The 57,671-nt window shown below is 38.5% G+C and carries 51 protein-coding genes (2 of these 51 running past the window's edge); 4 read left to right on the top strand and 47 right to left on the bottom strand.

Features of this window, described 5'->3' with window-relative positions; all coding sequences use genetic code 11:
* From fliI to EFD62_RS03355, 14 genes are all read right to left on the bottom strand, one after another.
* Positions 1-979, bottom strand: the 5' portion of a protein-coding gene (fliI, locus tag EFD62_RS03290) for a flagellar protein export ATPase FliI (protein ID WP_069193998.1). Its footprint begins 335 nt before the window's first position; only the first 979 of its 1,314 coding nucleotides appear in the window; the start codon lies at positions 977-979; the stop codon falls past the left edge of the window.
* A 47-nt stretch (positions 980-1,026) separates the two neighbouring features.
* Entirely contained in the window at positions 1,027-1,818 is a 792-nt protein-coding gene (locus EFD62_RS03295; protein WP_235832550.1) for a FliH/SctL family protein, read from the bottom strand.
* Positions 1,802-2,842, bottom strand: a complete 1,041-nt coding sequence (gene fliG / locus EFD62_RS03300) for a flagellar motor switch protein FliG (protein WP_407921083.1) — start codon at positions 2,840-2,842, stop codon at positions 1,802-1,804. Before fliG ends, EFD62_RS03295 begins: the two co-directional genes overlap by 17 nt.
* Positions 2,843-2,894: 52 nt before the next feature.
* A complete protein-coding gene (gene fliF / locus EFD62_RS03305; RefSeq protein WP_069194001.1) occupies positions 2,895-4,451 on the bottom strand; it encodes a flagellar basal-body MS-ring/collar protein FliF in 1,557 nt (518 codons plus the stop codon).
* An 85-nt stretch (positions 4,452-4,536) separates the two neighbouring features.
* Positions 4,537-4,848 carry a flagellar hook-basal body complex protein FliE gene (gene fliE / locus EFD62_RS03310; protein WP_069194002.1) on the bottom strand — a complete coding sequence of 104 codons (312 nt, stop codon included), beginning with the start codon at positions 4,846-4,848 and terminating at the stop codon, positions 4,537-4,539.
* Between the two features lie 90 nt (positions 4,849-4,938).
* On the bottom strand, positions 4,939-5,382 hold the full coding sequence (flgC, locus tag EFD62_RS03315) for a flagellar basal body rod protein FlgC (RefSeq protein WP_069194003.1): 444 nt from the start codon (positions 5,380-5,382) through the stop codon (positions 4,939-4,941).
* Between the two features lie 6 nt (positions 5,383-5,388).
* Positions 5,389-5,793 (bottom strand): flagellar basal body rod protein FlgB, encoded by a 405-nt coding sequence (gene flgB, locus EFD62_RS03320; protein ID WP_069194004.1) that lies wholly within the window; start codon positions 5,791-5,793, stop codon positions 5,389-5,391.
* 367 nt (positions 5,794-6,160) lie between these two features.
* Positions 6,161-7,477: a methylenetetrahydrofolate--tRNA-(uracil(54)-C(5))-methyltransferase (FADH(2)-oxidizing) TrmFO gene (gene trmFO, locus EFD62_RS03325; RefSeq protein WP_128705729.1), complete on the bottom strand. Its 1,317-nt coding sequence runs from the start codon at positions 7,475-7,477 to the stop codon at positions 6,161-6,163.
* 1 nt (position 7,478) lies between these two features.
* The gene (topA, locus tag EFD62_RS03330) at positions 7,479-9,587 is read right to left on the bottom strand and encodes a type I DNA topoisomerase (RefSeq protein ID WP_128705730.1); all 2,109 of its coding nucleotides are present in this window, start codon (positions 9,585-9,587) and stop codon (positions 7,479-7,481) included.
* A gap of 79 nt (positions 9,588-9,666) precedes the next feature.
* Complete coding sequence (gene dprA / locus EFD62_RS03335) at positions 9,667-10,779, bottom strand: DNA-processing protein DprA (RefSeq protein ID WP_128705762.1); 1,113 nt, start codon at positions 10,777-10,779, stop codon at positions 9,667-9,669.
* A 224-nt stretch (positions 10,780-11,003) separates the two neighbouring features.
* Complete coding sequence (locus EFD62_RS03340) at positions 11,004-11,759, bottom strand: exodeoxyribonuclease III (protein ID WP_069194008.1); 756 nt, start codon at positions 11,757-11,759, stop codon at positions 11,004-11,006.
* A gap of 193 nt (positions 11,760-11,952) precedes the next feature.
* On the bottom strand, positions 11,953-12,315 hold the full coding sequence (locus EFD62_RS03345; protein ID WP_069194009.1) for a YccF domain-containing protein: 363 nt from the start codon (positions 12,313-12,315) through the stop codon (positions 11,953-11,955).
* A 30-nt stretch (positions 12,316-12,345) separates the two neighbouring features.
* Positions 12,346-12,762 carry a secondary thiamine-phosphate synthase enzyme YjbQ gene (locus tag EFD62_RS03350; protein WP_069194010.1) on the bottom strand — a complete coding sequence of 139 codons (417 nt, stop codon included), beginning with the start codon at positions 12,760-12,762 and terminating at the stop codon, positions 12,346-12,348.
* A 56-nt stretch (positions 12,763-12,818) separates the two neighbouring features.
* Positions 12,819-14,360 (bottom strand): YifB family Mg chelatase-like AAA ATPase, encoded by a 1,542-nt coding sequence (locus EFD62_RS03355; RefSeq protein ID WP_128705731.1) that lies wholly within the window; start codon positions 14,358-14,360, stop codon positions 12,819-12,821.
* Between the two features lie 303 nt (positions 14,361-14,663).
* Between EFD62_RS03355 and EFD62_RS03360 the strand changes: the two genes are divergently transcribed.
* The gene (locus EFD62_RS03360) at positions 14,664-15,086 is read left to right on the top strand and encodes a hypothetical protein (protein ID WP_069194012.1); all 423 of its coding nucleotides are present in this window, start codon (positions 14,664-14,666) and stop codon (positions 15,084-15,086) included.
* A gap of 25 nt (positions 15,087-15,111) precedes the next feature.
* Here EFD62_RS03360 and EFD62_RS03365 read toward each other — a convergent pair whose 3' ends face one another.
* The 14 genes from EFD62_RS03365 to murA all read right to left on the bottom strand — a co-directional run bounded on the left by EFD62_RS03365 (position 15,112) and on the right by murA (position 29,505).
* Positions 15,112-16,923 (bottom strand): methyl-accepting chemotaxis protein, encoded by a 1,812-nt coding sequence (locus EFD62_RS03365; protein WP_128705732.1) that lies wholly within the window; start codon positions 16,921-16,923, stop codon positions 15,112-15,114.
* A gap of 187 nt (positions 16,924-17,110) precedes the next feature.
* Complete coding sequence (locus tag EFD62_RS03370) at positions 17,111-17,551, bottom strand: hypothetical protein (RefSeq protein WP_069194014.1); 441 nt, start codon at positions 17,549-17,551, stop codon at positions 17,111-17,113.
* 193 nt (positions 17,552-17,744) lie between these two features.
* Positions 17,745-18,467: a cohesin domain-containing protein gene (locus EFD62_RS03375; protein WP_235832552.1), complete on the bottom strand. Its 723-nt coding sequence runs from the start codon at positions 18,465-18,467 to the stop codon at positions 17,745-17,747.
* Between the two features lie 78 nt (positions 18,468-18,545).
* Positions 18,546-20,405: a motility associated factor glycosyltransferase family protein gene (locus EFD62_RS03380; RefSeq protein WP_128705733.1), complete on the bottom strand. Its 1,860-nt coding sequence runs from the start codon at positions 20,403-20,405 to the stop codon at positions 18,546-18,548.
* Positions 20,406-20,460: 55 nt separating this feature from the next.
* Complete coding sequence (nrdR, locus tag EFD62_RS03385) at positions 20,461-20,916, bottom strand: transcriptional regulator NrdR (protein ID WP_128705734.1); 456 nt, start codon at positions 20,914-20,916, stop codon at positions 20,461-20,463.
* 131 nt (positions 20,917-21,047) lie between these two features.
* Positions 21,048-21,308: a YlmC/YmxH family sporulation protein gene (locus EFD62_RS03390; protein WP_069194016.1), complete on the bottom strand. Its 261-nt coding sequence runs from the start codon at positions 21,306-21,308 to the stop codon at positions 21,048-21,050.
* 234 nt (positions 21,309-21,542) lie between these two features.
* Complete coding sequence (gene sigG, locus EFD62_RS03395) at positions 21,543-22,316, bottom strand: RNA polymerase sporulation sigma factor SigG (RefSeq protein ID WP_069194017.1); 774 nt, start codon at positions 22,314-22,316, stop codon at positions 21,543-21,545.
* A gap of 160 nt (positions 22,317-22,476) precedes the next feature.
* Positions 22,477-23,211, bottom strand: coding sequence for an RNA polymerase sporulation sigma factor SigE (gene sigE, locus EFD62_RS03400; RefSeq protein ID WP_069194018.1), 735 nt, complete (start codon positions 23,209-23,211; stop codon positions 22,477-22,479).
* Positions 23,212-23,261: 50 nt separating this feature from the next.
* Positions 23,262-24,155 carry a sigma-E processing peptidase SpoIIGA gene (spoIIGA, locus tag EFD62_RS03405; RefSeq protein WP_069194019.1) on the bottom strand — a complete coding sequence of 298 codons (894 nt, stop codon included), beginning with the start codon at positions 24,153-24,155 and terminating at the stop codon, positions 23,262-23,264.
* Between the two features lie 297 nt (positions 24,156-24,452).
* On the bottom strand, positions 24,453-25,550 hold the full coding sequence (gene ftsZ, locus EFD62_RS03410) for a cell division protein FtsZ (protein WP_069194020.1): 1,098 nt from the start codon (positions 25,548-25,550) through the stop codon (positions 24,453-24,455).
* 313 nt (positions 25,551-25,863) lie between these two features.
* The gene (gene ftsA / locus EFD62_RS03415; RefSeq protein ID WP_069194021.1) at positions 25,864-27,105 is read right to left on the bottom strand and encodes a cell division protein FtsA; all 1,242 of its coding nucleotides are present in this window, start codon (positions 27,103-27,105) and stop codon (positions 25,864-25,866) included.
* 165 nt (positions 27,106-27,270) lie between these two features.
* On the bottom strand, positions 27,271-27,648 hold the full coding sequence (locus EFD62_RS03420; protein WP_069194022.1) for a small basic family protein: 378 nt from the start codon (positions 27,646-27,648) through the stop codon (positions 27,271-27,273).
* A gap of 15 nt (positions 27,649-27,663) precedes the next feature.
* On the bottom strand, positions 27,664-28,524 hold the full coding sequence (locus EFD62_RS03425; protein WP_069194023.1) for a cell division protein FtsQ/DivIB: 861 nt from the start codon (positions 28,522-28,524) through the stop codon (positions 27,664-27,666).
* A 15-nt stretch (positions 28,525-28,539) separates the two neighbouring features.
* Positions 28,540-29,505 carry a UDP-N-acetylglucosamine 1-carboxyvinyltransferase gene (gene murA, locus EFD62_RS03430; RefSeq protein WP_328590670.1) on the bottom strand — a complete coding sequence of 322 codons (966 nt, stop codon included), beginning with the start codon at positions 29,503-29,505 and terminating at the stop codon, positions 28,540-28,542.
* 215 nt (positions 29,506-29,720) lie between these two features.
* Between murA and EFD62_RS03435 the strand changes: the two genes are divergently transcribed.
* A complete protein-coding gene (locus EFD62_RS03435; RefSeq protein ID WP_069196276.1) occupies positions 29,721-31,124 on the top strand; it encodes a Mur ligase family protein in 1,404 nt (467 codons plus the stop codon).
* Position 31,125: 1 nt separating this feature from the next.
* Positions 31,126-31,872 (top strand): type 1 glutamine amidotransferase, encoded by a 747-nt coding sequence (locus tag EFD62_RS03440; protein ID WP_128705735.1) that lies wholly within the window; start codon positions 31,126-31,128, stop codon positions 31,870-31,872.
* A gap of 338 nt (positions 31,873-32,210) precedes the next feature.
* Here the strand turns inward: EFD62_RS03440 and EFD62_RS03445 are convergent, their stop codons facing one another.
* The 5 genes from EFD62_RS03445 to EFD62_RS03465 all read right to left on the bottom strand — a co-directional run bounded on the left by EFD62_RS03445 (position 32,211) and on the right by EFD62_RS03465 (position 41,350).
* Positions 32,211-32,669 carry a hypothetical protein gene (locus tag EFD62_RS03445; RefSeq protein WP_069194026.1) on the bottom strand — a complete coding sequence of 153 codons (459 nt, stop codon included), beginning with the start codon at positions 32,667-32,669 and terminating at the stop codon, positions 32,211-32,213.
* Between the two features lie 290 nt (positions 32,670-32,959).
* Entirely contained in the window at positions 32,960-36,130 is a 3,171-nt protein-coding gene (locus EFD62_RS03450) for a tetratricopeptide repeat protein (RefSeq protein WP_069194027.1), read from the bottom strand.
* Between the two features lie 285 nt (positions 36,131-36,415).
* Positions 36,416-37,504 (bottom strand): dockerin type I repeat-containing protein, encoded by a 1,089-nt coding sequence (locus EFD62_RS18220; protein ID WP_268919925.1) that lies wholly within the window; start codon positions 37,502-37,504, stop codon positions 36,416-36,418.
* 189 nt (positions 37,505-37,693) lie between these two features.
* On the bottom strand, positions 37,694-38,794 hold the full coding sequence (locus EFD62_RS03460; protein ID WP_069194028.1) for a PRK06851 family protein: 1,101 nt from the start codon (positions 38,792-38,794) through the stop codon (positions 37,694-37,696).
* Positions 38,795-38,968: 174 nt separating this feature from the next.
* Positions 38,969-41,350: a glycoside hydrolase family 9 protein gene (locus tag EFD62_RS03465; protein WP_069194029.1), complete on the bottom strand. Its 2,382-nt coding sequence runs from the start codon at positions 41,348-41,350 to the stop codon at positions 38,969-38,971.
* Between the two features lie 528 nt (positions 41,351-41,878).
* On the opposite strand from EFD62_RS03465, the gene EFD62_RS03470 reads away from it, so the two are divergent.
* Positions 41,879-42,676 (top strand): hypothetical protein, encoded by a 798-nt coding sequence (locus EFD62_RS03470; protein WP_235832553.1) that lies wholly within the window; start codon positions 41,879-41,881, stop codon positions 42,674-42,676.
* A gap of 78 nt (positions 42,677-42,754) precedes the next feature.
* Here the strand turns inward: EFD62_RS03470 and EFD62_RS03475 are convergent, their stop codons facing one another.
* The 14 genes from EFD62_RS03475 to EFD62_RS03540 all read right to left on the bottom strand — a co-directional run.
* On the bottom strand, positions 42,755-43,000 hold the full coding sequence (locus EFD62_RS03475; RefSeq protein ID WP_069194030.1) for a (2Fe-2S) ferredoxin domain-containing protein: 246 nt from the start codon (positions 42,998-43,000) through the stop codon (positions 42,755-42,757).
* Between the two features lies 1 nt (position 43,001).
* Entirely contained in the window at positions 43,002-44,702 is a 1,701-nt protein-coding gene (locus EFD62_RS03480) for a [FeFe] hydrogenase, group A (RefSeq protein WP_128705737.1), read from the bottom strand.
* A 4-nt stretch (positions 44,703-44,706) separates the two neighbouring features.
* A complete protein-coding gene (gene nuoF, locus EFD62_RS03485; RefSeq protein ID WP_069194032.1) occupies positions 44,707-46,581 on the bottom strand; it encodes an NADH-quinone oxidoreductase subunit NuoF in 1,875 nt (624 codons plus the stop codon).
* Positions 46,574-47,059 carry a complex I 24 kDa subunit family protein gene (locus tag EFD62_RS03490; protein WP_128705738.1) on the bottom strand — a complete coding sequence of 162 codons (486 nt, stop codon included), beginning with the start codon at positions 47,057-47,059 and terminating at the stop codon, positions 46,574-46,576. The genes nuoF and EFD62_RS03490 overlap by 8 nt, the downstream gene beginning before the upstream one ends.
* Positions 47,060-47,069: 10 nt before the next feature.
* Positions 47,070-48,239, bottom strand: a complete 1,170-nt coding sequence (locus EFD62_RS03495; protein ID WP_069194034.1) for a SpoIIE family protein phosphatase — start codon at positions 48,237-48,239, stop codon at positions 47,070-47,072.
* Positions 48,232-49,902 (bottom strand): [Fe-Fe] hydrogenase large subunit C-terminal domain-containing protein, encoded by a 1,671-nt coding sequence (locus EFD62_RS03500; RefSeq protein ID WP_128705739.1) that lies wholly within the window; start codon positions 49,900-49,902, stop codon positions 48,232-48,234. Before EFD62_RS03500 ends, EFD62_RS03495 begins: the two co-directional genes overlap by 8 nt.
* A 48-nt stretch (positions 49,903-49,950) precedes the next feature.
* Positions 49,951-50,196 carry a (2Fe-2S) ferredoxin domain-containing protein gene (locus EFD62_RS03505; RefSeq protein WP_069194036.1) on the bottom strand — a complete coding sequence of 82 codons (246 nt, stop codon included), beginning with the start codon at positions 50,194-50,196 and terminating at the stop codon, positions 49,951-49,953.
* Positions 50,197-50,208: 12 nt separating this feature from the next.
* Positions 50,209-50,958, bottom strand: coding sequence for a phosphotransferase (locus EFD62_RS03510; protein ID WP_069194037.1), 750 nt, complete (start codon positions 50,956-50,958; stop codon positions 50,209-50,211).
* Complete coding sequence (gene adhE / locus EFD62_RS03515) at positions 50,958-53,576, bottom strand: bifunctional acetaldehyde-CoA/alcohol dehydrogenase (RefSeq protein WP_069196278.1); 2,619 nt, start codon at positions 53,574-53,576, stop codon at positions 50,958-50,960. The genes EFD62_RS03510 and adhE overlap by 1 nt, the downstream gene beginning before the upstream one ends.
* A gap of 7 nt (positions 53,577-53,583) precedes the next feature.
* Positions 53,584-54,231 carry a redox-sensing transcriptional repressor Rex gene (locus EFD62_RS03520; protein ID WP_083225120.1) on the bottom strand — a complete coding sequence of 216 codons (648 nt, stop codon included), beginning with the start codon at positions 54,229-54,231 and terminating at the stop codon, positions 53,584-53,586.
* 363 nt (positions 54,232-54,594) lie between these two features.
* On the bottom strand, positions 54,595-55,179 hold the full coding sequence (locus tag EFD62_RS03525) for a dipicolinate synthase subunit B (RefSeq protein WP_069194039.1): 585 nt from the start codon (positions 55,177-55,179) through the stop codon (positions 54,595-54,597).
* A 4-nt stretch (positions 55,180-55,183) separates the two neighbouring features.
* On the bottom strand, positions 55,184-56,056 hold the full coding sequence (dpsA, locus tag EFD62_RS03530; RefSeq protein ID WP_069194040.1) for a dipicolinate synthase subunit DpsA: 873 nt from the start codon (positions 56,054-56,056) through the stop codon (positions 55,184-55,186).
* Between the two features lie 220 nt (positions 56,057-56,276).
* On the bottom strand, positions 56,277-57,536 hold the full coding sequence (locus tag EFD62_RS03535; protein ID WP_128705740.1) for a M16 family metallopeptidase: 1,260 nt from the start codon (positions 57,534-57,536) through the stop codon (positions 56,277-56,279).
* A 105-nt stretch (positions 57,537-57,641) separates the two neighbouring features.
* Positions 57,642-57,671: the end of a polyribonucleotide nucleotidyltransferase gene (locus tag EFD62_RS03540; protein WP_128705741.1), read on the bottom strand. The gene runs 2,082 nt beyond the window's last position; the window shows 30 of its 2,112 coding nt (coding positions 2,083-2,112); its start codon lies beyond the right edge, outside the window — the gene reads right to left on this strand; its stop codon occupies positions 57,642-57,644.

Here is a 57,671-nt window from a genome sequence, read left to right on the forward strand (position 1 = left end):
TGGCAGTATCCGTTACAGGTTCAGTCAAATCATCGCCATCAACTAATACTGTATAAAGTCCGGTAATCGACCCCGAGTGAGAATTGCCAGACCTTTCAAGAAGCTTTGGCATTACTGAAAACACTGAAGGCGTATAACCTCTTGAAACCGGCGGTTCACCAATAGATAATCCTATTTCCCTCTGAGCCATAGCAAACCTTGTAAGAGAATCCATCAACAGAAGTACATCCTTTCCCTGATCTCTGAAATACTCTGCTATAGCTGTTGCCATCAGTGCCCCTTTTAGTCTTATGAGTGCAGGCTGGTCAGAAGTTGCAACCACAACAACGGACCTATTTAACCCTTCCTCCTTCAGGTCTTTTTCAATAAATTCTCTTACTTCTCTTCCTCTTTCTCCAATGAGAGCAATTACATTTATATCTGCCTTTGTATTTCTCGCAATCATTCCGATTAAGGTACTCTTTCCCACACCACTTCCTGCAAAAATACCTATTCTCTGACCTTTGCCCACAGTCAAAAGGCCGTCTATAGTCTTAACTCCTAAGGGCAGAGGGTCTTTGATTCTATTCCTTTCAAGGGGATGCGGCGGTTTATTGTCAACAGGATATATATTCTCAGTGACAATCTCGCCCTTGTCGTCAATGGGCCTGCCTGTTCCGTCAATTACCCTACCTATAAGCCCATTACCAACTCCCACGGACAAATAATCTCTAGTGGCCACTACTTTGCTTCCCGGGCCTATTCCATTCATGTCCCCAAGGGGCATCAGTAGCACTTTATTGTCCTTGAACCCGACTACCTCTGCGGACATGACCTTATTTTCCCTCAACGCATTTATCTTACAGATTTCTCCTATATTAACCTCGGGCCCGTTGGACTCAATTGTCAATCCTACAACCTTAGAGACTTTTCCGGTATACTCAATAAATTCTTTATTATCCAAAACATTATGATATTTTGAGAAATCAATGGCTGCCATAAAGCATCTCCATCCCAGACTGTTTATTTTATGTTTGAAACGTGAAATTATTTTCGACTTGCCAATATCTTATAAAATGCTTCCTCGATTTTTTTCAGCTTTGTATCCATTCCTGCATCTACACTTCCAAAGGGTGTTTCCAGTATCAACGCACCGAACTTTAAAGCTTGATCCTTTACAATATCAAGCTGTCCTATACCTTCTACCATCGAAAGAATCCTATCCTTGTTTTCAACTATAAAGTCATAGTCCGCCGAAGACACCTTCAGCGTTATATCTTCCCTATTTGAGCACCGTTCGAAAGCCTGTGAAATCATATCCAAAAGCTTTTCCTTGTTCATACTGATCTCTGCACCGATTACTTTCCTGGAAATGTCCAGAATAACATTCATTGCATCCTTCTCAATGCTTTGAAGTGCTTCCTTATACTCCTTCAATGCATTTTCTCTGATGAACTCTGCTTCCTGAACCAAGTCCTCATACTGGCTTTTTGCTTCTTCATATCCCTTTTCAAATCCCCTTTGTCTGCTGTCTTCCTCTATTTCTGCTATTAACTGAAGTCCCTTTTCCCGGGCTTCCTCCAATATTTTCGATGCCTCAAGCTCGGCTTCTTTAATTATTTCATCTGCCTCATGCCGGGCTTTTTCCAACATAGCCTTTTCATTTTCAAGCTTCTTGCTTAATATCTCGGACTTTTCATTTACACAGGAATCAAAGTCAATTTCAGGCTCTTTAACCCTTTTAATGTTCTGATAATTAATAGGGACTTTGATCTGAACGGGAATCCCAATATTAATTTGACTACTCTTAAATACTTTATTGTTATACAAGCACATCATCTCCTGCACCCCTGGAGATTACTATCTCTCCAGCATCTTCGAGCTTTCTTATGATATTTACAATCTTCTGCTGAGCCTCTTCAACATCCTTAATTCTTACAGGACCCATGAATTCAATGTCCTCCTTCACCATTTCAACCATACGTTTGGACATATTAGCGTAAATCTTGCTCTGAACTTCCTCATTGGTACCTTTAAGAGCAATAGCCAGCTGATTGTTGTCAACTTCACGCAGGAATCTCTGAATAGAACGATTGTCCAGAGAAAGTATATCCTCGAATACAAACATCCTTTTCTTGATTTCTTCTGCAAGGTCGGTATCTTCAACCTCCAGAGTTTCCATAATGTATTTTTCGGTTCCTCTGTCAACATTATTTAAAATATCAACTATTGCCTGTACACCACCGGCAGCAGTAAAGTCTTCGGTAACAATGGATGAGAGCTTTTTCTCAAGTACACGCTCCACCTCTTTTATTACCTCAGGGGATGTCCTGTCCATCGTCGCTATTCTCCTTGCAACATCAGCCTGTTTGTCCTGGGGAAGTGCAGACAACACAATTGAAGACTGTTGAGGTTTCAAATAGGACAGAATCAATGCTATTGTCTGAGGATGCTCATTCTGAATAAAGTTTATAAGCTGCGACGGGTCTGCTTTCCTTACAAAGTCAAAAGGTCTAACCTGAAGAGACACCGTCAGTTTATTTAAAACATCAAGCGCTTTTTGAGTGCCAAGAGCTTTCTCGAGTATCTCCTTTGCATAGCTTATACCGCCCTCAGCAATATAATTCTGTGCAAGACATATCTGGTAGAATTCCTCCAGCACCTTTTCCTTTTCTTCGGGACTTACGGTTCTGATATTTGCAATTTCAAGGGTCAACTGCTCAATTTCATCATCTTTGAGATGTTTAAAAATCTCAGCCGATCTCTCAGGCCCAAGAGCAATTAATAACATTGCTGCTTTTTCTTTTCCGGACAATCTTTCTTTTCTGGATAGATCTGTTTTTGCCAATCCACCTCGAGCCACTATAATACCCCCTAAACCTTTTGTTCTTTTATACTAAAATTATTAATAATAATTAATCCCAGTCGTCGGACAACCAATTTCTAAGAAGCTGCGCCACTGACTCCGGCTTTTGCTTTACAAAGTTTTCAATCTGCTTCTTAATTTCGGAATGTTCTTCAAAGTTTATCTCAGGTAATTCTTCCTCTTCATTAGGCATAATGAACTTAGGACCTCCAGCTGTTGCAAGTTCGGGTTCCAGCTCCTCTTTCTTCTTTTTCGGCATTACTGAAATCATGAGTGCAATTATCAATATAGTCAATAATGCAAAGAAACCATAATTATCAAACAGCTCTTTTATTCTGTCGGCCACAGGTGTAACTTCTTCTTCCTTAGGCGCCAATTTTTGCTTGTCGACTGTAATTCTTTCAACCGGTATTCCTGTAGCATTGCTCAGACCCTTTTTAAACTGTTCTATAAATTCAGTAGTCAATTTGCTGTCATCAGCAACTCTATTTCCATACCACAGGGCAACCGTCATTGATGATTCTTCAAAATTCATTGTCCCTATGGCTTTTTCTTCCGCAGTCAAAGTCTCGGTAAATATTCTGTTTATTATTTCTGATTTACTTTCATAAGAAGAGTTCTCCCCTGAATCTATGGGGTAAGTTGCAACATTCCCGGTTCCCGGATTGGTATCCATTCCTGGGGCTCCGTTTTGGTTGCCGTTCACCAGTTCCTCTGTCTTTTTTTCCTGGCTCACTATTGCCTCGTCCAATCCGGTAGGCTTTTCAATCTCTTTTCTGTTTTTTGTAACCTTATCCAGGTCCAAAACCGGATTTACAGCCACACTTATAAAATCATAGCTATCCGAACGACCGGAATACAAATTTCTTATATTCTTTTCAAGCTCTTCTTTTATGCGAAGTTTAAGCTTGTATTGGCTCGAGGGTATATTCATGCCATCTGACAGATCCTGATTTAATATATTGAAATTATTATCAACAACCGTTACATTTTTAGGATCCAATCCTTCTATAGATGAGGCTACTACCATTACAATTCCTTCAACCTGTTCGGGAGTTATTTCTCCCTTTGGGTTTATCCTTACAGAGGCTTTTGCCTCATTCTTTTTTTCTACAAAAAACATAGAATCATCCGGTATTGTAAGCTCAACATCAGCATCCTTTACATTGTCAAACATTTTCAACTTCGCAATAAGGCTGTTTTTCTTGAAATTCTGCCAGAGCTGCTTTTTATCGCTCTCTGTAGAACTCACCTTAAGAAGACTCCACGCATCCTCAAAGGTCATCCCTGTCTCCGTCAATCCTGTAGAAGCAAGAGCAAATTCAGCTTCATTCTTTTCCTTTGAGTCGACAAGAATACGCTTTCCCTCGCCATGCTTATACTTTATATTTTTCTCCTTCAGGGCCTCTTCAATTGCCGTAATGCTTTCAGCATCTTCAACTGTAATCAAAGGGACATACGTGGTCCTTGTAAGCATCACTATGCCTATTGTAAGTACGACAACTAAAATACCGGAAGTAATAAAGATTCTAGTTTTTTGTGACTTGTCAAGGTTTTTCCAAAAGTCTGTCACCTGTTGCTGCATTCTTGATAGTACCTCAGGCATGAATCCACCACCTTAATCAACGGTTATCATCTTTTGTGACATTTAAGCAACTAACATAGAAGTGCATACATAAAATATGCACTGTTTAAATCTGCATTCTCATTATTTCATTATAAGCATCTAAAATTTTATTCCTGATTTGCATTGTAAATTGAAGAGCTATATCTGCTTTTTGGGCAGCAATCATAACCTCATGAATATTGTCGGTTTTGCCCGCCGCAAAATCCTCGGCGATAGTTTTTGACTGTTTTTCAAGTTCATTTACCTGATTTATGGCATTATTCAAATAATCACTAAAAGCTTCAACAACATTTCCACTCTTTTTTTCTCCTGTAAAATTAAGTGTTGATACTGCAGGAGATATTACATCAATTCCATTTAGACCATTAACAGCCATAATACCCTCCTTAAATAACTTCATCGAATTTCAACATCTTAAAGCTTGGTTTTTCTAACATTACGCTGTCTGGACTTTCATATTATGTGGTTATCTTCCGATTTCGAGTGCTTTCATTGCCATACTCTTTGAAGTGTTAATAGATGTTACATTTGCTTCGTATGCTCTTGTTGCAGAAATCATATTCACCATTTCTGTAATTACGTCAACATTTGGCATTGAAACATATCCCTCTTGGTCCGCATCCGGATGTCCAGGATCATAAACTCTTTTAAAAGGAGATCTATCTTCTACTATTCCTGTTACTCTTACTCCTCCACCTGCTGTGTCACCCTTGCTGCTTTTTGCTAGATATTCGGAAAATGGAGTTGACGAAGATTTTTCCTCAAAGAGCACCGTTTTTCTTCTATAAGGCTGTCCATTCTCCGTCCTTGTGGTATTTACATTTGCAATATTCTGAGAGATTGTATCCATTCTCAGCCTTTGGGCAGTGAGGGCTGATGCGCTTATATCAAGAGAACTGAAATATCCCATAATTTATTATCTCCCTTCTTTTATAACAGACTTGATTTTACTGAAATCACTGCCAATTTTTTGTGCCAGTACATTATATCTAATAGTATTTTTAGCCATTTGAGCCATTTCATTTTCAATATCGACATTATTTTCATCCAGTCTCATTGAAAAGGAGCTTTTATCCTCAGAAACTTTAATGTCTATATCCATTACCTCTCTGGCTCCTACCGGTATATGTTCCGGCCGCGCCCTTATACCTTTAATGCTCCCTTTTGCATTCTCCAAGTATTCTTCAAAAGCCACTGTTTTTCTTTTATACCCCGGGGTGTCAACATTTGCTATGTTCTGTGAAATAGCTTCATTGCGTAACAATGCTGCATCCAACGATTTTTCAAGCACATCTGTTCCTGTAAGAATCCTACTTAGCATTGGATACACCTCCTATGTATTTTAACTTTGCCTTCTTTTGAACAAAACACTACTCAATATATTTCGACATATCAATACATTTTCCTGCATTGATTCTTATAGTTATAGTGGTATTATTAACCGCGTAACCATACACGAACATTTCTGTTTGCTTTTATTAATTTTTTATGGAAACATAAATATAATTGTACAAAAGATACTCTTGAACCCTATAAAGATAATATAAAGAAAATCAAATAAAGAACTGCATAAAACCTGATTAATACATAAAATCCCATTGCTTATAATGATATTATCACAACTTATAAAAAAAAACAACTATTTTAATATAAAATTATCATAAAATTTTTTATATTTCCAAATATTTTTACATTTCGAAGCATTTAGCAATGTATTCTTTTAAATTTTCCAGAGATCTCATTGCCGTCTCATAATTTCTTTTTCTTTTATCACGTATTTTAAGAGGAAGACTCTCCATTAATCCAAAATTCACATTCATTGGCTGAAAGTTCTTCACGCTGCTATCGGAAATATAACTGCTCAAAGCCCCGATTGCAGTACTTCTAGGAAATATAACCCGTTCTTTCCCCAAAAAGTCCATTGCAGCATTAATTCCTGCCACAATGCCGGAAGAGGAAGATTCCACATACCCTTCCACACCGGTAATCTGTCCAGCGAAATAGATATTGGGAGATTTTTTCAGGCAATATACGGCATCCAAAAGCAACGGCGAATTCAGGAAGGTGTTTCTGTGCATTACACCGTACCTTACAAACTCCGAACTCTCAAGTCCCGGTATTAAGCTAAACACCCTTTTCTGCTCCGGCCACTTAAGCCTGGTTTGAAACCCTACAATATTATACATAGTTCCTTCACTATTGTCCTGCCTTAATTGAACAACTGCATAGGGTTCTTTTCCAGTATTGGGGTCAACAAGCCCCACAGGCTTTAAAGGACCAAATCTCAAAGTGTCTTTTCCTCTTTTTGCCATAGTCTCAACCGGCATGCACCCTTCAAAAACCACTTCCCGGTCAAAGTCCTTTACTTCTGCAAGCTCAGCATTTACCAGCTCATTCCAAAAAAATTCGTATTCTTCCTTATTCATGGGACAGTTTATATAATCATCTGTCCCCCTTCCGTAGCGTGCAGCCCTATATGCCTTACTCATATCTATCGACTCAAAAGTAACAATCGGGGCAGCCGCATCAAAGAAATGAAGATAGTCCTCACCAATAAAATCAGCCAGATATTTTGACAGACCTTCCGAAGTAAGGGGACCTGTAGCAACAATTGTTATTCCTTCCTTCGGAAGTTCTCGTATCTCTTCGTTAATTACTTCTATATTATTGTTTTGTCTTATAAGCTCCGTCACCATTTGAGAGAATTTGCTTCTATCCACAGCCAGCGCTCCTCCCGCAGGTACCTGGGCAACATTAGCACATTTCATAATTATTGAGTCTAAAAGCCTCATTTCCTCTTTCAGAAGCCCCACTGCATTTTCCAGTTGGTTTGAACGCAGAGAATTGCTGCAAACAAGCTCTGCAAAAGTATCCATATGATGTGCTGGAGAATAAGCTTTTGGCTTCATCTCAAATAGCTTAACTTTTATTCCACGTTTGGCAATCTGCCACGCTGCCTCACATCCTGCAAGTCCTGCGCCTATTACATTTATATAGTCAACCATATTACTCCTCTTCTTCCTGTCTTTCTGCTGTTTTCATAAAATCACAATTCTCATTGCTGCATCTTAACTGTACCTTTTTTCCCGAGTATTTTTTAAGCAGGAAATTTCCGCAATTTGGACAATTCTCCTTTGACGGCATATCCCAAGTCATAAAATCACATTTCGGCTCACTGTTGTTATTCTCGCATCCAAGATATTTCCTGCCCTTTCGGGTCTTCTTAATATATACCTTTCCACCGCATTTTGGACAGGTAACACCGGCATCCACTAAAATTGGCTTGGCATTTCTACACTCCGGGAATCCCGGACAAGCTAGGAATCTACCATTTCTGCCCATCTTGATTACCATATTTCTTCCGCACTTCTCGCAAATCTCGTCGGTTACTTCATCTGGAATTTCAATATTGCCGATCTTATCTTCCGCATCCTTTAGCACATCAACAAACTGCGAATAGAAATTTTTCATAACCTCTACCCATTTCTTTTCGCCCTCTTCAACTTTATCAAGCTTTTGCTCCATCTGGGCAGTAAACTCAACATCAACAATATCTTGAAAATAGTTTTTCATAATATCCGTTACTATTTTACCTAGCTCGGTAGGAATTAATGTCTTTCCTTCCTTTACTATATAACCACGGGATAAAATAGTTGTAATAGTAGGAGCATAAGTACTCGGTCTCCCTATCCCTTTCTCCTCAAGAGTCCGAACCAGACTTGCTTCCGTATATCTTGGAGGCGGTTGTGTAAAATGCTGTTTCGGATCAATCTTTTTCTGCTTCAGCTCTTCTCCTTCTATAAGTTCGGGAATAATTATTTCTCCTTCTTCAGCCTCTTCATCCTTGCCCTCTTGATAAAGAATCGTAAATCCCTGGAACTTTATAGTGGAGCCGCTTGCCTTGAAAAGATATTTGCCGGCTTCAATATCAGCATTTATGGTGTCATATACTGCCGGGGTCATCTGGCTGGCTACAAACCTATCCCAAATAAGCTTATATAAACGGTACTGTTCCTTGGACAGTGATTCCTTTATTGATTGAGGGTCCATTTCAACCGATGTCGGCCTAATACACTCATGGGCATCTTGGGATGCAGATTTGTTTTTAAAAATATTTTTAGTTTTAGGAAGAAAACTCTCGCCAAACTTTTCCTTAATATACTCCGAAGTCTGGTTTTGTGCCTCATCGGAAACCCTTGTTGAATCGGTACGAATATAGGTAACAAGACCCACAGCCCCAACACCTTTAACTTCAATTCCTTCATACAACTGCTGTGCCACAATCATGGTCTTTTTTGTCGAAAATCCCAGCTTTCTTGAAGCTTCCTGCTGCATTGTACTGGTGGTAAACGGAGCATTCGGATTTTTCTTCTTTTCACCCTTCTTTACTTTCTGCACCTTAAACACAGTGTTTTTAATTTCATCGAGAATTTTATTAACTTCCTCTTCACTCTTCAATTCGGCCTTTTTGTTGTCCAAACCATAGAATTTTGCATCAAAGGGTGACTTTACCCCTTCTTTTTGAAGCCTCGCAGTTATGGTCCAGTATTCCTCAGGCACAAACTTTTCAATTTCTTCCTCTCTATCGCATATAAGCCTTGTGGTAACCGACTGCACCCTTCCAGCGCTCAATCCTTTTTTAACCTTTTTCCAAAGTAGCGGACTTATCTTGTATCCCACAATTCTGTCCAACACCCTTCTCGCCTGTTGTGCATCAACCAAGTCCATATTGATTTGCCTGGGCGACTTTATGGCGTTTTTAACAGCATTTTTAGTTATCTCATTAAAAGTTACTCTACATTTTTCCTTGTTATCTATGTTAAGCAAATTGGCCAAATGCCATGAAATAGCTTCCCCCTCGCGGTCAGGGTCGGTTGCAAGATAAATAGTATTTGCGTTTTTTGCTTCTTTTTTAAGTTTGGAAATTATATCGCCTTTTCCCCTTATTGTAATGTACTTGGGAGTAAAATCATTTTCTATATCGACCCCCATCTGACTTTTGGGAAGGTCTCTCACGTGTCCGACAGAAGCAACTATCTTATAGCCCTTTCCCAAGAACTTTCCAATAGTGTTCGCCTTCGCAGGAGACTCAACAATTACCAATTTATCAGCCATCTTTTTCCTCCAGTTTTGTTTATCTGTTATTTTAATAATATATTATAATATTATATATTGTCATATTACAATTAATTATTTAGAACTTCAATTTGAATATCTTTCCTGGCAACTGCTCTACAACACCTTTTAATTCGAGCATTATCAGTATTGAGTTTACAAGCTGTATACTAAATCCGGTCTTTCTTGCAATAACGTCAATATGCATTGACTCCAGCTTTAAACATTCCGCAACCTTCTTTTCATCATCATCAAGACCCATAAACAACCTGTCATCTTTAAGGTTCTTTGTGAAAAAGTCCTTTATTTTTTCTTCAGTGAAGCAAATATTTAATTCTTCAAGTATATCGTCAATTCCTGTTACTATTTTTGCACCTTCCTTAATTAATTTATTGGTTCCGGTGCTGTTCATGCTATTAACATTTCCCGGAAGGGCAAAAACTTCTCTTCCCTGATCTAGGGCCAAATTCGCTGTAATCAGCGAGCCACTGCGCTCTCCAGCCTCTATTACAATCACTCCTAGGGAAATGCCACTGATAATCCTGTTGCGCGCGGGAAAATTACCGGCCACAGGCGTAGTACCGGGAAGGTATTCCGATAGGCAGGCACCATTCTCACCTATGCTTTCCATCAGCTTTTTATTTTCGTATGGATATACAATATCAAGACCGCACCCTAAGACAGCTATAGTTCTTCCTTTTGCTTCAAGAGCCCCCTTATGGGCAAAAGAGTCAATCCCCCTTGCCATGCCGCTTACAACGGTAATGCCGTATCCTGCAAGCTCATAGGAAATTTTCTTCGCCATATCAAGTCCATAGGATGTTGCTCTTCTCGAACCAACTACAGCCAGATATTTTTCCTCCGCTTGAATGGCCCCCTTCATATAAAGGACCACCGGAGGATCATATATATTTTTAAGGTATAAAGGATACAATTCATCTTCTAATGTAATTATTTTAATGTCATTCTTATAAATATTCTCAAGATGACGATCTACGTTCTGCTTAAATTTTACACTAGTAAGATTTAAAATATCCGTCTTGTTTAAAAAAGGAAGATGCCTTAGTTCATCTTCTCTGGCATTCCAAACATTATGCGTATCCCCAAAATACTCCAGAAGCTTTCTGGACTTGACTGCCCCTACTCCCGGAATGGAACTTAGCCATACCCAATCTCTTAAACTACCTTCCATCATATTCTCCTTTGTAAATAAACGTAAGCAACAATTACCTTACACGTTTTCACAAAATAATTTACCATGTATTGTCCATTGAATCAAGCTTTTCCAGATGTAACCATCAAAAACACTCTTAACCTGAAAATATTAGCTTAACTAAAAGAATAACATGAACAGTTGTTTGCTTCAAGGTAGTTTTTCCTATAATTAATCTCAGCAAAGCAGCATAGCTAAAGAAATTATTTTATTTCCAGCTCCACCGGACAATGGTCGGACCCTAGTACTTCATTGTGTATGGAGGCACTTACAAGACATTCCTTAAGCTCCTGTGACACACAAAAATAATCAATTCTCCATCCTGCATTTCTGGAACGGGCATTAAACATATACGACCACCATGTATACGCATCCTTTTTATCGGGATAGAAAAATCTAAAGGTATCAATAAAGCCTGCATCAAGAAGCTCTGTAAATTTCTCGCGTTCTTCATCGGTAAAACCAGCATTTCTTCTATTGGATGAAGGATTCTTTAGGTCAATCTCCTTATGGGCTACATTCATATCACCACAGACAATTACAGGCTTTTTACCCTTTATCCCAATAAGATAATTCCTGAAGTCATCCTCCCATTTCATTCTATAATCGAGTCTTTCCAGCTCCCTCTTTGCATTGGGAGTATATACGTTGACCAAATAATAGCTGTCAAACTCCAAGGTTATAACTCTACCCTCTTTGTCATGCTCATCAATTCCAATCCCATACTCAACAGAAATGGGCTCTAAACGGGTAAATACCGCAGTTCCGGAATACCCTTTCTTTTCAGCATAGTTCCAGTATTGATGATATCCCTCAAACTCAAGCTCAATTTGCCCTTGTTGAAGCTTGCTCTCCTGTATGCAGAATATATCGGCATTCACATTCTTGAAATAATCTAAAAACCCCTTATTTATACAGGCCCTTAGACCATTAACATTCCATGATATTAATTTTGTCATAACTCTCTCCTTAAAGGCAGTACTTTTCAATAATAATTACACTAATCCCTATATCGATAACTTGTCCATCGGTAATATTCATTGTCACTAATTATACAATTGGTATATTAGAATTACCACGTTTTTATTCAATTATAACACTTTAGTTCAAAGAAAGCTTTCTGTTGGTAGAAAAATTTTCTTAATTAATTTTTTAACTTATCCTTGCGCCAAAAGGTATCAGCCCAAGTTTTGCAAGCTTAAAATGCTGGAGGCCAAAGGGTATCCCAACAATTGTTATGCAAAACAGCAACCCTGTAATAAAATGCGATAGAGCAAGCTCCCATCCGAAAAAGATAAGCCATATAATATTAAAAAGCAATCCACCGACTCCAAAATTGCCAACTTGTACTTCCTTGCCAAAAGGCCATAATACAAGCCCTGCAATTTTAATACACTGCACACCAAAAGGTATTCCGATAATAGTTATGCATACAATCAATCCTGCAATCAGCCATCCTAAGGCTAAAAAAAGCCCTCCAAATAACATCCAAATAATATTTCCAATAAACCGCATTGATTTATCCCCTTTTTATTTAATACTTGCTTATTCACCAATTATCTTTACCAGTACTCTTTTTGGGCGCTTACCGTCATACTCTCCGTAAAATATCTGCTCCCATGTTCCAAAATCCAGCTTGCCGTTGGTAATAGCCGCCACCACTTCACGCCCCATTATCTGACGTTTCAAGTGAGCATCGGCATTATCTTCGTATCCATTGTGCTTATATTGACTGTATGGTTTTTCCGGTGCCAAAGTTTCAAGCCATTTTTCAAAGTCTTGATGCAGCCCCGGTTCATCGTCATTTACAAAGACACTTGCCGTAATATTCATAGCATTAACCAAAACAAGCCCCTCTTTTATACCACTCTCATCAATACATGCCTGCACCTGAGGTGTGATGTTTACATATGCCCTTCTTGAAGGGAGATTAAAAGTAAGTTCCTTTCTATAAGATTTCATTTCAAATTCCTCCTGTATTAATATAATATTTTTTATTGATTCACTGTATGTTTAATTCAACACGGTTCGCTCCACTTTTTCCTATCAAGACTCCTGTACTGAATTGCTTCTAACAGATGATTCGCCTTTATATTCTCACTTTCCTGCATGTCTGCTATAGTACGGGCAACTTTAAGAATTCTGTTATGTGCCCTTGCGCTTAATCCCAGCTTATCAAAAGCATTTCGCAAAATTCCTTTGCAATTGTCATCCAGCTTGCAAAATTTCTTGATCATTGAGGGTGAAAGCTCCGCGTTTGAAAAAATGCCAAGCCCCTTATATCTTTCCTGTTGTATTTTTCTCGTTCGATTTACCCTTTCCCTTATAACACTTGACTTTTCTCCCTCCTCCTGACTTTCAAGATCCTTATATTTCACCGATGCAACTTCTATGTGCAGGTCTATCCGGTCCAGAAGAGGCCCGGAAATTTTCCCTAAGTATTGCTGAATCTGCTTTGGAGTACAGGTACATTCTTTTGCATCCTCAAGGTAATTGCCGCATTTACACGGATTAGCCGCACATATCAATGTGGTCCTTGCGGGATAGGTCAAAGTGGCATTAATTCTCGAAATGGTCACTACACCATCTTCAAGAGGCTGCCTTAACACCTCCAAAGCATCCTTATTAAACTCCGGTAGCTCATCCAAAAACAGTACACCATAATGGGCAAGACTGATCTCACCGGGCTTTGGTATTTTCCCACCTCCGATTAGGCTGACATTGGATATTGAATGATGGGGAGCCCTGAAAGGTCTCTGGGTAATAAGAGAAGTATTTGCAGGCAGGTTACCGGCAATACTGTGAATTTTTGTTACTTCCAGAGCTTCTTCAAATGTCATAAAAGGAAGAATTGTGGGAAGTCTCTTAGCAATCATTGTCTTACCGCATCCGGGTGAACCAATCATCAGGCAGTTGTGCCCTCCACTGGCCGCAACTTCAAGAGCTCTCTTTACAGTCTCCTGTCCCTTTACATCGGCAAAATCCACATCATAATCAAAACTCCTGTTAAAAAATGATTCAACATCCACTTCATGCCTCCCAATCTCCGACGCTCCGTTTAAATGGTTCACTACATCTATTATATTTTTGGCCGGAAGAACATTAATATCCTTTACAACCGCCGCCTCGTCCGCATTTTCCAAAGGAAGAATTATGTTATCCACACCGTTGTCTCTTGCACATAAAACCATGGGAAGTATGCCCTTTACAGGTTTTATTCCTCCGTCCAAAGAAAGCTCTCCTAAGAATGCATACCTATCAAGATTGTTGTCCCTAATCTGTTCCGTAGCTGTAAGTATTCCTAAGGCTATTGGCAGATCAAAGGCAGATCCCTCCTTTCTCTTGTCGGCAGGTGCAAGATTTACCGTGATTCTCTTTATCGGAAACTCCAAACCTGCATTTTTTATAGCTGCCCGTACCCGCTCCTTGGATTCCTTTACAGCGGTATCTCCGAGCCCCACCATATCAAAGGAGGGAATTCCATTGCTAATATCCGTTTCGACAATCACTACATATCCATCCATACCCATTAGGCCCATACTTTTTATTTTCGAAAGCATCTTCCCCCACAACCTTTCTTATCAGTAGGTAAATAAATTGAAAGCAAAACCAATTTATCCGAATATCGCCACATAATTATACCATAATAAGTGCAAATTCTACATCTTTTATTGATAATCTGTTCTCTTTATCTAATAATAAATGACAGTAAGCCCATTATAACACTTAACTCCTTATTTGATATATTATTCTCTGCAATAGTAACCATTTTCAGGATTTTAAGCTATGATATATTATAGTGCTTCAGTAGACATTGTCCTTTTATCATGGAATAAGCCATAAATGTATGGGAGGAATGTTAAATGTTTTTCTTTAGAAGAAGGTTAAGAAGAAGAGTAAAGTCCGAAATAAAAAAAATCAGGCGGGAGCCTGACTGTGAAATAATCCCTGTTATAAACAAGCCGGTTTTATCTATTAATGCCTGTTTTTCAGCCCATATATCAAATTATATCGGTCAAACCGTAACTATATTTGTTGAATCCGGAGGAATCTCAGGAGCAGGTTTTACAGGTATACTCTTATTTGCAAATGAAGTGTACGTTGAGCTTATTACCTCCATTGCCCCTCCCCCCTCATGTTCCTTGAGCAATTTCTGCATTATGTATCCCGATTTGCCCTATAGCAGCATCGGACAGCCTAATCTCAATGCTCCTTTGGGCAGTACAGGGGCATTTGCCATAATTCCCATAGATAAGATTACTTCCTTTGTACATAACAACATCTGACCTAAAATCATATACACTTTTTGGGTCACATATCAATCTTGATATTTTTATTTTTACCTTCTATGTTGCTTCTTTTACCTTTTACCAGAATATTAAGTTCTGAAACCATATGCAGTATTTTTTCTGACTGAGTCTCCAATTCGTGGGCCGAAGCAGAGTTTTCCTGCGCTGCCGCAGCATTTTGCTGTATTACCTGCTCCATCTGAATTATGGATTGGGCAAATTGTTCACTCCCGTTTGCTTGTTCTTCGCTTGCGACGGATATTTCTGCTACAAGACCGCTTACTTTATCTGCGTTTTCGTTTATTTCTTTGAATGAATTACTGACTAACGTACTAATTTCTACTCCCTTGGTGGACAGAGTAATATTTCTTTCAATTATTTCCGCCGTGTCCTTTGCAGCCTTAGCACTTCTTTGCGCCAGGTTTCTAACTTCTTCGGCAACAACCGCAAACCCGGCTCCAGCACTCCCGGCCCTTGCAGCCTCGACCGCCGCATTCAGCGCTAAAATATTGGTCTGAAAGGCTATATCATCTATAACTTTTATTATTTTTGCCATCTCATCGCTGGATTTCTTAATTTCATTCATTGAGTTGTTCATATCGAGCATATGCTGATATCCTTCATCCGACGACCGGGCAGTTTTATCGGATAAGGCCGATGCCTTCTTCGTGTTTTCGGCATTTTGCTTTATCATTGTTGAGGTCTCCTGCATGGTCGCAGAGGTCTGTTCAATTGCTGCTGCCTGCTCCGCACTGCCTTCCGCCAATTGTTGACTTGTCATCGCAAGTTGTGATGATGTGGATAATATTAAGCAACTGGATTCATAGAGGTTATTAGCCAATGTCAATATTTTTTTATTCATTTTTTTTGTAGTGAAAAGAAAGAAGAAAATGAATAAACTAAAAATCAAAAATATTATACCGATATTGACGATGACCTCTAACTTCTCTCTTGTTGCAATATTATCAATATCAGATGTTTTTATAAGTGAAATTATCTTATATCCCCAAGGTTCATAGTCTTTCACCGTTATATCCCACTCTTTTGCATCTTTACCTCCCTTTAGCAGGCTTAATATATCCTCATCTTTCATATCGTTGGACTTTGCCACTATTCTTTCATTCATATCCATAATAACATAACAATCGTTTTCAAACTGCTTTTTACCTTCTATAGTTTTTGCCAGCACACGTATCTGCTCTGTCGGAAACCCTACATACCATATTCCGATAATTTCATTATTAGCATTATACATGGGCTCATAACCTGTAAAATACGGTTTGCCCAGTATATCAACCATTCCATAAAAGGGTTTTCTGTTAACTATGTATTCAAAAGCCTGTCCATTTGGGTCAAGTACAGTACCTATCGCCCTTGAATCGCCGTCCTGTTTTACATTTGTACTTACTCTAACAAATTCCCCACTCCTTGATTTAACAAAAACAGTCGCAGTTGCTCCGGTTTCACCGGCTATTTTATCTACCAGTTCATAATTTCCCACAATGGAGTGTTCTCCCAGAAATAATTGCGGGACAGTCTTTCCTGAAAAGCTAATCTCATCTCTGGTATTTGGTACTCCAATAGATAAACCTGTTCTAATTAAAACATTCATACTTGATTTGACCTGTCTGGAATAAAGCTCATTAATTATATCCATCTGGTCAATGATTGCTTCCTGGGTTTCCTGTACAACCCTTTCCCCCTTCATCTTGTTTTCATTGTAAATCGAATTACCCTGTTTTAGTGATAAACCAAAAATTATGACTACAGCAATAAAATACATCACAAAGATCTTAGCAATGCTTCCCTTTAGCTTATCAAGGATATTTTTCATAACCTTGCCTCCTTTGTTATCAAAATCAAGTATTCATTGTTGCTTTTTTATAGTAAAAAGGCGTATTATTCCTACTAAATATTTATCGTCAAAATTGACCAACTCGACGATAACTAATTATAGAAAATTTCAAATGGAATAAAATCCGGGAGATTCCCGGATTTTATTGACCACTTTTAATATATTATCATACCGCATTATGGACGAAGGATACTATGCTGTCTATAGGTATATCTGTTACCGAACCGACTGTATATACAGGATAACCATTCCATCCGCCGGCCGTTACTGCACCATTTTCATTGGCAGGAAGTATTGGGCTGTATCCTTTTCCATATCCTGCGGCATAACCACCGCTTATACCGCATCCACCGCCTTCAGGTGCAATACCTCTTTCATACCCATTTCCAACATCAAATCCACTACATGCGTTACCTAGAGCACATCCCGGAGGTGGACCAATCCTTGTTATCAGTCTTACAAAACACTCGTTAACGGAAAGAACTACCCCGGTAAAACCAGCTCCTGACTGACCGCCACTTTTAGTAAATATGGTTACAGTCTCACCTATATAATTTGACAGTAATCCTGAGAAGCTGCCTCCCGAAAACCCTCCAAATTTTGACATAAGATTCTCTCCTTTCGATACAAAACTTCTTTCTATATCTTATGTTAACTGTAATTAATGTGTTACAAAAAAATAAAAGCTAGAAACATCGAGTCCCTTCGCTTTTACCTCTTTCATTTCACTCCAAGAAGCCAAAAAAAGAGAGACCATTTTAGTCCCTCTTAATCTTTAACATCTACATATGTATAGCATGTCATTCTACAATTTCCACTTTACCGTCTTTTAATTCACAAAAAATAGGATTCAAATCATAATCACAGAAATTGATATCGCCAAAAGCAATTAAACTGAACTTCCTTGACGCTCCACTGCCACTAAAAACATCAGATTTTATTTTGACAGTTAGTTTAGCAAAATCACCGTCAGTCTTTATTAAGCCTTCTCCCTTTTGCTTGTCATCATCAAAGATCATTAGTATTTCAGAATCTTCATAAACTACGTTATAATCGAAATTATTCTTAGGGTCCGTAACTATACTGCCCGGTTCTACCTTTAGAACCTCCATAACTTTACTGTCATAGTGTAGACTGAAATTCAGAGTCTGTATCCCTTGGGTAGGTATGTTTTCAAATCTCACAGGTATCTCCACGGTATCACCGGGCTTGGCTTTAATTCCTCCAATTACCACATCCATCTCCCGACCGCTTTCATTGCCTGTCATTGCCACTTCCACCCGTCTTAGTTCCTCATTCCAGATTACATCGACCCCCAACACATCACCTATTGCCTTTAGAGGCAAATATGTTCTTCCATTGATAGCCACTATCGGGTCCTGGGATTGAAACTCCTCTCCTTTTACAAAAACCTTAAACGTTGCCTTTAATGCTGTCCACTGATTTGTCTCTGCTGCGTACGCCATAAAACATGTACTTGCTAAAACGACTACAACCAAAACACATAACCATTTTTTCATCATATGCACCTCGTTTATGGTATTTTTTAAGATAATTATACCACATTGAACAAACCATGTCACTGTATTAAATAATAATGATTACTGTTCATTAAAGAATTCCTTAAGCTTCTCAAGGCTTGAATTAAGCTTCTCATTCTGACTTAGAATAGCGTTTATATAAACACTTTTAATATCCTCGTATTTTGTTAACGTCTTTACTGTTCTTTCCACCTCAGCTTTTATAAGATAAAAATCAATTTCCACAAGGTTCTTAAGAAGAGAATGGTATATCGGAGATTCGAGAACCCTGTCCGACATTTCATTTATTGAATTAACAGCCTTAACGAACCTTGAGCGATTTTTTGACGGATGATAAACATCTCTCCTAAGGTAGTCTACCGTCTCAATTTGCCTTATAGAGAGCTGTTCAAGCCTTCTTATCTCCCTCTGAACATCTGCCCTGTAGTCCTGAACTTTTGAAGCAATTGAAGCAGAGAATCTCCCTTCCTCATGCAACAATTTGATATTATTTTTAACACCAGCATCAGATAACTTACATTTCTCTAAGGCAGCTTCAAGAGTTTCATTTCGAGCATATGAAATATTCAGTCCTCCTTCAGTAGCATTTATTATCGTAGTCTTTTCCCCAACCTTTTCAAAATACCCTTCAAACCAGTTTCTAATTGCAAGAAAAGGTCGGGTAGTATATACCTCATTTCCATAAATATCCTTAGTAAGGATATATCCTCTTTTTTGAATATCTTCGGTATTGTTTATGATTGTCCCCGGTGCTTGGCCCGCATACATGCTTCCAAAAGTAAAAGCCATGTCTTGTCCGATAATTATAATGGGATCGCAGCCCATCTTAAATAAAATATCAAAGCAAGTATTGGCAACCGACGGTCCACTAAGGAAAAAGTCTGTCTTAATATTTGCATACTCAAAGAAGCCTGCCGTATACATGTCAACGGGATAATTCATAACAAATTTGGGGCCGGTATAGCCCTTTACAGAATATGTAGATACCTGATTTGAATAAATAAAATAGGTATCCTTGTTCTTTACATTTTTATGTATATCCCCTTCTTTATCCCCCGCATCTATTCCCACCATAAAATGCGGCGACAAACCAAAGCTTTCCATAATCCGCACCGCTGTTCCTGCTGCCATGATAACACATTTATCCTCGAGACCTTTTAGATGGTGGATGTTTTTCTCAAGGGAAGGTCCTGCCGATACCAATATACCTGGAATACCTTTAAATTTGTCGATTAGGATTCCAGCATCGGATGCTTCATAAATCTTATTAAGATTCTTTATATTATTGTGTACCCACAGCCCTCCAAAACCCCTTCTAGTTGCAATATCCACAGTGAAATTGTTCGCAAGCTTAATAAAACTGTCCCTAAGCTCGTCCCACATATGGGGAAACATTTCTCCATATACCTCAAAGGGCTGCACTTGAATGCCACCCTTTTCCGTATCCCAGAACAAGGAATTTATCCTGTCCAGTATGACATCCAGGTCTTCATCCACAATGATTTCAGCCTTTTTAATAATGGGTTCGAGATTCCTTATAGAGAGAATCTGATAAAACAAATCCATATTAGGTTCAACTATAATAACTTTTTTATTTGGAAAGCTTGTAAGAAGTACTTCAAGATGAAATGCCATCCCCATTCCAAAGACAATATCTGCCTTGTTTGAGGGGTCAATATATTTATCAATCCAGGCATAAGCCTCATTAATCGGGTCTTCATGGTCACAGAGCAAATAATCCTTCTTAAAGCACCTTGCCATAATGTTTATCACAAGCTCGTCTTGACGTGCCAGAAGTATTCTTTCCACCGAATTGTCCTTTGGAGCATACTCTCCCTTAATATATCTGTCAAGTTTATTGTATGTATCAGGCTGGTATTCCTTTAAGAGAGACAGATTCCTTTCCAACACTTCACTCATAGCAATCACTCTTTCCTCATTTGTGAATTAGATTTGTTACTGCGTCCCAATATTCTTATTTCTCGTTTAGAAGCTTGCGAAGCTCGTCCATAAATGTATTTATATCCTTAAATTGCCTGTACACCGATGCAAACCGCACATAAGCGACTTCATCTAGGTTTTTCAGCTTTGCCATTACCATTTCTCCGATATGCTTGGATGTAACTTCCCTCTGCAAAGAATTGCAAATCTGACTTTCAATGTCTTCAACCAGTTTCTCCAACTGGCCAATAGATACCGGTCTTTTTTCACATGCCCTTAAAACTCCGTTCAAAAGCTTCTCTCGGTTAAAAGTCTGCCTGCTCTTATCCTTTTTTATGACCATAATAGGCAGACTCTCGACCTTCTCATAAGTAGTAAACCTTTTTGCGCACTTGGAGCATTCTCTTCTCCTTCGTATTGCCGAACCTTCATCTGTTGGCCTTGAGTCGATAACCTTATCCTCTATAAAACCGCAATATGGGCACTTCATTACATCCCTCCTTCTACAATTACCCTATGAAATCAGCTTTTATAGTACATTAATTTGCATCAAATACTAAATCTTATTATATATAATACACTATAAACAGTTTTAAATAAATACTATTATTGATTTAGTATTTATTCAAAGTGTTTTCTTATAAACCTATCATCCATTTCCACCAAAATGATATCTTCTCCGATCTTTTTAATCTTTTCCCAGGGTATTACGCATTCGTTCTCTCTTCCGATAAGCCCAAGCAGTCTTCCACCGCCGGGAATCACAATCGCTTCAATTCTACCGCTTTGGAGATTTATCTCCACGTCACCTACGAATCCAAGCCTCCTTCCGTCCTTTATATTAATTACTTCCTTTTCTCTAAAGTCAGACGTCCTGTTCATGATATCACCACCGCATACTGTTACTTAAACCTCTACGTTAATATATGATTTTATGGAAAATGATATGTTATAAGGATTTTATTGTCTTATTAATATTGTCCTATTAATTAAGGAGTCATAGGCCAGCGAATATGTTGCACTGTTCCTTGACTCCTTTATTATAGATCTAAACCTACTATTTTTAGACTCTGACTTTTCATATAAGACTGACTACCTTTTTCTTTTAGAAACCTACTAAATATATTTTCTCATATGCATGAGTGCAGTTTTCTCAAGCCTTGAAACCTGTGCCTGGGATATCCCGATTTCTTCAGCGACTTCCATCTGGGTTCTACCGTCAAAAAAGCGCAGATTCAATATAAGCTTTTCCCGGTCATTGAGCTTTCTCATAGCTTCACTTAGAGCTATACCTTCAAGCCAGTTTTCATCATGATTTTTTTCGTCCTTAACCTGATCCATTACATAAATTGCATCTCCGCCATCATGGTACACAGATTCAAACAGGGAAATGGGATCTTGTATTGCATCTAAGGCAAACACAATATCTTCCTTTGCGATGCCCAGCTCTTTAGCAATCTCCTCTATGGTAGGCTCTTTTGAATTCTTGTTCGTAAGCCTTTCTTTTGCTTGAAGCGCTTTATAGGCAATATCTCTTAAGGATCTGCTTACACGGATGGAGTTGTTGTCCCTTAGATACCTTCGTATTTCTCCAATTATCATGGGGACAGCATATGTTGAAAACTTAACATTCTGAGTAACATCAAAATTGTCAATTGCCTTAATAAGACCTATACAACCAACCTGAAAAAGGTCATCAACATATTCTCCTCTATTGTTAAATCTTTGTATAACACTTAATACAAGCCTCAGATTTCCCTTTATAAATTCCTCTCTTGCCGAGGTATCTCCATTATGCATTCTTTCGAAGAGAACCTTTTTTTGTTCATTGCTAAGTACTGGCAGTTTAGATGTATTCACACCACATATTTCAACTTTATTGATAAGCATAGAAAAAACCTCCCGGCAATAATTTAAAGTCAGTATCATTATTGCCACGAAGGTCATTTTTATACTGCTAAAAAGACTACAAAATTTCACAAAAACACCTTGACAAGACCTGTACTTGTTGCAAATTCTAAGGCTGAATTTATCTTGTATTTTTTTACAATTACACCATCCTGCTTATTTCTTTTCTTAATCTACTGATAATCTTTTTTTCCAATCTAGAAATATATGACTGGGAAATCCCAAGCATATCGGCCACTTCCTTCTGGGTCTTTTCAACTCCACCATTTGTAAGTCCAAACCTTAGCTCCATTATCTTTTTTTCCCTTAAGGACAGCTTTTTCATTGCCATTGCAAGAAGCTCTCTGTCTATCTCATCCTCAATACTTCTATGGATTAGGTCATTCTCCGTTCCAAGAATATCCGAAAGAAGCAGCTCATTTCCGTCCCAATCTATGTTTAGCGGCTCATCTATTGAAATCTCCGTCTTCATCCTGTTGTTTCGCCTCAGGTACATAAGTATTTCATTTTCAATACACCTTGAGGCATATGTAGCAAGCTTTATGTTCTTATTGGGGTTAAAGGTGTTAATCGCTTTGATAAGCCCAATAGTACCAATGGAGACAAGGTCCTCCACCCCTACCCCAGTATTCTCAAATTTTCTGGCAATATAAACCACAAGCCTCAAGTTTCTTTCTATCAAAATTGATTTTACTCCAAAATCGCTTTTCTCAAGCTTGCTTAAAAGATAGGTTTCCTCATCATTGGTCAGCGGCGGCGGAAGAGCCTCACTCCCCCCAATGTAGTAAATAGGATAATTGTTGTAAAGTTTCAGTTTGCTCAGCAAATTAATATACCTTACCATCAGCGAAAGCCTCAGCTTCTTAAAAAAGACCATATCATATTCCCCTTTCGTAATAATTATATTGGTAGTTGAAAAGTTGTTATCTAAACTAGCTCCGGGCTAAGAAGTGCATTATAGTTATTATTCTTAGACAGCGCTCTGTTATAAATACCGATAATCACATCCGTTACTCCCTTCTTCTCCGTATTTTCCCCCACCTCAATATAGTCCGGTCTGAATCCAATCAACATTCCATTCTCTTTACCCAGAGATGTAAAGGGTATGAGTCTGAACCTGGACAACCACCTAGAGTCGGATACAATTTGAGTCACACTGTCTAAATCATTTTCCTTTGCCTCATCAAAAATACTCTGAATCTCCATGGGCAGTATATTCTTTATGGCATTAAACTCTACAACTACCACAGGTGAGTTGGTCAACGGATCATAAAGGGAATTGCCGGTATCAACCAGAGCATGCAAATCGATGGTCCCCTTTCCGAAAGCAATTTTCAAAGGTATCAGAAGCTTTTCCTTCGAGAATCTTTGCTGTACTATGTCCCAGAAGATCTTTATGATTATCCCGACAGTTGCTACAGTAAAAAAGAGAGTAGTTCCTTTTGAACTCCATATGTATACTATTCCATTCCTAATGAATCCTCCCGTTTGATTGAGATAGAGGAATGCAAAAGCGGCACCTGCAAATATAAATGTTGAAACATAGAATACTGCCAGTGTCTTAATAAAAAGTCCTAGCTTTTCCGGAGAAAAAGCTATCGCAATAATTAAAAGGGACAAAGCAAATTTAGCTAAAGTGGTATAATACATCTTTAAATCAGGCATCAAAATCAGGACAACAACATATATCGCTCCTACCAGAGCTCCCAAAAACAATCTAAGATGAGATGTTTTGTGTCTTATGAACTTAGCAGTAAGCAATAGTATAAGATAATTCATAACTATGTTTTCCATCACCAATACATCAATGTATATTTTCATTCTCTCAACCCCCAAATCTGGCAAAAGCATAGAGAAATTTTTTCTTATAACACCTTACATAAAACACTATCCTAAATAACATATATGCAAAAGCATGTATTTTTATTATTGATTATACAGATAAATTTATATTTATTTTGTAAAACTGAAGCATAGAATAAAAAAATCTTATGACAAAAAAGCGCAGGAGTATATCCTTTTCGATATACTCCTGCGCTTTTTTAGCCCCTTAGAATGAAATAAAAGAGACTAAAGCGAAGGGCCTCAATGTCCCTAGCTTTTATAGTTAAAAAGTATTTACTTAAACCTATTCCTTCTTAAGAAAGTCGGTATCTCCAACTCATCCGATCCTACCTGAGTTGTCGAAGTCTTTTCAGCTTGAGCTGCAGTAGAAGGCGTATTCTCTGCCACAGCTGGCTTTTCAGGCTTCCTAATCACAGGAACCTTGTCAAACCCTGTAGCAATTACAGTGATTAGAATCTCATCCTTTAAATTCTCATCGATAACTGCTCCAAAAATAATATTTGCATCAGGGTCCGCCGATTTCTGCACCAACTCAGCTGCAGTATTAACTTCAAACAATCCAAGATCGGCTCCGCCGGTAATATTAAGCAGAACCCCTCTTGCCCCTTCAATAGATGTCTCTAAAAGAGGACTTTGAATTGCCTGCCTAGCTGCCTCTTCAGCTCTGTTATCGCCGGATGCCCTTCCAATACCCATATGGGCAAGACCTGTGTCAAGCATAATTGTTTTGACATCTGCAAAGTCTAGATTTACCAGACCAGGTACAGCTATAAGGTCGGATATACCCTGCACACCCTGTCTTAATACATCATCCGCTATCTTGAAGGCATCAACAATGGACGTCTTCTTTTCAGCCACCTGAAGCAACCTGTCATTCGGTATTGTAACCAGAGTATCAACAGTATTTTTAAGGGTTTCTACTCCTCTTTCAGCATGCTGCATCCTCTTCCTACCTTCAAACATAAAGGGCTTTGTTACTACTCCGACAGTTAGAATGCCCATTTCCTTGGCAATCTCTGCAACTACAGGAGCAGCTCCGGTTCCTGTTCCTCCGCCCATACCGGCAGTTACAAAAACCATATCCGCACCTTTAATTGCCTGAGCAATTTCATCCCTACTCTCATTGGCAGCCTTTTCGCCAATTTCGGGATTAGCTCCCGCTCCAAGTCCCTTTGTCAATTTGTCGCCAATTTGTATCTTTGTGTTTGCTTTCGATAAAAATAAAGCCTGTTTATCAGTATTTATTGCAATAAATTCCACTCCACGCAGTCCTGCAGTTATCATTCTATTAACAGCATTGTTTCCTCCACCACCAACACCAATAACTCTTATCTGGGCAAATTGTTCCATATCAATATCAAACTCCAGCAACTTAAGTCCCCCTTCTTTTTCATTCGTAATAGAAAAACTTTACTTGTGTTTCTATGCCAATTTATATAGATATCATTCAAAGTTCATAATTTGGGTAACATTTATTCCCTCAATACTTAATAATATATTAATATTAGAGATTACGCAAGATTGTATTTTAAGTATTGCATCCATTATTTATAACTTGATATATACATCTTGTATTTAACTTGATATATTCATCGGTAAAAATCAAAAAAATATATACATATAATTATAAAGAATTATATTCGAAATCTTTAAAAATGTGTATTCGAAAAATAGAACTAATATGTTAAAATAATCCGTTGAAAAGATTGGCAATTTTCTTTAAAAAGCCATATTCCTTTTTTTGCTTCTGTCTTCTGGGTTTGTTGTTTTTAGTACCACCACTTTTCCCCTCAGACTTAATCCTGTTTGCAACATAATTTATCGTTGCCATTGCAGTTACATGTTCGGCATTTTTTATCCCCAGTGACTTATAAGATACTATTCTGACTGGCAACCCGAAGATTTCCTTTGCCGATTGAATTGAGCCGTCAATATATGAGATGCCTCCTCCAGCCAGTACGACTCCTCCGTTAAAGCTGCTTAATATACCCTCTTGCTCAAGCATTTCCCTGCATAGCGAAAATATTTCCTGAGTTCTGGCCTCAATTATTTCAACGACTTCGGAAACCTTTATTGTCCTTTTGGTGTTCTCACTAAGTTCATTTATTGTTATATCATGGTCGTTATTGATAAGCGAGGTAAGAGCCAGACCATATTCCCTCTTTAGCTTTTCAGCATCATTTAATGAGACCTTGAGCCCTATGGATATATCGTTTGTTATGTGTTCTCCTCCAACGGGTATGGAATCATATAGGACAAGACACTTGCTTTTGAATACGGATATATTTGTAACTCCACCGCCAACATCAATAAGAATCGCACCCATCTCTTTTTCTTCGGGATTCAAAGCCAAATCTCCCACTGCCAAAGATTCTGCAATAAAACCATTCACTGCTACATTGGCATTTTCGACACTCTTTATGATGTTATTAAATGTGGTGATTTTTCCAACCACAACATCTGCCTCAAGCTCAAGCTTCACTCCTGCCATGCCGACGGGATCAAGTATTTCATCACAACCATCCACAATGTACTGTCTTGGAATAACATCAATAATCTGAACATTTTCAGGAAGCTTCACATCTTCAACCTTTTTCAGCACTTTTTCGACATCATCGGATGTAATTTGATGGTCATGCCTTAAAACATCAACCGAAGCCTTATTATAAAATACGTCAATATGTGAGCCCATAACATTCACATAAACACTCTCAATATCAACATTAAGCAAGGCTCTCACTTTTTGAATGCAGCTCCGTATAGCATTTGAAACACTATCTATATCAACAATTACGCCTTTTTTTACGCCGCTGCACGGTTCCATCGCCTTGCCCAACACTTCAAAATTACCGTTATCACCAAGTCTTGCTACAAAGGCGCAAACCTTTGTAGTACCTATATCAATACAACTTATTATATCGTCCACTTATGTAAACCTCCCGTATGCCAAAGCACGAATACAACCAGGTGCCGATATATATTTAGCAATTTCTTTATTCTAATTAACCTTGACACTTTACAAATTTCATTTTCCCAAAACCGGATATTTATTAACCCTATATCATTATGATACCATTAATATCAGAATATCTTAAGCTTCATTATTATCCAGCATATTATCTTTTATATTATCTTTTTTGCTGTACTTATTCAATAAGAATCTTCGAATAACAGCAAAATTTAGAAACAGCCTGTTTCCAAAAGCAAATATCGCAGCAAAATAAATCTGTATCCCTAGCTTGTCTCCTATATAAGTAAGTGCAGCTGCCAAAAGAGCATTACAAATAAAGCCCGACAAAAAAATTCCCATGTCAAACTTCTTTTGCATGGTAGATACCACACCACCGAAAACGGAATCCAAAGCTGCAAGAATAGCTACTGCTACATAGCTTGAGTATTGCTCAGGAATACTATATGGAATAAATACTCCAATCAGAATTCCAATAATTAAGCCCAATAAAGGAATCATTCTGCTCCTCCCTCTCTAATCTGGTATAAAACTTGGATATTCACCCGATGTAAAATCCAATAATCCCTTATCTTCCTCTTTTAGTTGGAAGTAAAAAATCTCTCTTAAGAAATTAATTCTATATTCGCTTATCTCTTTATAGTTTCCAAGGTTAACCGCTATCCTAGAATCAAGATAGAGATTAATATTGTCGAGATCAGATATATCAATATAGCTTATTGCATCCTTAATACTAAATTCCTTGCCTCTTTCCCCTGCATTGGCATCAGCAGTAGCAATAACCTCCATAACTTTTCCAAAAGCCTCCAAGTACTTCGGGTCATGCACCGATAAAGCCTGTCCCAGAGTATAGCTGTCACATTCCAGCCCTTTTATGACAGGAAACTTTTCGTCAGCTGCATTGCTGCTCAAAGTAAGCACAAAACTCTCACTGTCAATCACAAGGTTTGACCCCATATAAGGCACCAAAGCAACCGGATCCCTTTCGGTTACTTCTATGCCAACCACACCCATAAAGTTTATTCTTACTACTGCACTTTTTAAATACGGGCACCTTTGCAATAACAGTTTTTCCGCATCAATTGACCTAAAGGTAACGATACCCTTTAGATTCACACTGTTGGACTTAAACCAGTTATTACCTATTATCAAACCTGAAGCATCAATCACTTCACTGCTATTATAATGCTTATTGCCATAAACTTCAATCCTCTTTACAGAAAATAATGGTGACAGCCCCAAACACACTAAAATCGCAGCAATAAGCAGAAAAAAGAATACAAACTTAAAAAATGACAGTATTCTCTTCTTTTTTTTTCTTTTGTGTTTTTTTTGCGGTTGATACTCTGCACCGGTTGTTATCTCCTGTATTTTCAATAGACTTACCCCTCTTTATTCTTCTCTTTTAATTAAAGCCCCAACCATGGAAAGCTTTCCTTCAATATCCTCATAACCCCTGTCGATATGTTTCGTCCCACTTATTATGGTAGTGCCTTCAGCGGCAAGTGCTGCGAGAACCAATGCAGCCCCTCCTCTTAAGTCCCTTGCAGCAACAGTTGCCCCGGTAAGCCTTTTAACTCCCTTAATTACAGCCAGTCTTCCCTCCAGCTTTATATCGGCTCCCATTCTTAATAGCTCCTCAACATGTTTGTATCGGTTCTCAAATATGGTCTCAACTATAATGCTGGTTCCCCTGGCAACCGAAAGTAGAGAAACAAACTGTGACTGCATATCAGTGGGAAATCCCGGGTAAGGCAGAGTCCTGATTATGTCTATAGCCCTTGGCTTGCTAGGACCCGAAATATGTATATTATTTCGTTTTATGTTGATCCTACAGCCGGTTTCCCGAAGGTATGACACTATGGACGTAATATGTTCTGCCGAAACACTCTTAAGGTACAAATCCCCGCCGGTAATTCCTGCCGCCACCAAATATGTACCTGCTACTATCCTGTCGGGTATAACACTGTGCTCAACATTATTAAGCTTCCTGTCCGTACCTTTTATTGTTATGGTACTGGTTCCTGCTCCCGACACATTTGCACCCATTTTTACAAGGAAATTCTGAAGGTCTACAATTTCAGGCTCCTTGGCCGCATGACGTATAACAGTCTCGCCCTCAGCAAATACCGCTGCCAGCATTATATTCTCTGTGGCTCCAACGCTCGGAAAATCCAGTTGAATCTCGCAACCCTTGATTTTATCCACTTCGCAGTATAAAAAACCGTGATGCGCATCGTGCACTTTGACCCCCATACGTTTTAGAGCCTTGATATGAAGATCAATGGGCCGTGGACCTATTTCGCAACCACCCGAGTGGCTAACCTTATTGTACCATAGAAAAAAATTATTAATCAGCTTTCAGATGAAAAATCAAATACTCTTTATTCACTATTTTATCATTTAAAAAATTATGTATCAAATGTTTTTTAATGGCGGAGCATTCAATGGGTATATCAATTAATTATTTAGGGAAATACTTCCTTATAAAAATATTTGTTCATAACTATAACTCTTTGTGTTATAATTTTAAAGAAATTAAGCAAAAATACATCAAAAAAGCAGGGATACAAATGAATATAAGACTTACATTTACCATAATAATTACAAAACTTCTTGTTTTCGCGCTCAGAATTTTGAAAAGAGGTGGCACCACCCTTCCCGGAAAGGTTGCGCGTAAAATTTATCCGGACATAATCAAGGTAATTTCAAAAGATTATAAGATTATAATGGTTACAGGGACAAACGGCAAAACCACCACTACACGTATTATCGGAAAAGTACTGGAGGAAAACAACATAGAGTACATCACCAACAAATCCGGAGCCAACCTGGTAAGCGGTGTTATTACCACCTTTATCGACTCTGTAAATATTTTTGGAAAGAGCAAGGCTTCTACAGCATTGATAGAAGTTGATGAAGCTGCATTTAATGTGGTAACCGACTATGTTCAGCCGGATATTCTGGTGGTAACAAACTTTTTCAGGGATCAGTTGGACCGCTTCGGTGAGCTTTATACTACTTTAAGCAATGTCAGGTCGGGCATTGAAAAGTCTCCCAACGCCAAACTGGTTTTAAATGCCGACGATTCTTTGTGCGCATCCTTGGGGCATAATATGGACAGAGAAGTCATATACTACGGTTTTTCCGATGAAGCATACGACAACAGTAACACTGTTGTAAATAGTGATGCGAGCATTTGTCTTTACTGCAAAAGCAAATATGAATACTCCTATCAGGTATACGGTCACCTTGGTGGATTTTCTTGCCCGGACTGCGGATATATGCGTCCTGTCTCCAAGGTAACATGCTTGAAGATTAACGAGCTGAACACTTCGTATTCTGATATTGTGTTTTCGTTGAGCCCTATAAAAGAAAGTAGTGAACCGGTATCTTACAATGCGAGAATTAATCTTCCGGGTCTTTATAATATATATAATGCGATGGCTGCAGCCTCATTGGGACATCTATTAGGTTTTTCAGCAGACAGCCTTGTCAAAGCCATGGAAAGCTTCGAATGCGGTTTTGGTCGAATGGAGACCATTGAAACCGATGGTAAAACCATAAAAGTAATTCTCGTTAAAAACCCCACAGGCTTTAATCAGGTTTTGAGCTATCTTCTTACGGAAAAGCAAAATACCCAAATAGCCTTTGTTATAAATGACCGTCTTGCAGACGGTACCGATATTTCTTGGCTCTGGGATGTTGATTTTGAGCAGCTTCAGCAAATGCAAAATAAGGTATCTTACTTCTATACTTCAGGAATTCGCGCAGAGGATATGGCTGTGAGGCTTAAATATGCAGGAATATACAGCGATAAAATTCAGATTGAAAAGGACTATGAGCGGCTGTTGAATAGGGCTTTAGAGGCTACTTCCGAAGGACAGAGCCTTTATATACTGCCAACCTATACAGCCATGCTTGAAGTAAGAAGCCTTCTTAAGAAAAAATTCGGTTTAAAGGAGTTCTGGAAATAATATGTATGAGTTGAGTATTTGTCATCTATACCCTGATCTTTTGAATTTATACGGCGACAGAGGAAATATAATTGCTTTGAAAATGCGCTGTGAGTGGCGCGGAATAAACGTAAACGTTTCAAACATATCTCTCGGTGACAAGTTTGACGCTGAAGCCTACGATATTATATTTTTGGGCGGCGGCCAGGACTATGAACAGGAAATGATCCAGGACGACCTCCTAAACGAAAAAGGAGAGGAAATCAGAAACGCCGTAAAAAATGACAAGGTATTCTTGGCTATTTGCGGCGGTTACCAACTGCTAGGCAGTTATTATAAGACCTGGGACGGTAAAGAGATTCATTTTCTAAATGCCCTGAACCTATGGACCATAGGCGGCAAGGAAAGGATGATCGGAAACTTTGTGTTTGAATGCGATTTTCTTAAAAATGATAACTATGACGGAAAAATCGTAGGCTTTGAAAATCATTCAGGACGAACCTATTTGGGCCAGGGAGTAAAACCCCTTGGCAAGATTATAAAAGGGTATGGAAATAATGGTGAAGACGGTTTTGAAGGGGCAATTTACAAGAATGTGTACTGCTCTTATTCCCATGGAAGTCTGCTCCCTAAAAACCCAGCTTTGGCGGATCATCTTATTTCCATCGCTCTAAAGCAAAAATACAAGGATTTTGTATCCCTTTCGCCTACTAAGGATGAATTCGAAACCTTGGCCCATGACTCAATGATTAAAAGAATAATAGGGTGACCTTACGATGGTATTATGACTTAATTTAGTAATTTCATTGGTTTCATTTCATAGATTATATATGCGCTAAGTTATGTTATTTGCTTGCTACAGGGTCACCTCTCCACACCCTTTACAAACTATACACTATGTGAATTTATTTTTAATGCTTACACTTATTTTTAGTAATATAATTGTTTTATCTATTCCGTCAATACAATAATACTAATTTTCAATTCCTATATAGGGCTTCATAATTTATCTTACGTCTACCTATAAGACAAAAAGAACCCCCGACAGAATTGCTCTATCAGGGATATGCTTATTGACATATTTTCCTAACAATATAGAGATTTGGGCTACTTCCAAAACTCATATCTTGTAATGGTATCAATTGTTCCTGAATACTTATCAAAATGTCCTTTTTTCTTACTATTAAAAATACCTTCAACTAGCACATACTTTCCGTTTGATTTTTTGAGTTTTTCATATGTTGTTTCAAGCAATTCTTCATCTAATGCTAACCAAACAGCATTTTTGGTTATTGCTTTTTTATAGTCATCTCTTGAGAGATATAGTCCATTGCTTTCAAATTTAACATTTCCCACTCCTATAACCCTTACTAATTTTCCATCATATTGTTCTGGCGTAGCAATTAGATTTATCAAAGAAACTTCTATTGCATCCTGCGATACCTTTCCATATGCTAAAACCATTCCACTTCGCCCTTTATCTAAATTCATAATTATTGATAAAAAAGCAATAAGAATAATAGAAGTACTCATAATAATCCATTTGTATTTTTTTATACTATTCATAATGACCATCCTTCCTTTTAAATAAATATTTATTATTAGGGTGAATTTAGGCCTTTTGGCATCTCACTACAAATAGTTGTTGTCCAAAAAAACACTTATTAGGATCATATTTTTTCAATCTTCCTCCTGGTGTAGTAACGTATATAGGAACTTCAAAATAGTCTGCTACACCTTATCACCGTTTTTGTTTAACATAAAAATGTCATATTACAAATACATATTTTGGTAAATTTAAATAAACATTTCTACAACAAAATCCCTTGCGAGAGGAAATCAAATATTAAGTTTACCTAAGCATTATAACCAAGCTCTAATGCTTTTTCATAGCATTCCTGCGCTTCTTCATTTTCGTCCAATATTCTTAAAGCCTCAGACTTTGAATAATATGCCTCAGCGTATTCGGGATTTAATTCTATAGCCTTATTAAAATTCTCCAGCGCTTCTTCCATGTTTTCAAGGCACATTTGTGCCTTACCGATACCTACATAAGAGGCTTCGTACCTAGGATATATGTATATGGCCTTATTATAGCTTTCTATTGCATTTTCAAACTCATTTATCATGAGCTGGGCGTTTCCTAAATTGTAGAAATATTCTGCCTGGTTATTGTCCAGCTCTATTGCAGCCTGAAAACAGCTCACAGCCTCGTCAAACATTCCAAAGTATCCAAGAATCTTCCCTTTATTATTATGGGTATCTGCATTATTTGGAGATACTTCCAAAGCTTTATCACTGTACTTTATGGCGTTTTCCATGTCACCCGTCGCCATATATACCTGAGATTTTCCTATATACGAATAAATATAATCCGGTCTTAGATTCTCCACCCTATCATAGAAAATCATGCTGTTTGCATAATTCCCGACAATAAAATAGAGATGGGCAATAGCCGAATAGCATTCGGCAAATTCATGCCACAGGTTTATAGCCTCGTTGTAGTTTTCCAGAGCGCCCTCCAGATCTCCTAAATATTTAAGCGAATTTCCCTTGCTGTAATAAGCATAAGCACTCTTTGGATCAAGCTCAATCACCTTATCAAAACAGCTTAAGGACTCTTTAAACTGACCTGTATAATAAAGTATATAGCCCTTTCCGTAGTAAGCATCTGCAAGACCGGGCTCAATTTCAATAGCCTTATCGCATTCACGGACAGCATCATCAAATCGTCCCATACCAAACAGAATATTGGCCTTTTTTTCATGCCCATATCCATCATCCGGAAACTCCTCAAGGTAAATATCCATGTTTTCCAGTGCTTTCTCGTAATCGCCCATTTTTTTATAGACCTCAGCCCTATCATAATAAACCATTTTAAAATCTTGATCGATTTCCTTTATCCTATCCAGTACCTCAAGAACATCCTCATACCTGTCCATCTGCATTAATACCTGCGCCTTTGAATAATAACCCTCAACATTATTATCATCAAGGCTTATTGCCTTTTCGCAACAGTCCAGTGCCTCTTCATACTCTTGCATCAAGTATAAGGACTTTGCCCGGCCTACATAGGGATTAGGCTGCTCAGGAACTTTCTCAATGTATTTGTCAAAAAACCCAATAGACTCCTCAGGTTTCCCCATATTTCTCAATATTTCCCCTTTGTAGTAGTTCAAAGCAGGATAGTCGACTGATATAGCCATAGCATCTTCAATGCATTTAAGAGCCTCCTCGAATTTTTCCTGTCGGAAGAAGACAGCACTCTTTTTTATGAAAGCACCAATATCTTTAGCATCCCTGTCCAAGAGAGTATTACAAGACTCAATGGCTTTTTCATACTCTCCAAGAGCAATCAAAATATCAGCCTTTTCAAGATAGGGTTCTCTATAATCAGGATGTGCTATTATATATCTATCCACATATTCTAAAGCTTCCTCATACTTTTCAAGATTTTTTAGTGCAACTCCCTTAAAATACCCGGCAATATCGGAAAATTCTTCGTCGTCCAAAAGTCTTTCAAAAACCTCTATCGCCTCCTCATATTTACCAAGTTCACACAAAATGAGGCCTTTCCTGTAATTTGCACCTCCAAACTGTGGCTTTAATACAAGGGCTTTGTCGCAATCCTCCTTTGCCTCATCATACTGCTGTAATAATTGCAGCACTTCAGCTCTCTCCACATAAGCTTCAGGTACTTTAGGTACAGCATCTATATAGTAATCAAAGGCTTCGAGTGCCGATTGGTATTCACCGGAATACTTATATGTAACCCCCATGTAGAAATAGGCTATATAATAGTCCTTTCTCACCCGAAGAGTTTCCTCGTACATAAGAATTGCCAACTGCGGCATTTCCAAACGATTATACGCTTCTCCCTTTTTCAGAAGAATATCTGGTCTGTTTTTATCGATATCAAGGGCTTTATCGTAGTGCTCTATAGCTTCATTAAATTTACGCATGCTATAAAACACATCACCTTTGCATCTTAATAATGTGCACATTTTTCCATCTCTATCTTTAATTCCGACAGTATTCAAATCCTCAAGAATATTGTCCAGTAAACTGAGGGCTTCGCTATGCTTCCCCATACTGCACAGCAGTTCTGCCTTTTCCACATAGGCATCGATATAATACTTATTTATTTGTATAGCCCTGTCATAATGATATAAGGCTTCTTCATCCCTGTTTAAATTCATTAGCAAATTTGCCTTATTGAAATGCACAAGTACGAAATTAGGGTATGCTTTGAGAGCTTTATCATAATAAATCAGGGCCTCATTAGTATTTCCCAGCACCTCAAGAGAAACTGCAATGCCGTTTAGCGGATGGAAATATTCTTTATCTACCTCCAGCGCTTTTCGATAATATATTATTGACTCCTCTACAAACTTCATATTATCGGTAGACCTACCCAGATAATATAATGAAGAACCCTTCTTATCAAATATTTCTGCATTTTTAGGATTAACCTCAATAGCTCTGTCAAAGTACTCTATCGCTTCCTTATAAAAGCCCTTCTTCTCCATTATTTTACCTTTGTAAAGAAAAATATTCTCTATATCATTTTTATCCTCAAGATTGATTGCCTCAAGCATATCAAATATCTCCAGGGATTTATCATAGTCTTCCATATCATAAAGAAGATTTGCCATGGGAATTAAATAAAAAACTTTCTTTTCAATCTTGACTGCCTTCATGTAGTTATCCAAAGCTTCATGATATTTGTTCAATTTTTTTAGGCATTCCGCCTTTATAAAATATATTTGCGAGGCATTTTCCGGATTAAGAGCCAAAGCCTTGTCACAATACTTTATGCCCTCTTCATATTTTTCTACTATTATCAGTGCATAACCCAAGCTTACATATGCCTTATAGTATTTATCATATATTTTTATAGCCTTTTTGTAGTAGTTTATAGATTCGGCATGCTTATTGTTTAAAAACAGCTCATCTCCCTGTTTGAATAACTTTTCAGCCTTCTTTTCTCTGCTTCCAAACAGTGCATATGTATTGAAAATTCCCAAAATAATGACCTGCCTTTACTTATTAATATGTATACATTTTTTAGGTATATAGATTGCATAATATTAATAATATCATTTAAATATATTATTATAAACTAAAAAAAATAATTTTCTTATGGCAATTTCATTTCTACATTATTATGCTTCAGACTTTTCAAAATCCTATGATCCTTATTTATTCATGCCCTTATTAGGCATAATATAGATGAGGGGATTCAGGCGCAAAAACAAGCTCCCGGATCCCCATAACAGGTTATAAAACTTCATTTTTTAGACTTTACAGCATTAGTAATAAATTCCCCATGGATTGCTACGGTCTACCCTAGGATCGGTATCCCATGTAAACTCATCATCGGACATGTGATTATTCTTCAAATACCATGCCCCCAAAGCGGCGGTTTCATCCGCATATCTTACTATCCATGCTTCGTCCGACCCATCAATCCAACCTGTATTGAATCCCATCAAGGCATGACGTGCTATATCCTTGCCACTGTATTTTTCTTGAGCAAGTCTTGCAAAGTGCAAAAAGTGCCTGATTCCCATGTGTGTTGATATACCGACATCATAGAAATTGTAGTCGGTAAAATCATATTGGAACATCTCCGGGACGTTAAGCTCCGGCATATAGTTAGGGTCTGCATTTGCATAGGCAGTCTCAGCCGTCTGCAAAGGTCCGAAGGCATGTGAAGCTTTGCTTCCAGTCTCAGTTGCTGCCCTGAATGTAGACTCTCTGGTAGCCATTCCAAAGAAAAAGGCATATGCTGATTCTTTGCTCTTAAATCCGCATACATTTCTGATTACATCCCAGTGCTCATCTACCTGCTGCTTTATTATGGCTTTGATTTCACTGACTTTCAGTGTAGAAGCCTTTGAAATCAGCTCTGACTTTGAAGTTCCCGCAGGAAAATACCCATCTTGGGAATTGCCCGTATTTGATTTTGTGGGAGTAGGCATCATTGTAGGAGTAGGGGTAGGTGTAGAACTAGCCTGTGTTGGTGTAGGTGTAGGTCTGAATGTATGTGTAGGTGTGGGTGTTGGGTTATAAGATTTTTTTGGAAACTCATCAATTATACGAAGCAAATACCTTTTCACATAATTATAATCAGTACTGTTGATAGCATTGTCACCATTTACATCTCCAACCCACATATCATCGTCAGCAGGAAAATCGTTAATAATGTGAAGAACATATCTCTTCATAAGCGTATAATCAGTACTGTTGATAACACCATCTGCATTTACATCTCCAACAGCTGGCTGACTCCAGGCATAAACGTTGGAATATCCTCCTAAAGACAGTTCGCCAAGACATAAAAACTGAGAAAATACAATTGACATCACGATAAAAGTGGCTAAAATTTTCCTTTTCATACTATTCCCCCTTATACTAATAAAAAATAAATCCATTGTATGGAATCGTGCTTTAAAACAAACAAGTATAGTATAAATCTGCATGTTATACCAACTTTTTTCGAATATATTTTATCACAGATTTCGACTCATATTCAAGCCTTTAAAAAAGGAGCCAAATCTCATATCTGACTCCCTTTCATCTATATCTCAATGACGCTCATTTGCATATTCAAGAATCCTATTTAAAGTCACCTCATAGCATCTTTGCACTGCATCGAAATCCATATTGGGTATGTAATAGTTCTCCATATTATCATGAAATGCTTTTGCTTTAGCGATGGTCTTAACAGCTGTGTTCAGTAACATATCAAAATTTGATCTGTTATTTTCCAGAGTCTCCTTATATTTTTGCAATTCTGAAGTATCCAAATAATCATCAAGGTTATACTCTACAGAGTTTTTCCCATCGGCGCTATGATAATCATTTGATGTAATTATTGAAACATTCAAAGCAGGTATTATAAGGTGCTCGAGTCTATATGGATTTAATGCGCAGTAGAAGGACTCTACATCATGGCCTCTTTCCACAGCCGCTTCCTTAATCTTTTCAACCACTCTTTCGGTGCCTGTTCCCGGCATACCCTTAAGAACATATACTTTGCTTGTATTAATCAATGTATCGAGATAGTTTACAAGTCCATTAGGAGTAATTGCACTTGCAAAAAGCTTCCTATCCTTACCCTGACGGTCCCCAATGTCCTTATCGCCCAAAATCTCGTTTTTTAGCTTTTCAGAAAGTTTAGTTACCTTTGCATTATCTATACACCAGCTCACTATTTCAATATTATCCTCATATATGGAATAGGCTGCTTTTATATATCTGTATGCCCTTTTAAAGGTTCTTCCCACTTCTTTATTGTCCTTTAGTATATCTTCCTTATTCTTTCTTAAACCCTCTTCATCCCAGAAGTCACCCAGATGTATTATCTCATCTACTGCCCCAGGATTTTTCGGGTCCACAACATGGGGAGCTGTTCCATCAAGAAGAGCTATTTTCAGCGATGGTATAACCACGCCATCAAGGCTGTTGTTATCACTTGAGCAGTGCATAAACTCCACATCATACCCCATATCCAGCATCTCATCCCCTATTTTCTTCATAAACGTTGACTTTCCGACACCGGGGCCGCCTTTTATACATATAATTCTATTAGCTTCCTCCTGGCTTAATATATAATCATAATAGCTGAAAAATCCCTGCGATGTATTACCTCCCGGAAACATGTGCCTTATTCTACCTTTTGACATGCAAAGTCCCTCCATTCAATCGATTCTTTCAAATAGTTTGTGTAACCCACTAATAAGATATGCAGAAAATGACTATTTGTGTTTGAGGGACGTAAGATAATAAAAAGAAGACCACCCGCAAAACAGGCAGCCTTCATTTTTATCCAAAGCAAGAATAGTATTCTTTTTGACAATTTAGCGTGCATTTACCGGAAAGTCGGTAATTATGCGAACCAAATATCTTCTTAAAATTGTTAAGTCTGTTGAACTTATTTTACCGTCTCCATTCAAATCCGCCGCCTGTTCGGGTACCTTTAATTCTTGAAGAGACTTAAGGAGATACCTCTTCATTACAGTCAGGTCTGTTGAGTTAATTTTGCCGTCTCCATTCAAATCTCCGTACATGAATTCCGGTTCCTTTGTAGGTGTAGGTGTAGGCTGCGGCGAAGGTGAAACTTGAGGTGTTGTTCCGTCTGGCTCAATACCTCCCACGAGAACACCGGCATCATAAACACATATATTGTTATTCCTTGCAGGTGTACCTGTATAATTGCTCTCTTCAATACGCAGTTCCTGATAGCTCCAGTCGTCTAATGGGTTCCAATAATTACCCCATGCATATGTACCCAATGCAAACTGGTATTTTTTATTGGAATTAGCAATTACAAACCCATCCCAGGCTATCTCAATATAGTAAATATTATCTTTATAATGATGAGGACCTGTAAGCACAGCCGCATAATCCGTCTCTGCTGCTGTCTGGTCATACAGTTGTCTTAATTCAATTTTATCACGATCAAGGGATGTCATCCCGGTAGCATCGAAAAAGTATCTGACGGAAATGTTCTTTGATGTTTTTCTTACATCTGAACGTACATACAAAGTAACTTCAGTTACTTTTGGTCCATCACTCTGTGCTATATCTACGCCAAATGCGTCTACCCAATATGAAGTACCTCCGTTATCAGGATCCGATATATCAACCTTTGGCGGGAAATCAGGTGTAACCTGCATTGAAGGATCCCCAAAGTATCTGTAAAGACCGGCACATGCTCCCACAAACGCAGCATTGTAGTCTATTGTTACTTCATTGTAAACCCAGTCTGCTGTGGTATCTATATGCTCATCACTCGCGCCCGGTCCGCCAACCAATGCACCATACAGTACATATTTATGAGGATCGAGATCTTCGCATTTTGACAGACCTGATGCTGCTCTATGGTGCGGGAATTTTACAGAAATATCACTGTACCCTACAATGTAACAACGGTTAATCGGATTATCCCCCATGAGATATTCCATTTGCGATCTTGCCCACTCACTATATTTTGATGGAGTATCACCGTGATGTTTGTCATAAACAAGAGCTACAAGCTGGGTAGCAGTATTATATCTGGCAGAACCCCATTTGTTAAGGAAAGCATATCCTCCAGGAGTTATTTCACCCACCTTGCCAGTCATCCAATTATCGACCAGCTTTGCAACCTCGCTCCAGAAATCTATTGGTTCATAAGGACTCTTATTGGCAGCTTTTCTGAACCTGTTTTCAAACTCATCGCTATCCTTATCGTACAAGTCGTCTATTTGACCCATAATACATGCTGTACCTGCCCAAACATCATTCCAGCAGTGTGTCCAGCAGGAAGGAGCATAGTAATCATAATACTTAAATATTTCATCAAGATAATGATCGTCTTGAGTTGCCAGATAGAGCCATGCAGCAGCCCAGCAGTAGTCATCTTCCCATTTTGATGAAGTATAATAGCCCTTAGGGCCGTCCTTGTTGACTTCTTTATCATTTTTTTCAGCAAAGTCAAATAACGCTTTTGCATAATCAAGACTTTTTGCCGCATATTCAGGATCTGTATCTTTGAAATTCATGTAGTTTACTGCAAGGGAAGCTGCCGCTGCAGCCACGCAATCCGTTGAAGGCAGATCTTCAGTAGCAAACCATCCCCTACGGAACATTTCATCGACTTCAGGTGCATTCCAGTAAGCATGGTCAATATCGCCGTCACCCACTTGATAGCAAAATGCAACTACATTACCGGACGCGTCCCTAAAAGTACTCCTCAAGAAATAATCATTAAAATAACGCAAAATTGTTTCAGCGTGCTCAGCTTGCCCTGTTGCTTCAAACTGTTCTCTGAATTCATAATATCCCCATCCCACTGTAGAAGCAGAATACGCTTCGGGCATACCGAACTTTACATGGTCACCGGCATCATGAAAACCGCCGGAAACGTCAACTTTACCATCCCCATCAGGATCAAGTATGCTTAAGTTTCTTCTGATAAAATCATCTGACATATTGGTGTTTTCAGAATCAAGCGGAAGTTCCGCATCATAAACATGGCAGTCGCTTCTCCAATTGTACTGTCCATTTTCGTCAACACCGGTACCGCACATGTTTGCATCATAAAAATACATGGAATACTGCAATGCCTTTGCATAGTTAAATTCCACATCGGCAGCACTTATATTGATAGAGCCGACAGGAATAACTATCAAGGCAAGAATGATAAAACTGACTACTAGTGCTTTTGCTCTTTTTGATATAATTTTTTTCTCTCTCATCTTTTCCCATCCTTTCTGAAAATATCAACAAAAATTCAAGGCATTTAAGCCTCTAGCGTTACACTTAAATTTAAATATACACCCCCTATTTGCTTAGTAATATTTATGAGCAAAATATTTATAAGCAAAATAACATCACTACAAATAACATCACTACAATATTTTCGTAATGCTTCATCAAATTAGGACATATTTTTAGGAAAAGATATAGTACGAAAAGAAAAACGGCTTGTTTATAGATATAATTTGCTTCATGAATAATTACTCGTTTATCTATAATATTGGTCTGCGCTTTGTAGGAATGGTCTTACATTAATTGCTGCAAGCATACGTATTACTATTAACTAAAATTATACTTTTCCCTTTATATTTATATTACTATATTTTGCTTCTCTTTACAATTGATTTGTTTTGATATACAGAAGTTTTGGAATAAGACTTTAAATGTGTCATTGAAATTTGTGGGATTATAGTATAGAATTAATAAAAAATACTATAAAATTCTGTATTGAAAGGGGATAAAAAATTATGAAAATAAGAAAAGCACTATCATCATTTCTAATTCTTATTATTTGCTTATGTTCTTCAATGGCTGTTACTCCTGTTTTTGCACAGGATGCTGATTTGCCTGAAAGTGTTGTTTACAGTATGTACGATGCCAGCAACAACAATGATTTTGATCAGTATATCGGTAGTTTCTATGCCGCTGACATGTTATCTGAAAATGATATAGAAAGTCTCAAACAAACCTTTTACAACGAGAGAATCCAATACACAATAGAACCTTTAGAGCATACTTACGGAAACAGGATCGCAGAATTTACATACCTAGAGATAGCAAAATTGAGAGGTAACAACAATAGATTTGCCATCTCCACAAAAAAAGTCACAGCAATTCTTGTAAAAATGAACTCTGAATGGAAAATACTTATGCTCGATTATATCGAAAGCTACCCCTTTAGTATTCCTCAGGATGTTGTGACCTCTTTCTATAACGCCAGAAATGCCCGGGATTTTGATGCATATATCAATTGCTTCTACTTTGCAGATTTATTGAATGAATCAGATCTCGAGTCATTAAAGTATCCCTACTTTGAAGGTTCTCCCTATACATACGAATCGGAAATTGAACCGGTTAGTTTGTCTGTTACGGACTCAAACAATGTAGAATTCAAATACTATGAACTTCAAACAATTACAACCGATAAAACAAAACTACTTCGAAAAACTGAATTCACAGCATATCTGAAAAAGAAAAATAACGAATGGAAAATTGAATACTTTGATGTAGGTTCTGACGAAATTACCATTTTGGAACGATATTAACATATCATTTTTGAAGCTAAAGGGCAGCTACAAAGCCGCCCTTTTAGTTCTCTTAAAGTAGAGTTTATTATCTATTAACTACACTTTTGGCAAAATCACATTATTAAAAAATTCCTCTGCAGCCTCGGGCAAAACACCGAAAATTTCATTATTGACCTCTACAGCAACTCCACTCTTTTGACACTGCTTCATACAAAAGGTTGCTTTTATATCGATTTTATCATGCAAAGAATTTTCTTCAATAAGATGCTGAAATTCATTAATGACATTATAAGAACCCTTCAAATGGCACGAGCTACCAATACAAACTTTGATCTCCAGCATACTACTTTGCCTCCTTCTTTGCAGCATAATCAACATGAAGAAGTTCATGGACCCTGCCCTTTAAGGCGCCCTTATAAAGCGTCATCATAAGGGGATTTTCCTCTGAGGACTTGATATTGCATAGCTTATCCGCACTGTATAGCCCCTTGCCCCTCTTTTCTTTTTCCTCGCTCTGGACAAAGGGTTGGCCTCCTCCATTTATACAACCTCCTGGACATGCCATAACCTCAACCAAGTCATAATGCTCTCCTGATTTGATCTTTTCAATCAAATCGCTGGCATTTTTAAGTCCGCTGACCACCGCAATTCTAAGCTTTCTGTCTCCATACATAACCGAAGCTTCCTTTACTCCCTTCATCCCCCGCACACCGGTGTAGGCCAGTGATCTAAAAGATGTGGCAGATTTGTCGGAAACCACTCTTCTTAAAACCGCTTCTGTAACACCACCAGTTACACCAAAGATTACACCAGCCCCGGTATATGTTCCAAAGGGCATATCGATTGCTTCGGGCTCCAAATCAGAGAATATTATTCCCGATTCCTTAATCATCTGAATAAGCTCTTGGGTTGATATAACATAATCAACATTTGGTACACCATTAACTTTAAATTCCTCACGGGCAGCCTCAAATTTTTTCGCTGTACAAGGCATAACAGCAACATGTACCAACCGTTTACTGGAGGTTGAATATTCTTCCTTTATGACAGCGGCAAACATCTCCATCGGTGAACGACATGTTGAAACATGCGGCAAAAGCTCAGGATAGAATTTCTCGCAGTAGTTTACCCATGCAGGGCAGCATGATGTAAAGAGAGGCATATCATTTTTTCCTTCTTTAATGCGTTTCAGTAATTCCGCCGATTCTTCCAAAACCGTTAGATCTGCTCCGGTTGACGTATCAAATATATCATCAAATCCCATTCGTCGCAGCGCTGCCACAATTTTGCCTATAGCATTTTCTCCATCGTTCAAGCCAAGCTCCTTCCCAAGCGCAACGCGGACAGCCGGTGCTATCTGCACAGAAACTCGGGTGTTTTTATCATAGATATCCTTCCATAGCTTACGGGTATCGTCTTTTACGACAATTGCACCGGTGGGGCACGCTAACGCACATTGTCCGCAGCCAACACAATCGGATTCGGCAATGGGTTTGTCAAATACCGTGCTAATTGTCATTTTTGAGCCTCTGTACGCAAAATCAATAGCCCCTACATTCTGCACCTCACTGCATACACGAACACAGTCCCCGCAAAGTATGCATTTGCTCCGATCCCTTGTTATGCAAAGGGAAGAATCATCTACATCCGGCTCCGAAGCAGTGTTTGGGAATCGAACACGACTTATATTATATCTCATTGCAAGATCCTGCAATTTGCATTTTCCGTTGTTATTGCAGGTTGTGCAATCACGGCAATGATTGGCAAGCAAAAGCTCCAGAATCATTTTACGGTATTTTTGCAGTCTTTCTGTGTTTGTTTTTATACTCATACCAGCCTTCGGAGGGGTGGAACACGCAGCATCCAATCCTCCCCACTCATTTTCAACCATGCACATACGGCAGGCACCGTAAATCGACAATTCAGAATGATAGCAGAAGGTCGGAAGCTTAATACCTGCTTTTCGAATAAGCTCAAGAAGGTTTTTTTCATCGTTTATCTCAACAGGAATACCGTCTATCATCATATAATCTCTATTATCCATTTCTTCAGCCCTCCAATATTGCGTGGAATGCACAAGTTTCAATACATGCCCCGCACTTAATACATTTGCTCTGGTCTATAACAAAAGGTTCTTTAATCTTGCCTGTTATTGCCCCTACAGGACAACTTCTTGCACACTTTGAACAGCCTTTGCACAAAGCAGCATCAATTGTAATGGTTTTTAGCTTTTGGCAATTGCCCGTCGGACATTTCTTATCATAAATATGGGCTTCATATTCTTCCCGGAAGTTTTTAATTGTGCTTACAACAGGATACGCCGCTGCCTTGCCTAATCCACAAAGTGCCGTTGCCGAAATTGTGTCCGCCAGCTCCAGAAGAAGTTCTATATCACCGTCTCGGCCGTTTCCTTCAACAATTCTCTCCAAAATCTCCAGCATCCTCTTTGTACCTTCACGACAGGGTACACATTTTCCACAGGATTCATTCTGGGTAAAGTTCATAAAAAAGCGTGCAACTTCAACCATACAAGTGTTATTGTCCATTACAACCAGTCCACCGGAACCAATCATTGCATCGGCTTTTTTCAGCGAGTCAAAATCCAGCGGAAGATCCAAATTCTCTGTGGACAAGCATCCACCTGACGGACCTCCGATTTGAACGGCCTTAAAATCTGCACCGCCCCTCATACCTCCGCCAATGTCAAATATCACTTCCCGCAGGGTTGTCCCCATAGGAACCTCAATAAGACCGGTATTTTCTATGTTTCCCGTCAGCGCAAAAGCTTTTGTTCCGGGGCTTTTTTCCGTTCCCACAGATTTATACCAACCAGCTCCGTTTTTGATAATAAGGGGAACGTTGGCATAGGTTTCAACATTGTTTAAAACCGTCGGCATATCAAACAATCCATGTTCTACAGTTCTTGGCGGCTTTACCCTAGGCATACCTCTTTTTCCTTCAATCGATGCCGTAAGCGCACTGCCCTCACCGCAAACGAAAGCGCCAGCGCCGCGATTTATATGAATATTGAAGCTAAAATCACTTCCCAATATATTTTCACCAAGCAATCCACACTCTTTGGCCTGCTCAATAGCTTTTTTAAGCCTGGATACCGCCATGGGGTATTCGGCACGCACATAAATATACCCCTCCGAGGCCCCACAGGCAAGACCTGCAATCATCATTCCTTCCAGCATTCTGTGAGGATCACCCTCCATAATACTCCTGTCCATAAAGGCCCCCGGGTCACCTTCATCTCCGTTGCACACAACATACTTTTGCTTTGCGCTCTGTCTTTTTACCTGCGCCCATTTGCGTCCTGCCGGGAACCCTCCGCCTCCGCGTCCGCGAAGATTGGCTTCTGTGATTTCATTTATGATTTCATCGCTACTCATTTCAAACAGCGCTTTTTCCAACGCATAATATCCGCCAGTTGCAAGGTATTCATTTATAGATGTGGAATCAATTTGGCCACAATGTTCCAGTACAAGACGGGTCTGCCTCTTATAAAAGGGAATCTCATCCTGTTTTTTGTATACAGTTCCGTTTTGCTTATAAGCCAGTCTTTCTATATGCTCCCCCGCTACTATCGTCCTTTCCACAATCTCTTCACAATCTCCAAGCTTAATCTTGGTATATAGATAACCTTCCGGTTCGATTCTAATAAGAGGTCCCATTTCACAAAAACCATGGCAGCCGCTTTTCTTCAGTCCGATAGTATTGTCGTGGGGTTCATTTTTCAATTCAACTTGACAATTCAATCCCCTTTTTGAAATCAACTCCGAGAGTCGGTCAAAAATCTCAAGAGCGCCGCCGGATACACAACCCGTGCCGGCACAAACAAGAATCTTCTTCTTTTCTGCCATAAGGCATTTTGCGTACATCTCCCGGGCTTTTTGCAATTCTTCTCTATTATTAATCATCACAATTTCCCTCCCTTAATTCTTTTATGAGCTCGGAGGCTTTGTCGGGAGTCATTTCGGCATACACTTTATCATTTACCGTTATTACAGGAGCAAGACCACATGCTCCAAGACAGGATACTGTTTCAACAGTAAACATCAAATCATCCGTTGTCGGCTTGGTATTGGAAAGACCCAATTCTTTTCTGAGACGTTCTATAATCGGAATTGATTTTCTTACATGGCATGCCGTTCCATCACAAACTTTTATTATAAATTTCCCCTTTGGTTCCAATGAAAAGTTTTCATAAAATGTTGCAACACTGAATATTCTCGCTTCACTTACTTTGAGTTTTTTTGAAAGATATGGGAATACCTCTTTGGGTATATAGTGATATTCTTCCTGAATGCTTTGAAGTATCGCGATAATTGCAGTTTCAGAAATACCGTGTTCAGACAGAATACCGTCAACCACGCTATAATCAAACGTTTCGTTCATTTTATTCACCTCAAAAATAGCTAAGATTTATTGTTTTGCCCATTTGCTTTAGAGTGTTTGAAAGCTCCTCCACCAACTGCATTTTGATGTTAAATCCGATGGGTAGTTTTGGATTCTGGTGGGCAGGATTAATAGCCCTTCCAACATAGAAATTGATATCCGTTGCTTCTTCAAAAAGCATTCTTGCTATTCTTGAAGCACCGTCATTTTTATTATGCCACTCGTTATAAAGAGCATTTTTATCAATATAGTCCTTTGCATATTCCAGAACCAGACTTATTGTCAATACACCCTCCGTTACCAGATCGACCCCCTCAATTTTAGCAACGGGCGGAATTCTCGGGTCGATATAATCAATGGATGTCTCCAGCTTCTTGCCTAGAAACTGTGCAGCAAGCGTTGATGTGGTACCGCCACATACAATATGCCTTCCCTGCTTTGCAAAAAACAAAGACATCATATTGTATACATCATCAGGATTTTGTGGTGGACCGAACATCAGGTTAACTACTTTTCTTTTTCTTATCTTAATTGTTGCAATAGTCGTATCATCTCCGGGCATATTTGCATACAAGTTGTTACACGTATCAAGCAAAAGAGATGTAATAGCATTGGCAGAAAGACTTCTATCATAATGGGATTCAATAAACTCAATAATATTCTCCCTTTGCCAGCCGTAGTTTAATGTCTGACCTACTCCAGCATAAATTGCCCCATCACTCATTGCAACAAACACATCATCACAATTCAGTCGTATTTTTGATTCAACAATTTTTTTACCCGATATTATTTTAGTCTGAGTTGGATAATCATACTTTTTTCCATCGCGCACAAGTACTACTAAGGGATTGTCATACTGAATTATTTCGGCATAGGTGTTATTGCTAATCCTTATTATAGTAAATGTTGAATAAGCAATACCTCTAACCTTACAAACCGGCAGGGTTGACATAATTGTACCAACACATTCTTCAATGCTCATATGCTCCGCAATCATCGTTGAAATAATTTTTGAGGTAAGGGTGGATAAAATATTGGCCTTTACGCCACTTCCCAAGCCATCAGCCAAAACTAGAATCGTAGTGTCATTATCTTTGACAACTTGTATCATATCACCACATAATTGCTCACCGAATTTGTTAAGGCTTCTATATCCTAAATCCACACATAAATCATTCATCCTCCATAGTCTCCTTCAGCTTGGTCAAAGCAATTTTAGTCTCGGCGGCTGTTTCTCCTAAAAGCAGTGCTATTTCCTGCACTACACGCATTTGTTTTTCAACAACCTTATCCGCTATTTCAATTGCTGCCTCGCTTTGCTTGTTTTTCTGCGCTTTGATTTTCTCTTCCTGACTAATATCCTTCATTATTATGATAATAACGTGATATTCTTTATCGTAGATTATCGTTTCATCAACATATTTTTGATATTCAGCAAAATACTTTCTCTTGTAGTAACAGTTTTTGCCTTCATTTAATGCCAAAATATAATCAATTGGGTCAAGGATTCTGATAACGGGACTTCCTAGAAGATCTGTAGATGGACTTAAGTTTAAGATTCCTTTTGCGGCACTGTTTATTTGCTGAATTTCAAGTTCTTCATTCAAAACTATAACACCGTTGGGTGTATTCTTAATAATTGCATCGGAAAAGCTTTCTGCTTTTTCCTTCAAGTATGGAAGACACATTGTAAGATCTGCTTTTCCATTAAGTACCGCTATTGCTTTATCGCGGCATGTATCATAACCGCAGCTACCGCAGTTTAACTCCTGCTCTATGGAAGCTTTGCCCATTTTCTTTAAAATCTCTTGAATAGCAGTACTGCCGGGCATTATCTTGTGCACGCCTTCAAAATGCATTTCCTTTTTTAGTCCTTCAGACTCAGGTATCGGAATCGAAAAATCCTTTGCTCCAGTATTTTGATTAACAGCTAATATACCCCCGACAATATTGTTGCTTTTTCTCCTTGCGGCCGGGCCGTTTATGCAGCTGCCGCTACAGGCCGACATCTCAATAAAGCAATTGCTAAGTTCTTCGCTGTCTATATTATCCAGTGCATTTATACAGTTTTCCATGCCGTCCACTATCATATAATGATATCCGTCTGTTTTATCCATACTGCTGATAATGCCTCCGGAAATAGGAAAACTCCTGGTCCTTCCCTCTTTACTCTCGCTCTTTTGGCTGTCAATTGTTATATTCTCTGCTTGCAACCATTCATCCAGTTCATCGAAGGTAAGCACAAGTTCCACGTAGCCTTTATACTTTTCAGCCTCGTCTTTTTTTGAAATGCACGGTCCAATAAACACAACTTTCGAACCTTTATGCTCATTTTTCAACATCTGTGCATGGGCCAGCATCGGTGACAGCACATCTGCCAGATACGGAATTGCTCCGGTATAATGTCTTTGAATCAGGGTATTTACCGTATGGCAACACGAAGATATTATAATTCTGCTTTTTTTGTCTTCTATCATTTTCTCATATTGTCTTTTGACAATATAAGCACCTTTTGCTGTCTCATCCGCCCCTTTAAAACCAAGCTTTATTAATGCCTGTTCCATGTCATATATGCTTTTATTATGAAACCATGCAACAAAGGACGGAGCAATACTCACATAAACATCATTTTCCAAAACCAACTGTTTAGCCTTTTCAATATCCGATCGTATTTGCTTTGCGTTTTGCGGGCAAACGACATAGCATTCGCCGCACAAAACGCATTCATCTCTTACTATATGAGCCTGACCGTCAGTGAATTTCAACGACTTAACCGGACAATGTCTTATGCATTTATAGCAGTTCTTGCAATTAGATTTTTTTGTCTGCAAACATTCCGTCATTAAACTCGCTCTCCTTCTTCACCAGTGGCACTGCTTACTTTTTATTCTTTAATCTTTTATCCCTTTAAGAATTTCTGTTTCAAAAAAGCTTTTCACATTTTCAGGTGTAACTGAAAACAGTTTATCATCAATTGTCACGCTGACACCATTAACACAGTTTTTCATGCAAAATGCCCCACCCAGTTCAATCTTCTCGTTTAGATCATAGTCGGCAACCAGGCTTTGCAGCTGTTCCACTATCTGTCTTGCACCTTTCAAATGGCAGGAGCTTCCTATACAAATAGATACCTTCATCAAAAATACCTCCTATTCATAATCTACAACATCTATCCAGTGCATTAAGAATTCCCTTTCAACTTCTCTGCCTTTTACAAGCTGTGATGCCGCTACAATTGAAATCCACTTTTGAACATACTGTTTTGCAGTATCGCTCTTTTTGCAGAATAGATTCAAATACTTATCCGCCTTATCAATATTGCCGGATAGCCAGAACAAAAGATATGTTCTTGCAGCATCGGCACTGGCATTTCCCTGAGTAGCATGTGACCAATCAAGTATATAAGGTGTTCCATCTTTGGTCATAATAATATTGCTTGGGTTGAAATCTCCATGGCATACCTTATTATGCTCGGGCATGCTTCCAAGTCTTGTATGAAGCTCATAACGTGTTGTAGCATCAAGTCCGGTCTCGGAAATTTTTCTGTGCATTTTGTCTTTTAGCTTGTTTAATAAAGGAGCTTTTTTGCTTAAAACCTCTAGCTGAATATCAACAAATAAATTCAGGTATTCATCATATTTATGAGGGTTTTCCTTCATAAGCTGTTCTAGGGTGTTTCCTTCAATAAATTCCGTAACAATTGCCCATTTGTCTTCAATTTTTGTAACCTCGAGAAGCTTTGGAATGTTAAGTCCGGTTTCCTCTACCCTGGCCTGATTTAAAGCTTCATTCAACACATTTGCTTTCGAATAGTTGCTGCAAAAAACCTTTATTGCCATATCTCCGTCTCTGTAAACAGTCTTATCCGTTCTTACTGCTATAACCTTTTCAAGCTTCATTACTTCGCACCTCCATAATAAGCATTTAGATATAATTGTTTTATTTCACTCATAAGCGGATATCTTGGATTTGCGCCTGTGCACTGGTCGTCAAAAGCCTGTTCTACCATTTCATCAAGTCTTTCTAAGAATTCCTTCTCATCTACGTCATAATCTTTAATGGTTTTCTTGATGCCAACCTTTTCTTTGAGTTCGTCAATAGCCTTTATCAAGTTCTCAACTTTTTCTTCATTATTCTTGCCTTTGATGCTTAAATAATCGGCAATTTCAGCATACCTTGCCAAAGTGTGCGGATGGTCATACTGCGAGAAGGTACCCATTTTCGTTGGAACCTCCGATGCATTAAATCGGATTACTTCATTTATCATGAGTGCATTGGCAACACCGTGAGGCAGGTGGTAAAATGCACCCAGCTTGTGTGCCATTGAGTGACATATACCCAAGAAGGCATTGGCAAAAGCCATTCCGGCTATTGTTGCAGCATTGGCCATTTTTTCTCTTGCTATCGGATCCTTCGCACCGTTGTCATAGGCTCGTGGGAGATATTCAAATACCATCTTTATTGCACGTAGTGCCAAACTATCGGTGTAGTCAGTCGCAAGCATTGAAACATAAGCCTCTAAAGCGTGAGTCAATGCGTCTATACCTGATGCGCTGGTGAGTCCCTTTGGTGCATTCATCATCATATCGGCATCAACAATTGCCATGTTTGGCATCAATTCATAGTCTGCCAAAGGATATTTAACCCCTGTCTTCTCATCGGTAATTACCGCAAAAGGTGTAACCTCAGAACCTGTACCTGCTGTTGTAGGAATTGCAATAAAGTATGCCTTCTGTCCCATCTTCGGGAAGGTGTAAACCCTCTTTCTTATATCCACAAATCTCATTGCCATATCCATAAAGTCCACTTCAGGATGTTCATACATTACCCACATAATTTTAGCTGCATCCATAGCGGAGCCGCCACCGACTGCAATTATGGCATCAGGCTGGAAGGCCGTCATTTCTGCCGCACCGGCCTTAGCACATGCAAGGGATGGGTCGGGAGCTACATCAAAGAAGGTCTTGTGCATAATCCCCATTTCATCCAACTTATCTGTAATCGGCTTGGTGTAGCCGTTATTATACAAGAAGGTATCCGTTACAATAAATACTTTCTTTTTACCCATCACATTTTTAAGCTCATCCAATGCAACAGGCAGACAACCTTTTTTAATATAAATCTTTTCCGGCGATCTGAACCAGAGCATATTCTCTCTCCTCTCGGCAACTGTTTTAATGTTTAGTAAATGCTTAACCCCTACATTGTCGGAAACTGAATTTCCTCCCCAAGAACCACAGCCAAGGGTAAGAGATGGAGCAAGCTTAAAGTTGTACAGGTCACCGATACCACCATGGGATGACGGAGTATTAACCAATATACGGCAGGTTTTCATCCTCTCCGAGTACTTATCAAGTTTTTCCTTCTGTGTTACCGTATCAATATACAGTGATGAAGTATGTCCAAAGCCACCGTCAGCTATCAACCTTTCTGCTTTGTCAAGGGCATCCTCAAAATCCTTCGCTCTATACATCGCCAGCACAGGGGACAATTTTTCATGGGCGAATTCTTCGGAAATATCCACGCTGGTAACTTCACCTATTAGAATTTTTGTAGACTCGGGCACCTCAAATCCTGCAAGCTTTGCAATAGCATGGGCCTTCTGACCTACTATTTTGGCATTTAATGCACCGTTTATGATTATTGTTTTTCTTACCTTTTCAGTTTCTTCCTTATTTAAGAAATAACATCCTCTTTCGGCAAATTCCTTCTTTACCTCTTTGTATACTCCATCTAAAACGATAACTGACTGTTCTGAAGCACAAATCATACCGTTATCGAAGGTTTTTGAATGTATTATTGAGTTCACTGCCATAAGAATGTCAGCTGAATCATCAATAATGGCAGGAGTATTGCCCGCTCCAACACCGATAGCCGGCTTACCTGAGGAGTAAGCTGCTTTCACCATTCCGGGACCTCCCGTTGCAAGAATTATATCTGCCTCTTTCATAACCATGTTGGTGAGCTCCAGACTCGGTACATCAATCCAGTCAATAATGCCTTCGGGAGCGCCAGCCGCGACTGCTGCTTCCAAAACAATCTTGGCTGCTTCAATTGTTGAATTCTTTGCTCTCGGATGTGGGCTTATAATAATGGCATTTCTTGTCTTTAATGCAATAAGAGTCTTAAAAATAGCTGTTGATGTAGGATTCGTAGTAGGTATAACCGCTGCAATAACTCCCAACGGTTCTGCAATTTTCTTAATACCGAAAGCAGTATCCTCTTCAATAACACCGCAGGTTTTGGTATTCTTATATGCGTTATAAATATATTCAGCCGCATAGTGGTTTTTGATAACCTTATCCTCAACCACTCCCATACCGGTTTCCTCTACAGCCATTTTCGCAAGGGGAATTCTCATTTTATTAGCTGCCATAGCCGCTGCAAAGAATATTTTGTCAACCTGTTCCTGCGTATAGTTTGCATAAACGCTCTGAGCTTCTTTTAAGCGTTTTATAGCTTTTTCTAGCTTTTCAACATTGTCTATGATTTCATATTTATTGCTCATTTTTTTCATCTCCTTTTCATATTTCATTCTTTTTTATTGATTCTGCTAAGTGAGCGGAAAGTACAGCCAGCGATGCAGCCATATTTTCCTGCTGAACTAAAATATTATCCGGTACTTTAAGGTGAACAGGTGCAAAATTCCATATTGCAAATATTCCGCTGTCTACAAGTATATCGCATACTTTTTGAGCTGAATGTCCGGGGACGGTTATGATGCCTATACGAATCTTCATTCTCTTGCATAATTCCTTTATTTTGCTTATGTCTAATACCTTTTTGCCGCAAATCTCAGTTCCAATTTTACTTTCATCAACATCAAAGGCCGCAACAATATTCAATCCATATTCATTAAAGCCCTCATAGGACAAAAGAGCTCCTCCAAGCCTTCCTGCACCTATAATTATTGCATCATTCAAATCGTCATACCCAAGAAAACTTTCTATATCACTTATCAACTCCTCAGTAACATATCCAAGCTTGGGACGCCCCTTTTTGCTGACGCAGGCCAGATCCTTTCTAACTTGCACATCATTCAGCCCCAGGGCTGAAGCAATCATTGTAGCAGATACATTCTCACAACCATGCTCCGGCAGAGACTTTAAGTAGCTCAAATATGAAGGTAATCTTAAAAGAGTCTGTTTGGAGATAGCTTTTGGATTCATAATTATTTTGGTTCCTTTCTTTTATTAATTAATTATACTAATTGTACTTTCCAAGACAATCCACTCCTTTTTAATGCAGGTACAGCGGTGATAACTAATATCTATAATTTTTTATCTATAACTTTATATCGATATTTTGTTATCGATATAATTGTAACGTTTTATATAATGAAAGTCAATACACTTTTTATATATTTTCACATCGATTTTGATGCAATTTTTATATAGTTTATACAAAAGCAAAAAAATCTCGGGCATCGAGTCCCTTCGCTTTTGCCTCTTTCATTTCATTCCAAGAGGCCAAAAAAAAATAGAAGCTTATATTTCAGCTCCTACTTGTTAACACTGTTTTGAGTTTTGGATTAATTAATATTTTATGAGCAATGGTTGAATCTGTTTATGATTCAATGCCTCAAGGATTGTAGGCATTATCTTAGTAGTGTCTGCCACTAAAGAGTTCGGCTTAGTACCCGGTCCATCCTGACCAAAGGGCACAAGATAGATATTTTTCATATTTAAAAGCATTCCAATGTTTTTTGCATTTGCTCCCAACCCGTCATTTGTAGAAATTGCAATAACCAACGGCTTTTGATTTCTAAGGTGAGCCTTACATGCCATAGTTACCGTAGTGTCGGTTATTCCGTTTGCGATTTTGGCCAAGGTATTACCGGTGCATGGCGCTACAACTATTATATCAAGAAGAGATTTTGGGCCTATTGGCTCCGCTTCAATAATACTATTTATAATCTTGTTCCCTGTAATCCCTTCAAGTTTCAACCTAAAATCCTCTGCTCTTCCAAATCTTGTATCAAATTTACTCACCGAATCCGACAGTATCGGAAAAACCTTCGCTCCATTGCTCACAAGCTTTTCGACCTCAGGTATTACTTTGTCTAGGGTGCAAAAGGAACCGGTAATTCCAAATCCAATTTTAATCCCGTCCAGCAACATATTCTTATACCCCCAACTCATCAATAATATTACTAACAGTATCTCTAATAAATCTGGCTGCTGTCACAGGTGCTACTTTTCCCGGAAGTGAAAGCGCCCATATTGTTTTTATGCCCATCTCCTTTGCCTTTTCAAAGTTAATCCCACCAGGCTTAGAAGCGAGATCTATTAAAATGCAATCCTTATTCACTTTCCTAAGCAAGTCTTCATCCATCACAATGCTGGGAATAGTATTAAAAATAACATTTGACCTCTCTATGTATTCCTCCAGTTCGCTTATGAAAATCGGTTTGTAACCATAGCTTTCAATCCACGCCAGATCTGAATACTTCCTAGCCTCAACATATACATTGCTTCCAATACCTTGGAGCATTTTTGCAAGAGTTTTTCCAATCCTTCCGAATCCTAAAATCAATGCGTTGCTTCCATGAAGTGTTACAGGCATTTCCTCCATTGCAATTTGAATTGCTCCTTCAGCAGTAGGAATGGCATTTAAAACCGCCATTTCTTCTCTTTCGAGCAAATCTATTGAATATACGTTATAGACATCTGCAAGTTGAGCAATCTTTTCACTGATTCTCCCTGCTATAAACAGCTGGCTTTTCTTCATCATTTTAAATATGTCTTTAATAAAAACTCTTTGAGGATGAAAAGGTGCATTGAGTGTTTCCCCATCTGTCGAACATGGGGTCGGACCTACTACTACATCAGCTTCCTCAATAGCACGTTCAAGACTTCCACTCTCTTCAATTTCTATCTCGAAGTTTGCATTCTTAAACCCATATATGTTAACCTTATTTCCTTCTGATGCAATCAACTCAGCTAACTTAACACTCCTAAGATCACCGCCAATAATTGTAAATATCTTATTCTTCACTATATTACCTCCTCCTGTTTGTAGAAATACAAGTCACATTAAGAATTTCAAATAAAACCTCTTTAGTTTTGCATTATGAACCGATTTATGGTGACTTAGTATATCTTATGTACATTTGAATTTATAAGTGCTTGTTTAATTACAATTAAGCTTTGGGCATCAACGCATTAAAAAAGCCTCGAAACCAATTAAGTTTTTGGCTTCGAGGCTTTTTTAATATTCAAGCATCGATCATTTTACTAATATCTATTTCTTTTTTTATGTTACCCACTATCGAAAAACTGATTCTATTCAAACAGAAAATATTCTTAATAATCTGTTCGACTCTTTCTTGATTTATTGCATCAATCTTATTTAATATTTCATCCGGAGTATATATAGTATCCATGAGGACCTCTGACTTTCCTATACTGTTCATCCTGCTGCTGGTACTCTCAAGTCCAAGTATATAGTTACCCTTGAGCTGTTCTTTGGATTTGATAAGCTCATCCTTAGAAATGCCTTCTTTTAAAAGAATCTTAATTTCTTTTATTATAAGGTCTACAACCTTTTCCAAATGCTCAGCATTCATTCCGGCATATATCGTAAACAGACCTGCATTTCTATAGGATGATGGGTATGAGTATATAGAATACACCAATCCCATTTCCTCCCTAATTTTCTGAAACATCCTTGAACTCATTCCACCGCCCAGTACATTATTTACGGCCAGTAGAGGATATAATTCATCACTTCCATGGGCAATACCCTGAAATCCCATACATATGTGTATTTGCTCTGTATCCTTAACCTTGATTTTAGAATCTACTTTAAACTTTGCAGCTTCAATATCTTTACTATCTTTGCCATTACTCTTCCAAGCGCCGAATTTTTCCCTTACACTATCAATTATCCTATCCTCTTCAAAGTTTCCGGCAACAGCTATGACTGTATTCTCCGGCAAATACCTCTCTTGCATGTAGGCTCTGATTTTATCTTTATCAATGTGAGAAAGGGTGTCACAAGTCCCTAAAATGGGAAATCCAAGGGAATTATCCTTCCATACCGTTTCCGACAAGATATCATGCACCAATTCCTCCGGCGAATCCTCATACATCCCAATCTCTTCTAAAATCACTTTCTTTTCAATATCTATATCCCTATGCTCAAATCTGGAATTAAAAAACATATCCGAAAGAACATCCAATGCAATATCAGCATGAGAATCAAGGGTCTTTGTATAATAGCACGTACATTCCTTTCCTGTAAACGCGTTAAGTTGACCTCCAATGCTATCAATGCTGTCAGCAATTTCTCTAGCACTCCTATTATAAGTCCCCTTAAAAAGCATATGTTCAATAAAGTGAGATATCCCGTTATTGGCTAGAGTTTCATTCCTTGAACCAGTTCCAACCCAGATACCGATAGAAACAGATCTAAGATAAGGAATTTTCTCACAAACAATCCTGATACCGTTTTCTAACTTTACACGTTTATACATATAACCTCCATGTTTTATATATGAAATTAAGTAAGGCGCAAATGTTACAAAATTCACGCCTTACTTTTTAAAATTAATATATCTCTAAAACAGTAGCGTTAAGCATCAGGAATTCTTATTATCCCCTTCGCCTTC

The organism is Acetivibrio mesophilus, assembly GCF_004102745.1.
In the GTDB taxonomy this organism is placed as follows: domain Bacteria; phylum Bacillota; class Clostridia; order Acetivibrionales; family Acetivibrionaceae; genus Hungateiclostridium; species Hungateiclostridium mesophilum.

What these genes read in the sequence shown, in the direction of transcription:
- EFD62_RS03295 (WP_235832550.1), bottom strand. Translation starts at nt 1,818, where the DNA reads ATGATGTGCTTGTATAACAATAAAGTATTTAAGAGTAGTCAAATTAAT.
- fliF (WP_069194001.1), bottom strand. Translation starts at nt 4,451, where the DNA reads ATGCCTGAGGTACTATCAAGAATGCAGCAACAGGTGACAGACTTTTGG.
- fliE (WP_069194002.1), bottom strand. Translation starts at nt 4,848, where the DNA reads ATGGCTGTTAATGGTCTAAATGGAATTGATGTAATATCTCCTGCAGTA.
- flgC (WP_069194003.1), bottom strand. Translation starts at nt 5,382, where the DNA reads ATGGGATATTTCAGTTCTCTTGATATAAGCGCATCAGCCCTCACTGCC.
- flgB (WP_069194004.1), bottom strand. Translation starts at nt 5,793, where the DNA reads ATGCTAAGTAGGATTCTTACAGGAACAGATGTGCTTGAAAAATCGTTG.
- trmFO (WP_128705729.1), bottom strand. Translation starts at nt 7,477, where the DNA reads ATGGTTGACTATATAAATGTAATAGGCGCAGGACTTGCAGGATGTGAG.
- topA (WP_128705730.1), bottom strand. Translation starts at nt 9,587, where the DNA reads ATGGCTGATAAATTGGTAATTGTTGAGTCTCCTGCGAAGGCGAACACT.
- dprA (WP_128705762.1), bottom strand. Translation starts at nt 10,779, where the DNA reads ATGGAAGGTAGTTTAAGAGATTGGGTATGGCTAAGTTCCATTCCGGGA.
- EFD62_RS03340 (WP_069194008.1), bottom strand. Translation starts at nt 11,759, where the DNA reads ATGACAAAATTAATATCATGGAATGTTAATGGTCTAAGGGCCTGTATA.
- EFD62_RS03345 (WP_069194009.1), bottom strand. Translation starts at nt 12,315, where the DNA reads ATGCGGTTTATTGGAAATATTATTTGGATGTTATTTGGAGGGCTTTTT.
- EFD62_RS03350 (WP_069194010.1), bottom strand. Translation starts at nt 12,762, where the DNA reads ATGAAATCTTATAGAAAGGAACTTACTTTTAATCTCCCTTCAAGAAGG.
- EFD62_RS03355 (WP_128705731.1), bottom strand. Translation starts at nt 14,360, where the DNA reads ATGCTTTCGAAAATAAAAAGTATGGGCCTAATGGGTATGGATGGATAT.
- EFD62_RS03360 (WP_069194012.1), top strand. Translation starts at nt 14,664, where the DNA reads ATGTTTTTCTTTAGAAGAAGGTTAAGAAGAAGAGTAAAGTCCGAAATA.
- EFD62_RS03365 (WP_128705732.1), bottom strand. Translation starts at nt 16,923, where the DNA reads ATGAAAAATATCCTTGATAAGCTAAAGGGAAGCATTGCTAAGATCTTT.
- EFD62_RS03370 (WP_069194014.1), bottom strand. Translation starts at nt 17,551, where the DNA reads ATGTCAAAATTTGGAGGGTTTTCGGGAGGCAGCTTCTCAGGATTACTG.
- EFD62_RS03375 (WP_235832552.1), bottom strand. Translation starts at nt 18,467, where the DNA reads ATGATGAAAAAATGGTTATGTGTTTTGGTTGTAGTCGTTTTAGCAAGT.
- EFD62_RS03380 (WP_128705733.1), bottom strand. Translation starts at nt 20,405, where the DNA reads ATGAGTGAAGTGTTGGAAAGGAATCTGTCTCTCTTAAAGGAATACCAG.
- nrdR (WP_128705734.1), bottom strand. Translation starts at nt 20,916, where the DNA reads ATGAAGTGCCCATATTGCGGTTTTATAGAGGATAAGGTTATCGACTCA.
- EFD62_RS03390 (WP_069194016.1), bottom strand. Translation starts at nt 21,308, where the DNA reads ATGAACAGGACGTCTGACTTTAGAGAAAAGGAAGTAATTAATATAAAG.
- sigG (WP_069194017.1), bottom strand. Translation starts at nt 22,316, where the DNA reads ATGCTTATCAATAAAGTTGAAATATGTGGTGTGAATACATCTAAACTG.
- sigE (WP_069194018.1), bottom strand. Translation starts at nt 23,211, where the DNA reads ATGGTCTTTTTTAAGAAGCTGAGGCTTTCGCTGATGGTAAGGTATATT.
- spoIIGA (WP_069194019.1), bottom strand. Translation starts at nt 24,155, where the DNA reads ATGAAAATATACATTGATGTATTGGTGATGGAAAACATAGTTATGAAT.
- EFD62_RS03420 (WP_069194022.1), bottom strand. Translation starts at nt 27,648, where the DNA reads ATGATTCCTTTATTGGGCTTAATTATTGGAATTCTGATTGGAGTATTT.
- EFD62_RS03435 (WP_069196276.1), top strand. Translation starts at nt 29,721, where the DNA reads ATGAATATAAGACTTACATTTACCATAATAATTACAAAACTTCTTGTT.
- EFD62_RS03440 (WP_128705735.1), top strand. Translation starts at nt 31,126, where the DNA reads ATGTATGAGTTGAGTATTTGTCATCTATACCCTGATCTTTTGAATTTA.
- EFD62_RS03445 (WP_069194026.1), bottom strand. Translation starts at nt 32,669, where the DNA reads ATGAATAGTATAAAAAAATACAAATGGATTATTATGAGTACTTCTATT.
- EFD62_RS18220 (WP_268919925.1), bottom strand. Translation starts at nt 37,504, where the DNA reads ATGAAAAGGAAAATTTTAGCCACTTTTATCGTGATGTCAATTGTATTT.
- EFD62_RS03460 (WP_069194028.1), bottom strand. Translation starts at nt 38,794, where the DNA reads ATGTCAAAAGGTAGAATAAGGCACATGTTTCCGGGAGGTAATACATCG.
- EFD62_RS03465 (WP_069194029.1), bottom strand. Translation starts at nt 41,350, where the DNA reads ATGAGAGAGAAAAAAATTATATCAAAAAGAGCAAAAGCACTAGTAGTC.
- EFD62_RS03470 (WP_235832553.1), top strand. Translation starts at nt 41,879, where the DNA reads ATGAAAATAAGAAAAGCACTATCATCATTTCTAATTCTTATTATTTGC.
- EFD62_RS03475 (WP_069194030.1), bottom strand. Translation starts at nt 43,000, where the DNA reads ATGCTGGAGATCAAAGTTTGTATTGGTAGCTCGTGCCATTTGAAGGGT.
- EFD62_RS03480 (WP_128705737.1), bottom strand. Translation starts at nt 44,702, where the DNA reads ATGGATAATAGAGATTATATGATGATAGACGGTATTCCTGTTGAGATA.
- nuoF (WP_069194032.1), bottom strand. Translation starts at nt 46,581, where the DNA reads ATGATTAATAATAGAGAAGAATTGCAAAAAGCCCGGGAGATGTACGCA.
- EFD62_RS03490 (WP_128705738.1), bottom strand. Translation starts at nt 47,059, where the DNA reads ATGAACGAAACGTTTGATTATAGCGTGGTTGACGGTATTCTGTCTGAA.
- EFD62_RS03495 (WP_069194034.1), bottom strand. Translation starts at nt 48,239, where the DNA reads ATGAATGATTTATGTGTGGATTTAGGATATAGAAGCCTTAACAAATTC.
- EFD62_RS03500 (WP_128705739.1), bottom strand. Translation starts at nt 49,902, where the DNA reads ATGACGGAATGTTTGCAGACAAAAAAATCTAATTGCAAGAACTGCTAT.
- EFD62_RS03505 (WP_069194036.1), bottom strand. Translation starts at nt 50,196, where the DNA reads ATGAAGGTATCTATTTGTATAGGAAGCTCCTGCCATTTGAAAGGTGCA.
- EFD62_RS03510 (WP_069194037.1), bottom strand. Translation starts at nt 50,958, where the DNA reads ATGAAGCTTGAAAAGGTTATAGCAGTAAGAACGGATAAGACTGTTTAC.
- adhE (WP_069196278.1), bottom strand. Translation starts at nt 53,576, where the DNA reads ATGAAAAAAATGAGCAATAAATATGAAATCATAGACAATGTTGAAAAG.
- EFD62_RS03525 (WP_069194039.1), bottom strand. Translation starts at nt 55,179, where the DNA reads ATGTTGCTGGACGGGATTAAAATTGGATTTGGAATTACCGGTTCCTTT.
- EFD62_RS03535 (WP_128705740.1), bottom strand. Translation starts at nt 57,536, where the DNA reads ATGTATAAACGTGTAAAGTTAGAAAACGGTATCAGGATTGTTTGTGAG.